This is a genomic window from Ruegeria sp. CI1, assembly GCF_056536925.1.
This window is the reverse complement of record NZ_JBQFQP010000001.1, coordinates 1-55,241: the sequence shown is the minus strand read 5'-3', so window position 1 is coordinate 55,241 and position 55,241 is coordinate 1. Positions and strand designations below refer to the sequence as shown.

Genomic DNA, 55,241 nt, shown 5'->3' with positions numbered 1-55,241 from the left:
GTCTTTTACAAGAATGCCGATCGTGTTGTCGTCTTGATATCCGTTCTGTGCGAATTCGATCTCTTGGAACCCGGAAGCGAACCAGTTCTGGCCCGAGCTTGTATGGATGAGGTTCAACAATTTGTGCTGGTCCAGCCCGGCTTGGTGTGCCCAGTCCAGAACCAGCCGTGTGATCGCCGTGTTTGAGGCCGCCAGAAGGTTGTTGAGAACCTTGGCCTGCATCCCCATGCCGTATGGCCCCATACGGTGATAATACCTACCCATGGCGTCAAACAACGGCTGCGCTGCGTCCAGATCCCCAACGTTACCGCCCAGCATAAATGACAACCGCGCCTCTTGCGCGGCGATCTGCGCCCCCGACATCGGCGCGTCGATCAGGCTGATCCTGTCGGGAACCCGCTCGCGCAATTCACGCACGTATCGAGGAGAGAGCGTCGAGCAAAGTATGATCCGGCTCAAGTCCGGCGCATCGACGAAACCCTGAGCCTGAAACAGAACATCCTCAGTTTGCGGCACGTCCCGAACAACAGTCAGCAAGGTGTGCAAACCCTGCCCAAACGCGGTCGCGTCATTGGTAACAAAAGGCTGCAACACCCCGAACTCGGCCGGATCACGGATATCGAATCCCCGGGCGTCAAAGCCAGCGCGGCGCAGGGCGGCGAGCATCGGAGCGCCCATGCGGCCGCAACCGGCCAGACCGATCACTTGACGATCTCTTCGTCCCTCACGAACATGTTAGCCCAGGCCCGGTCGATCAGTTCTGGCGACATTTGATAGGGAATACCCTCGAACTCGCAGATGGCAATCATCTGGTCGATCAAAAAGATCGGTTGATAGTTCGCATAGATGTTGTTGATCGTCGGATATTTGACCTTGAGCAGATGAACCAGCGCCGACTCATCCAGTGGCATGCCGCGCTTGCGGGCAACCATGGCAAAGATCTTCAGGAAATTCTCCTGGTTCGGGCCATCGATCTTGATCTTGAAAAAGATCCGGCGCAAGGCCGCCATGTCGAAGATTTCATTCGGGTGAAAGTTGGTTGAAAAGATCACTAGCGTGTCGAAGGGAACTTCGAATTTTTCACCGGATTGCAGGCCGAGAATATCCTTGTTTTCTTCCAGCGGCACGATCCAGCGGTTGACCAGCGCCTGCGGCGGTTCGGTTTGGCGGCCAAGGTCATCGACGATAAAGATGCCCCCGGTCGATTTCAGCTGAAGCGGCGCCTGATAGGTGCGCGCGGTTGGGTTATAGACCAGATCCAGCATGCTGAGCGACAGTTCACCGCCGGTAATCACCGTCGGTCTTTCGCACATCACATAACGGGTGTCGAAACGCTTGCGGCGGCGCAGGCTGTTGGGATCGTCCGTTTCCTGTTCGATCAGGTTGTGCACGATCGGGTCATAGACCGTGATCACCTGACCGGCATATTCTATGGCGCGGGGAACATAGACATGATCGCCCAGCGCATCGCGAATACCGTTTGAGATGGAGGACTTACCGTTGCCCGGGGGGCCATACATCAGGATCGACCTGCCGGCGCTGACCGCAGGGCCAAGGTGATCCAGCAAACTGTCTGGCAAAACCAGATGCCCCATCGCTTTGACGAGCTGTTCCCGAGTCACTTGAATATTGCGAATCGACTGGCGCTTGACCTGTTCGCGATAAACGTCCAGCGGCACCGGCATCGCACCGAAATACTCCGACTGGCTGAGTGCATCCAGCGCCCGTGCCTTGCCGGCGTCGGTCAACTGGTACCCCATCTCGTTGCCGGCATTGGCGACGAGGGTGCCGGTTGCTTCCAGCAATTTCTGCTCTCGTGCAATATCCACCAGTTCCTGGGTCACGGACCCCGGCAGGCAAATGGCCTCGGCAATCTCGGTGACCATGTTGACGTTTTTGCGGAAGATGGTCTTGAGAAGAATGTCCCGCATCATGACCAGTGGAAGTTTCATTTCCGCCAGCCCCTTGGGGGGCGGTGGCGCCATAACGGTGGTGGTCTGCATGTTCATGAGCGGTGCTCGTTCGTTCAGATTCGCCGGTATTGTTTCGCGGGTGGAACCGCACGGGGTAAAACTGGCCCAGCAATGTGGCAGCACAAAGGCAGAGCCGGGGCGTGTCGATGATCACTCACGCCCCATAAATCGTTCCCAGAATCAAGTAAATGGACAGGCTTCCGGCCAGAGTCAGCCCCATGGGAAAGAGCTTGCCCGCCTCCCAGCTTTTCCATTCGGGCGCGATACGCCGCAGGGCTGTGTATTTGGCCAGTCGGTGGGTAAAGAATGCCCCCAGCAAACCTGCCGCCAGAATGGCCAAAACCAGCCTGATATCTGAGGTCCAGACAAACGGGGCTGCGACAGCGGCGAACTTGGCGTCACCAGCCCCGACCGCTCCGCCCGCGTTCAGAAGGAACCCGATCAGCAACACGACCGGCAGATGGAGCAGTTGCCAGACATAGATGGGTAGCGAGAATGTAAAAGGACCAACTGTGCCGGTCGGCCAATCACCAGACCACATGGGGAGGGCGATGAGGCCAACGACGATAAAGATCCCGCATAGCGCCGTATTCGCCTGGTTCTTGATCTTCATCTCGCGCAGATCGGTAAAGGCAACGTACAGGCAAACCGGCAGCACAAATGGCAAGAACCAAATTGCTGCCGTCGAAGGAATTTCCATTGCTCAGGCGCTCTCCAAAGCGTCCAGCGATCTTACGGCTTCTTCAAAGTGTTGCGGATGGGTTGAGATTGCGTCGCGTAGCAGGGTTTTGCCGGTTTCCACGTCACCCTGCTTGATTGCCGACAGGGCCATCGTGTGCAGCAGGGTTGCCCGCTCGACCTGATCCATCGGAACAACGGGGAGGGCGTAGTTGCGTTGTGCTCCACGCGCCAGAACCAGATTGTTCTTGGCGGTGAACAGGGATTTATCGTGCTTGATCGCCTCGTTGAACAGGCGTTCTGCTTCGGCATATTGGCCGCGCGTCAACTTGGAGTATCCCCAGTTGTTCATCACCCCGGCCGGACGTGTCGTCAGCCCGATAGCGGTTTCATAAAACGAGTCCGCGCGTTTCCAGTCCTTGTTCGCGTCGGCCACCATCGCCTCAAGACGGTAGCGGCTGAAAGTTTCATGCGTCGGCGGGATCGTGTCCAGAGTGCTTTCCGCTTTGGCCCAGTCGCCAGAACGGATCAAAGCGTCGGCGTAGCTGACCTTGTCTTCGGTGGTCGAACCGTTCATCTTCACCAGCTTGGACCAGGCGGCAGCGGCTTCGGTGCTGCGTTTTGCACGACCCAAGGAATAGGCGAGACCGCGTTGTAGGTCAGCGCGGTCGGGATTGGCCGCCGATGCCCGCTGAAAATATGCGACCGCCTCATTCGGGTCTGCGACGCTCAACATGACGTCGTTGAGGTTGGTTTCGTCGATGACATTGATGTCCTGCAGGGTCTTGTCGACGGTTTCCTCGCCTTTATCTGCGCAGGCTGCCAGCGTCAGCCCGCATGCAAGCATGCTTGGAATCAGGATGGAGTGGCGCATTTTTTGCGTCCCTTACTGCTCTTGCCTCGATCATGGTGTTCTGCGCAGGACAAAATCGCCCTGTCCCCGCTGCACCAGTTTGAATTCTTCTTTTTCGGAGATGGTAACAGGATTTTCCATTTTTGCGAGAGCTAACTGTAAATTGTCGCGTATTGCGTCACTTTCGCCATTGTCCAGCGCATAAGCCTTCTTGAACACCAATGCGGCCTCGGGATACTGTCGGGTTTCCACCAGAACTACACCAAGGTTGTTCCAGGCCTCAGGCCAGTCCGGGGCCTCTTCGACCGCTCGCCTGAGCAGTTTTTCGGATTGTCCGAGACGCCCCAACCCCAGATTGGCCGTACCCATGCCGGTTACGATCTCGGTTGTCATTCCTTCCTTCAGTGCCGCACGGGAAAAGGCGTTCAGGGCCAATTCGTATTCACCGGATTCCATGAGACGATGCGCCACGATCAGAGGTTCTACCTCTTCGCCCCATGGATCAAAACCGGGTGGGTAAGGGGTGTCGGGCAGACTATTGGACGTGCAAGCGGTCATCGCTGTCAATATGGCGATGACCGCTAACTTTCTGCCTCGATATTTGGGCCCGCACACGCCCGGATTGAACATTATCAGTTGCCTGCGCCGATGCTTTTCAGATTCGCGATGCCTTGCGCCGAGGGGCCAACCAGAATGACCAACAGCGGCGGAACCGTCAGCATCATTGTGGCGAGGGTCATTTTCGTTGGCAACTTGTTTGCGGCCTCTTCGGCGCGCATGACGCGTTTGTCGCGCATTTCATCGGCATAAACGCGCAGGGCTTCCGCGATCGAAGTGCCAAAGGTCGCCGATTGGATCATCACCGTAACGAAGGACGATACGTCTTGAACCCCGCAACGTGTGCCCATGTCCCTGAGAACCCTGTCCTTTTCCTTTCCCGCCTTCAATTCGTGGGCGACAATCTCGAACTCCTCGGCAATCTCAGGGTAGGAGACGTGCATCTCTGCTGCGACACGGACAATCGCCTGATCAAGCGACTGACCCGCTTCGACGCAGACCAGCATCATGTCCAGCGCGTCCGGAAATCCGGAGGTTATATTCTCTTTGCGGGTCGCGACCCGGCGGGTGATCCAGTATTTCGGCAAGAAGTAACCGATGAACCCAGGGGTGAGAAGGCGGATGGCTATCTGTTGTCCGCTGAATTCCTGCCCGCTGGCCAAAACGGTGACAAACAGTGTTCCGATCAGTAACCCAAGAATTCCTAACGCAAATTGTGCGAAATGGAAGAATCGTACAGAGTCCTTCGAACGATAACCAGCCTGACGCAGCTTGAGTTGGATCGCGGACAACTCTTCGGCGTCTTTCGGCTCCAGGAAACCCGCGAATTTTTCAAGCTGTTCGTTGCGGCCGGCTTGGCGCAGTTGATCTTTTTTACCTTTTGGAGGCGCTTTCGGTGCGGTGTCGCGCTTGAGTTTGTTGAGGGGGTCTTCTTTCTGGTTCAACAGAACCGGAACCGTCAGAAGGATCATGAACAACCCAAGCACGCCAACTGCGATCAGAGGGCCGAACTCACCAAGGTGCTCGGTCAGCAGGTCATTGGTCTTGGTCAGGAATTCCATGTCGGCCCCTTACACTTTGATGTTCGTCAGCGCGCGCATAACGAACAGGTTGAGCGTCAGCATGATGCCGACGAAGAAACATGCCGGAATGAACCAAGGGTGATCGAGAACCACGTCATAGTAGTGCGGGTCCTTCACCATGATGAACATCAGGCAGAACAACGGAAACGCCGACAAGAACTTGCCGGACCATTGCGCTTCGGCTGTGATCGCCTTGACCCGCCGAAACAGGCGGAACCGCGCGCGGATTACTTTTGCCAGACCAGCAAGAATTTCGGCTAGGTTACCGCCGGATTGCTGCTGAATTGAGACAGCGACGGCAAGAAAGCGGAGATCCTGCATGTCGAGGCGCTGTGCCATTTCCTTGAGGGCTTCGCCAACGTCGCGGCCATATGCGCTTTCATCCGCGATGATGCCGAACTCGGTGGCGATCGGGTCGCCGACCTCTTTTGCGACGATCTGGATGGCCGATACAAAGGGGTGGCCCACGCGCAGCGACCGAACCATCAGCTCAACCGCGTCGGGCAGTTGCTCTTCGATGAGGTTCATACGTTTCTTGGCCTTGTGGTTGACCCACAAGTAGACCCCACCCACTCCGAAGACGACCGATATGGCGGCGCGAACCGGTGTTTCAGTGTTGGTCCCGACGCTGAGTGCTACAAAAGCGAATGCCGACACAAAGACCATGATCATGATCAGCTGCGTGGGCGTGAACGCGATTGCAGCTTTCTGCGCCTTCTCGGACAAAAGGGAATAGAGCGGAATGGACTTGGTCTTCATGTGCTGCTGCATTTCCTTGCGCAGCTGCTCAAGTACCTGTTCGCGCCCTTGCCCCTTGTCGAGCATCTCCAACCGGCGGTTCACGCGGCTGTTCTGACTGATCGACTTGCCAAAGGCCACCAAGTACAGACCTTCAACCAAAAACAGGACGCCTATGAATATGGCGCCATAAATGAACGGCTCCAGGCTGAGTTGCATGGCGTGATCCTCACATCGTGGTTGGGTCGTAGATGGACGGCGGCAGATCAAAGCCCCAAAGGCGGAACCGCTCGGAAAAGTGACTGCGCACGCCCGTTGCCGTGAAATGTCCGATAATCTTGTTCTCGGGCGTTAACCCGACACGCTGAAAGCGGAAAATCTCCTGCATCGAGATCACATCGCCTTCCATACCGGTAATTTCTGTGATCGACGTCATCCGGCGCGAGCCGTCCTGCAAACGGCTGGCCTGTACGATCAGGTTCACGGCTGAGGCGATTTGGCTGCGAACCGCCTTGATCGGCATCTCGATTCCTGCCATGGCGATCATGTTTTCCAAACGCGAAACCGCATCGCGGGCAGAGTTGGCATGGATTGTCGTCATCGAACCGTCGTGACCGGTGTTCATGGCCTGCAACATGTCGATCACCTCGGCGCCGCGCGTTTCACCGACGATAATTCGGTCGGGACGCATACGCAGGGCGTTTTTCAGGCAGTCCCGCGGGCTGACCTCACCTTTGCCTTCGACGTTGGGCGGGCGGCTTTCCATTCGGCCCACATGGGTCTGCTGCAGCTGAAGTTCCGCCGTGTCCTCGATAGTCAGGATACGTTCAGAATTGTCGATGAAGCTGGAGAGCGCATTGAGCGTGGTGGTTTTACCCGAACCTGTACCACCCGATACGATCACGTTCAGACGGGTGGCGACCGCTGCCTGCAGATAGGCCGCCATTTCTTCGGTAAAAGCACCGAAAGTCACTAGATCGTCGATGTTCAGCTTGTCTTTCTTGAATTTCCGGATGGAAACCAGCGACCCGTCAACCGCAATTGGCGGGACCATCGCATTGAAACGCGAACCATCGGCAAGACGGGCGTCAACATAGGGGTTAGATTCATCGACGCGACGACCCACGGCGGACACGATTTTGTCGATAATCCGCATCAGGTGTTTTTCGTCTTTGAACGAGATGTCGCTCAACTCAAGCTTGCCGAACCGTTCGACAAAAACTTGCTGAGGGCCGTTCACCAGAATATCGCTGATTGAATCATCCTGCAAAAGCGTCTCGAGTGGGCCAAGCCCTTTGACTTCGTCATACAGTTCCTTGTTCAGTTGCGCCCGGTCCTCGCGATTGAGAACGACGCTCTGTTGTTCCAGGATTTCGCTGGCAATCGAGCTGATTTCGGTTCGCAGTTCTGCTTCCGAGGCGCGTTCAAGCGCGGCAAGGTTCAGGTTTTCCAGCAACTCGCGGTGAAGCTCAATCTTGAGCTCACCCAACCGTTCCTTGCGCTTTCGATCCCGATCAGAGCTCCCGGCGACCGCCGGGCGCAATTGAACGGGTTTCCGCATCGATGCCTTTGGCGCAGCCTCGGACTTTTGGGTTTCGGTTGATGTATTGGGGTTTTGCTCTTTCGCACTGACCGGCACAGCTCCCGGTTGCTTTTTGTACCTGGAAAACACAGCGGATCCCCCTCAGGTTGCTATCAGGCGGCTTCTGCGTCGTTGCTGCCCAGGGCATGCAACGATTCGGCCAGTTTCGAGATTTCCTTGCGCAGCGGATTCTTCGCCGCTGATGAGGCGAGCGGCAGCCCATGATCGCCGCCCTGCATGACCGGCTTGCCACCGTCAGGCAATTGCAGGTCGATGGAGATGCCAAGGCTTTCGCCCATACGTTTGACACGGCTTTTGCCGGTCAGATCCGTGAATTTCGGGGCGCGGTTCAAGGCAAAACGCAGTTTGTTGAATGGCAGATCCTCGGATTGCAGGGCGCGCTTCAGGCGCAAAGCGTTCTGCGCCGACCGCATGTCCAGCTCGATCAATGCAAAATAGACGTGCGCGGCCTGCAAGACAGTTTCCGACCAGTGGACCAGGGTGGTCGGCATATCCACGACCACATAGTCAAAATGTGCGCGCGCAATGTTGATGACACGCTGAACGTCTTCCTGCGTGATGATGTCGAGCGGAACCAGATCAGCAGGAGCGGTCAGGACCTGTAGCTTGTCTTCATAGGTCTGAAGCGCCTGACCAAAGGCGTCTTCATCCATTGACGCAGTGTCGGAAAGCATCTCGAACACCGCTTCACGACGGGGAAGGTCGAGATAGGTCGAGACAGTGCCAAATTGCAGATCGAGATCCAGAAGACATACGCTCGGCGCATCTTTCTTGGATACATTGGCCAACTCCCAGGCCAGATTAACTGCCAGCGTAGTCGCACCGACACCGCCCGCCAGGCCGTGAACAACCAGAAGAGCGCCTTCTTTCGAGTCTTGAGCGTCCAGTTGCGGCGACGAACCTTGCGCCACGAGCTTGGGCTCGGGCTTTCTGATTCTGGTTATCGCCTCCTGGAGTTCGTTTTCGGGCAGGGGGTAGGGGACAAACTCGTCGGCGCCTTGCCGCAAAAGCTTGTGAAGAGCAGCCGGTGTCACATCTTCGGCGATCAGGATGACCTTGATGCTGCGCGACTTGGCCAGAACGATGATCTCGCTCAACCGGTCAAGGTCGTTTTCGTCGTCGCCGTCAATTGCGAGCGCAATGAATTCAAGCGTTTCGGCCTCGGGTTGTTCGAGAAAGGCAAAGGCTTCGGAAAAGCCAAGATCGCCCCAGCTTTCGCCCATTACCACTTCCATGTCTTCGATAAGCAGATCGAAATTCTGAACATCGCGGCTGACGGTGCAGGCCCGGAGCGTGTTTTCCTCGGAATGCGGCGAATCGCTGCTCATCAATAAGATCCTTTGTTGCGTGAGCGCAGGTCAGAGGATCAGCATTGCGCCTAGTCTGGCCTGAGATCGCCCGATTGCGGTCGAATCCGCCCGCAGATCACATATTGATGACAAGATTGCTGTGAAGTTGGGCGAGATTGGGGCCGAAACGAATTAATTGTAGGGAATTGGGCGACTATGTCGCCCAATGCCAATTATTGTCCCGCCTCAATGGCACCGGTATAGCTACCAGTGCGCAGCGGGGACGGCGGTACAGCGCTGCTGATGTATTCACGGTACACGATCCTGGCGTATTTGCCGTCCAGAACGTTTGCGTGCCGACTGACGAACCCGGATACTTCAGTTACCGTGCGACGGTTGCGGCGGTCACGATCCGTTGTCTGCACGAGCGGCTGAGTTTCGCCATAAGAAACAACGGCCTCAAGACGTGAGCGCGAGATGCCCTGCCGCGCAAAGAAATTGACGGCAGCTTGCGCACGACGCAGGCCCAGGCTGTTGTTGTAAGAGGGCGATCCAACCAGATCAGTGTGACCATAGACCCGGAAGCGAACTTCGGGGAACTGTTTGATCCAATCTGCCTGTTGCAGCAGGATTTGCTGCGCTGTTGCGTCCAGTTGGGCGCTGTCAAAGGCAAAGTTGATCTGATTCGGCACTTCTTGCGCAAACCGCTCGGCCAGGATCTGACCATAGCTGCGTTCGCCGTTCATGACCTGAACGTTGTTAAGTGTCGCGTTTCCGAATGTGCCGGTGTCGACATCATACCCCGCTTCGCGTCCGCAGGCTGCGACGGCCAGCATCAGACCCAGGGTGAGTACCTTGTTTTGCATTGGTCCCATCCTTCCAATCAATCCAGAACGTAGCCGTAAGAGCCGGTGAAATCTTGCTTGGCGACCTCCGAAGCCGCGCCACTACCGGGGCGCTCGGTGCGCGTGGTAAGACCGTTCAGGAACAGGTCGGCCTCGCTCGGCGGTTTGACACGGTCGGTTGGCAGGGTCAGCGCCTCACCAATCGTCGGCGACACTAGATGTGCGGTCACGATGATGACCAGCTCGGTCTGGTTCCGCTGATAACTGGTGCTGCGGAACAGTGTGCCAAGCACAGGCACATCGCCAAGCCAGGGCAATTGCGTGTTGCTGTCCTGGAAATCATCAGAAATCAGGCCAGCAATTGCAAAGCTTTCACCGTCACGCAGTTCCACAGTGGTCGCGGTTTCGCGCTTGATGAAAGACTGGATGTTGAAGCCGCTGATCGTGATCGAGTTGTTCGGATCCAGTGCCGAGACACCGGCCACCATCTCGAGGTTGATCAGATCGCCATCCACGACGCGCGGAACAAACTTCATCTCGACGCCAAACGGTCTGTATTCGATCGTTGTCACGCCCTCTTCCTGCTGAACCGGGATCGGATACTCGCCACCCGCAAGGAAGTTGGCCTCTTGCCCCGACAGCGCCGAAAGATTCGGTTCTGCCAGCGTGCGCACGGCCCCTTTCTGTTCCAGTGCTTCGATCAGCAGGCGGACCTGGGTCGATCCCGCGCCAAAGCCGAACAGGAAGGCTCCGCTGTTGGTTTGCGATGTTGGAATTTGGTTTCCAAGACCTGGGGTCAGGTTCCCCAATGCCAGGTTCAGTGCACCGGCCGTGTTCAGCGTGCCGGTACCCGCAGCTACATCCGTGCCACCAATGCCCCAGGAAGCTCCCAGTGCCTTTGACACCGAACGTTGCATCTCGGCAAAGCGGACTTTCAGCATCACCTGCTGTACGCCACCCACGCTCATCAGGTTGGAAACCCGTTCCGGGGCGTAACGTTCCGCCAACTCAAGCGCACGGGCCAGCTTGGCCGAGCTTGAAATCGTGCCGGACAGGACGATACCGTCATTGGCCGTCCGCACCTCGATTCGCTCTCCGGGCAGGATCTGCTGCAGACGCTCTTTGAACTCGGTGACATCCGGTGCAACCCGAACCTTGACGTTCGTGATCAGGTTGCCACCGCCATCGAACAGCGACAGGGTTGTCAGGCCGGGCGATTTGCCGAGCACGTATATAGTGCGGTCCGACAGTGACGAAATATCCGCAATGCCGGCATTCGCGATGCTGAGCTCGGCGAATGGCTGTTCGCTTTCAACTACGATTGCGCGGTTCATCGGAACGTCCAGCGTTTCCGCCGTGCCGTTCTTGACTACGCGTAGGTCTTGCGCCCACGCGGATGTACCGACGGGGGTCAAAACTATTGCCAGCCCCAGCAGGGCCGGTTTGATCCAGGAACTAATTTTCATGTGACCTGCCTTTCCGATCACGCCTCGTTTCGGGTCTTATGCCCATGCTTTTCAGTTACTGTGCGTGAGTTCCGGTTTTATTGCAATAATCAATGGTTTCCGGAGTTTTCTTTATGTGGGGAATCGGCAACAACCAAAACGCGAAGGCCGCGCAACTGCGCGGCCTCCATCTGTTAACTTTTTGAAATTCTGTCAGTTTGTGCAGGGAATCTCTATGACGACAATCTCGGCGCCGCGCCGGTTTCGAACCGTGCAGACTTCTTCTTGAACGACTTCCGGTGCTGCCTCGATTTCACCAAGTCCCAGAAGAGTTCGCTGATTGACCTCGACCGACGCCGTTACCGTCTCGTCGCCGGCGCCAACCAGTGCCAGGGACATGCTGCCGGTATTCTGGGCCTGTGCAAGCGAAGCGATCTGTTCAGGTGTCGCGGCGACTGTGACGGTACGTGCAATCGTCGCCCCGGTCAGATCCTTCCCGGCGGTTTGGTCGACGGCGATGACCTGGATGTTGGCTTGGATCAGTCGGGTTATTTCACCGCGCCCGCCTTCTACCGAATCGACGTTTCGTCCGGTCCAGTAAACGTCCACGTTGTCACCCGGTCGCAGAAACCCCGACACGCCCGAAGCCACGTCCACGCGAATCGCAAAAGCGCGCATTCCCCTGGAAAGTTGCGACGTCAGCCCTGCATCCTCGCCGGGATTGGTCACTTTTACGGCCATGATGGCCTCGTCTTTTTCCATTGCGCGCAACACATAGCGATTGTCGGATTCGTCTGCTGGGAACAGAGAGGCGGGATCAGTAAAGGTGCCCTCGGGAATGGCATTTTCCGGCCACTTAACGATACGAACGTCGTCCTTTTTCAATTGCTGTCCATACTTCAGCGCCTTGTTTGCAACGATGACTTCCACAGTGGGAACAATCAGTGCGCGCGCTTGCCGTTCTTTAGCCAATTCAGCCTGGTATGCTGTGATATAATTCTTGGCCAACATGACTGCGCCACCGGCCAGCGCCACACCAACGATAAGGACAAGCCCGAAGACGACCCTCATATCTGCACCTCTTATTCGCTTTTTCGGGAATGCAGTGTCAGCACACCCCTGCTGCTATTGAAGAACGGTAAATGGTAATTGTGTCGAAAACAGGGACAAAATCTGTGGGATTTCAATTTGTCCCGAATTCGGAACTAGCCGGTCTGACGTGCAGATCGCTTGTTTTTATTGGAACGGATTTAGGCCGGTGCTGACTTGTTCGTCAGAAAGTGCCTGGCCAATTTTTTCACCCACTGTACCGGTCGGTCCGGTGACTGCGGAAAAGGCGATGGCCGCCAGCGCGACAACGGCAGCAGTCAAAGCGACCCAGTCGACTGTCACGGCTCCGTCTTCGCCGGATACGAATTCAGTAAGCTTTGTGAACACGATGCCCTCTCGCTACGCTAATAGTAATTGCCTTCGTATCCGGGACGCAGTCTCGCGACATGGGAATTTGAAAGTTTCGGCTTATGGATTTGTGGCGCCACCACCGCTGATACCGCCCGTGGTTACGCTGATAGATGAGAGCGCACCGCCAATTCTTTCACCAACGGTTCCGGTGGGTCCGGTAACCGCGGAATAGGCAATGGCGGCCAGGGCTACAACTGCGGCTGTTAGGACAACCCAGTCGACAGTTACGGCTCCATCTTCGGAGGATTTGAATTTCTCGAGAACGGCAAACATGATGCCACCTCTTGCTTGACTGAAAAAGGCCGCACCTTGGCTGACGAGGCGCGGCCTTGAATTTCTAAGTCAGGCTGATTTCAGCTTACGGCGTGGTGCCGGCGCCGCCACCGCTGATACCACCGGTATTGACCGAAACGCTGGACAGCGCGGTGCTGATGTTGCCGGCGATGGTGCTGGTGCCTGCGGAGATCTGGTTGTATGCGATTGCGGCCAAAGCAACCACGGCTGCGGTCAGCACAACCCAGTCAACGGTTACGGCGCCGTCTTCGTCTTTGCGGAAGTTCTTGATGAACTTGATCATGTCATGTCCCTCCTAAGGATCAAACTAAAACTACCTCGGCGTCGTCTTAGAACCACCTCTCATCGGTTCATGTCCGTCGCGGTATGGGAATAGTTTTGCCCTTGGCCCGTGGCAGGAATTGGGCCAAATCGCGAAATTTTCGCCCAGAGGTTAACTTTTCGATCATTTTTCTCATAAGGCATTGAAAGTAAATATAAAAAATATGTCGCCAACTGGTTGAGTCCCTGAGGTGCGATGCAATTTGGTATCAATTTGGGCAAAACCGCCCCAATTCATTGCGAAATTCTGGCTTTGACGGCAGGATTCGGCGACAAAACTCAGAAAAACAATACATGAGGCAGGCAGATGAACCTCCGGAAAGCAAGAGTATGCGCCGGCGCGTTAGCGATTCTGGCCTTTGGCGCTGTTACGGGGCATGCAAACGAGCCCGCGGCAGGTGGCACGCTGAAAAGAATAAAGGCGCCGCTCCCCGGATCGCGGCCCAAGGTGACCGTGCAGATCACGCCGGAAGAACATGCCGCGCGTCCCTTTGCCAAAAGCACAGGCGGGACATTGGATATTCCCACCGTCATCGCACGGGCCGAACCAGCACCCGACGTGAAACCGCCCAGCAAGGCGGGGCGCTACAACCGGTTTTGGGAAAAGGTTTCTCCGGACCTCGCCAAGGCGGGGGCAGGGCGGTTGGACGAGGCGTTTCGCGCGCTCACCAGCATTGGCGTCGGCGGGCCGCGCCTGCAGGCGCTGCAGGACATAGCAAGAGAGCGCGGCATCGATATCCTGCGCTCGACCGTCGGTACCAATGTCTCACCCGCACTTGTTCTGGCGGTGATATCGGTCGAATCCGCCGGTCGCGCCGATGCGGTCAGTTCAGCGGGGGCGCAGGGGCTGATGCAGCTTATGCCCGCGACGGCCAAGCGGTTCGGGGTCAGCGACAGTCTTGTGCCGGGTCAGAACATCGCCGGCGGGGTGAAATATTTGAACTGGCTGATGAACGAGTTCGGCAACGACCCGATTCTGGTGCTGGCCGGGTATAACGCGGGCGAAGGCGCGGTGCGCAAACACCAGGGCGTTCCGCCCTATGCCGAAACACGAGACTATGTTCCCAAGGTGCTGGCGGCATTCCAGATCGCGCGCGGTCTTTGTTCGACGCCGCCCGAACTTATCTCGGACGGCTGCGTCTTTGCCGCCTTGCAATGAAAAAGGCCCGCCGAAACTTGGCGGGCCTTTTCGATTTTCCTATCCGGTCAGGTGACGATTGTCGCCTCGGTGGCGGCGCGCATCTCTTCATCCGAGACGCCATCGGCCAGCTCGACGATCTTCAACCCGCCTTCGACCACGTCCAGAACGCCGAGGTTGGTTATGATCCGGTCCACCACGCCCTTACCGGTCAGTGGCAGGGTGCATTCCTTGAGCACTTTGCTGTCGCCATGCTTGTTGGTGTGATCCATCACCACGATGACCCGACCGACGCCCGCGACCAGATCCATGGCGCCGCCCATGCCCTTGACCAGCTTGCCGGGGATCATCCAGTTCGCAAGATCGCCTTTCTCATCGACTTCCATTGCGCCCAGAATCGCGGCAGCAATCTTGCCGCCCCGGATCATCGCAAAGGACGTGGCGCTGTCGAAATAGGCGGTGCGGGCCAGTTCGGTGATCGTCTGCTTGCCCGCGTTGATCAGGTCGGGGTCCTCTTCGCCCTCGTAAGGGAAGGGGCCCATGCCCAGCATGCCGTTTTCCGATTGCAGGGTGATATCCTTGTCTCCCACATAGTTCGCCACCAGCGTCGGAATCCCGATGCCGAGGTTCACATACATGCCGTCTTCCAGCTCTTCCGCCGCGCGGGCGGCCATCTGATTGCGGTCCCAGGGCATTATGCGTCCTCCTTCTTGCGGGTGGTGCGTTGTTCGATGCGCTTTTCGTGCTGCCCCTGAATGATGCGGTGCACATAGATGCCGGGCAGATGGATGCAATCGGGGTCCAGCTCGCCGCGTGGGACGATTTCCTCGACCTCGGCCACGCAGATCTTTCCACAGGTCGCGGCAGGCACATTGAAGTTGCGCGCCGTCTTGCGAAAGATCAGGTTGCCGGTGTCGTCGGCCTTCCACGCCTTGACAATGGCGAGATCGGCAAAGATGCCGTTTTCCAGAATATAGGTCTCGCCGTTGAAATCCTTGTGCTCCTTGCCGTCGGCAATCACCGTGCCGACGCCGGTCTTTGTGTAAAAGCCTGGGATGCCCGCGCCGCCGGCGCGCATGCGTTCCGCCAAGGTGCCTTGGGGATTGAATTCAAGCTCCAGCTCACCGCTCAGGTACTGACGCATGAATTCGGCGTTTTCGCCTACATACGAGCTGATCATCTTTTTCACCTGTCGGGTCTGCAGCAGGATGCCGATACCGAAATCGTCGACGCCTGCGTTGTTCGAAGCAAAGGTCAGATCCTTGACGCCGGATTCTTTGATCGCGTCCAGCAGCAGCTCGGGAATGCCGCATAGGCCGAAACCGCCCGCCGCGATGAACATCCCGTCATGCAGCAAACCGTCCAGCGCCTCGGCGGCATTGGCATAGACTTTTTTCATGGAAAACTCCCCCAATGACTTGGTGATGCCGCAGGTTGTGCCGTCGCGTCACGGGGAAGTCAATGAATGCATGGGGGAAAGGTATTTATACGTAATGACGCGGCCCGGCATGAAAACCGGGCCTGCGACTTTCACTTGGAACTGGGATTCTTTGCCACCTTTTTCTTGGTCGGCGCTTTCTTTTTGCCACTCTTCTTGGCCGCTTTTTCGGCCACCAGTTTCACGGCCATCTCCAGCGTCACATCGGCAGGTTCCGTACCCTTGGGCAGGGTTGCGTTCACCTTCTCCCATTTCACGTAGGGGCCATAGCGGCCTTCCATCACGTTGATCGGGCCACCGTCAGGATGTTCGCCCAACTCCTTCAGCGGCTTGGCGGCGGTCCTGCCGCGCCCTGCGGGATTGGCGCGCTTTTCGGCCAGCAACTCCACCGCGCGGTTCATCCCGATCTCGAACACGTCGTTGGGGTCTTTCAGGTTGGCATAGACTGGCTTGGCTTCATCGGCCAGTTGATGCATCAGATAGGGGCCGAAACGCCCGAAGTTCGAGGTGATCATGCCGCCTTCGGGGTGCTCACCGATCTGGCGGGGCAGGGACAGAAGCGTCAGCGCCTTGTCCATATCCATGTCATCCTTGCTCCAGCCGCGTGGAAGCGATGCGCGCGGCGGCTTCTTGTTCTCGGGCGTGGGTTCGCCTCGCTGAACATACGGTCCAAAGCGGCCGGATTTCAGCCAGATCTCATCCCCGGCGTCCTCGCCCAGCAATTGTTCGTCGCCTTCTGCGCCTTCACCGGCGATGGGCCGTGTATAGGTACACTCCGGATAGTTGCCGCAGCCCACGAACCCGCCAGTGCGCGAGGTTTTAAGGTGCAATTGCCCCAGACCGCATTTCGGGCAGATACGCGGGTCGGACCCATCCTCACGCGGGGGGTAAAGCTGTGGCGCCAATGCCTCGTCCAGCTTGTCCAGCACTTCCGAGATGCGCAATTCGGATGTTTCGCCAATCGCTGCCGAGAAATCGCGCCAGAACTTGCCCAGCAGATCCTTGTAGTCACGATCACCGGCGCTGACATCATCCAGTTGCTCTTCCAGATTCGCGGTGAACTCGTAGCCAACATACTGGCGGAAGAAGTTCAGCAGGAAGATGGTGACGATCCGCCCCTTTTCCTCGGGGATCAGTCGGTTCTTGTCCTTGCGCACATATTCACGGTCCTGAATCGTGGTCACGATCGAGGCATAGGTCGACGGACGCCCGATGCCCAACTCTTCCATCCTCTTGACCAAGGTCGCCTCGGTATAGCGCGGCGGAGGTTGGGTGTGGTGTTGCAGCGCCAGAACCGCTTCGTTTTCGGACAGGATCGCCTCTTTGGCGACCTTTGCGCCTTCGGTCACCTGCGTCTCGCCGGTCGCCTTGACGAACTGATCGGACAGAGACTCGCGGGCAAAGACGGCCTTGTCGCCCCGCATGATCTGGGGCAGGCGTTTGTCATCCTCGTCAGCCACATCGTCGCGGCCCTCTTCATAAACGCGCATGAATCCGTCGAACAGAACGACCTGGCCGGTGGCCCGCAACCCGACCTGACCGTCGTCCGAGCCGATCTCGACCGTCGTCCGCTCCAGTCGCGCCGCTGCCATCTGGCAGGCAATGGTGCGTTTCCAGATCAGGTCATACAGCTTGCGCTGATCCTCATCCGTGACCTTCAGCGCCTTGGCGTCGCGGTTCATATCCGTCGGGCGAATACATTCGTGTGCTTCCTGGGCGTTCTTGGCTTTGTTCTTGTAGATGCGCGGGTTGTCCGACACATATTCAGCACCGTACCGGTCCGCGATGGTGTCGCGTGTTGCCGCCACCGCTTCGGGCGCCATGTCGATGCCGTCGGTCCGCATATAGGTAATGTAGCCGGCCTCATACAACCGCTGCGCCACCTGCATCGCGTGACGCGCGCCCATGCCAAATTTGCGGCTGGCCTCCTGCTGCAGCGTCGAGGTCATGAAAGGTGCGCTGGGGTTACGTGCGGTAGGTTTGGCCTCGACCGCATTCACGGTCAGGGCGCGGCTGGTGACGGCCTGCACCGCCAGTTCCGCCTGCGTGGCATTGGCAATGTCGTGCTTGTCCAGCTTCTTGCCTGCCAGCGTGACCAAACGCGCCTCGTAAATCTGACCGCGCGGCGTTTCGAACAGCGCCTTGACCGACCAGTATTCGACCGGCTTGAACGCTTCGATCTCCATCTCGCGCTCGACGATCAGGCGCAGGCAGACTGATTGCACCCGGCCCGCCGACTTTGCACCAGGCAGTTTGCGCCAAAGAACCGGTGACAGGTTGAACCCAACCAGATAATCCAGCGCGCGCCGCGCCAGATAGGCTTCGACCAGGGGCATGTCGACTTGGCGCGGGTTTTGCATCGCCTGGGTCACCGCGTCCTTGGTGATGGCGTTGAAGGTAACCCGGCTGACCGCCGTATCCTTTTTGATCGAGCGCCGCTTGGTCAGCGCCTCTTGCAGATGCCAACTGATAGCCTCGCCCTCGCGATCGGGGTCAGTGGCAAGGATCAGGGCATTGTCATCCTTGAGCGCGTCTGCGATCGCCTTGACATGCTTGCGGCTGTCGACGCCAACTTCCCAGGTCATGGAAAAATCATGGTCCGGATCTACCGATCCATCCTTGGGTGGAAGGTCGCGAACGTGCCCGTAAGAGGCCAAAACCGTGTAGTTGGGGCCAAGATACTTATTGATTGTTTTGGCCTTGGCTGGGGATTCTACAACAACTACAGGCATTTAAATGAAAACCTCGTATATCGGATGCGGCGCTTTCTATGGCGGTGCAAGATGTGGAGTGCAAGGGCCGAATGTCAATCCGTTCCTTTGAAGCCTGATTTCCTGCCGGTTTGAAACGCGAAAGCAAGCCCGCAAACGGGCTGCGAAACAACAAAAGTAGGGCACTGCACCTTCAGCCGATACGAGACAACAATCCGCCGGGTTGTCGTTGTATCCGGCCATCCAGTTCCAGATCAACCAGTGCCGGGCCGACATCGCCCGCACTGGCGGATAGGTCGCGGATCAACTGGTCTTCGGCAAGGGGCGAAGGGCCAAGCCGGTCAAGAATCTGAAGATGCAATTTTGCGGTTTCCTGAAGGCTGCGTTTTTGGGGCGGTGCAGGGGGCAGAGCATCCAGAAGGTCTCTGGCCGGTGATTCCGGCAGGTTGTCTTTCTCTCTGGGCAGCGCCTCGATCACGTCTTGTGCGTTGCGTACAAGTTGCGCGCCATCCCGGATCAACAAATTGCAGCCGGCTGCACGGGCATCCAGCGGATGGCCGGGAACTGCAAGCACCTCGCGACCCTGATCCAGCGCGTCGCGCGCGGTGATCAGGCTGCCCGACTTGGCGGCCGCCTCGACCACCACAACGGCCTGAGCCAGACCCGAAATGATCCGGTTGCGCCGCGGGAAATGCCGCGCTTGTGGCGTAGTGCGCAAGGGTTGCTCCGACAGTCGCAGGCCCTTTTGGGCAATATCCATCGCAAGATGCGCATTCTCTGCCGGATAGACGACATCGACACCGCCAGCCAGAACCGCGACCGTGCCTGTCTCCAAAGTCGCCAGATGGGCGGCCGCATCGATGCCACGTGCTAGGCCAGACACAACTACGTACCCTTCGGCACCCAGATCGTGTGCAAGTGCGCGCGCCATGCGCGTGCCAAGCGAAGAACAGTTGCGGGCCCCGACCAGTGCGATCATGGGTCGACGCAACAAATCCGCATTGCCCAACGTCCACAGAACCGGGGGCGCATCCTGAATATCCGTCAAGGATGCGGGATAGGCGGCATCGCCCAGGCACAAAAGCCGTGCGCGCACGGCTTTTGCGGCCTTGAGTTCGGCCTCGATCACGCCGGGAGGGCAGATTTCATAGCCCTCGACCCCGGCTGCGCGCGCCACTTCAGGCAGCGCAGCCAGCGCGTTCTGCGCTGATCCATGTTCGTTCAACAGGCGCCGAAATGTTGTCGGCCCGACCCGGCGCGAGCGCAAAAGACGGAGCCACGAAAACCGGTCTTCTTCCGTGGTGGGTGGGAGTGGGGGGTGATTGGAAGAATGCTGCTTCTCGGTCATCCGTCGCTCCGCCTGTTTGCAAAACTGGTTTACGCAACGGGGTCTTAACAGGCGGTGAATCGCGTAGAATTTATTCCAATTCACACGATTTCTTATCCTCAGCGGGCCGCAATGCGTTGAAATATAGCGATTTGGCAAATTGCCACAGCGTTCAGAAACCTGCGGGGCGACGCTGGTGCGCTCCGAATCAAGCCCGCCCGCCATTAACCCTGAACCCGGTCCGATTCTGCCTCAGGCAGCCGAACCGCCCACTGTCAACCCGTCCATCAACACCGTCGGCTGGCCGACGCCAACTGGCACCCACTGGCCATCCTTGCCGCAATTTCCCATTCCGGGGTCCAGTTCCATGTCGTTGCCCAGGCCGCGTATCTTCTTCAGCGCCGAAGGCCCGTCGCCGATCAATGTGGCGCCCTTGACCGGCGCACCGATCTTGCCGTTCTGCACCCGGTATGCCTCGGTGCAGGAGAACACGAACTTGCCGTTGGTGATGTCTACCTGTCCACCGCCGAAACCGACGGCCCAGATACCGTCCTTGATCTCGGCCACAAGTTCTGCCGAATCGGCGTCGCCGCCCAGCATGATGGTGTTGGTCATGCGCGGCATCGGGCTGTGGGCATAGCTTTGTCGCCGACCATTACCCGTTGATACGGTGCCCATCAGACGCGCATTCTGACGATCCTGCATATAGCCTGTCAGGATGCCATCCTCGATCAGAACCGTGCGTGAACTCGGGGTTCCCTCGTCATCCACGGTGATCGAGCCGCGCCGATCGGGGATCGTGCCGTCATCCAGAACCGTCACTCCTTTCGAGGCGATCCGCTGTCCCATCAGCCCGGCAAAGGCGGAACTTCCCTTGCGGTTGAAATCACCCTCCAGCCCGTGCCCGATGGCTTCGTGCAACAGGATGCCCGGCCAACCATGCCCCAGCGCCACTTCCATCACGCCCGCAGGGGCGGGCACAGCTTCAAGATTGACCAGCGCGATGCGCAGCGCCTCGCGCACCTTTTCCTGCCAGTCCGCCGGGTCGATCAGCCCGCCCAAACCTACACGCCCGCCGCCCCCGGCAGAGCCGCTTTCGCGTCGCCCGTCCTTTTCCACGATTACCGATACGTTCAAGCGCGTCATCGGTCGCACGTCTCGCACATGCACGCCATCGGGGCGCAAGATCTCCACTTCCTGTATCGAGGCCGCCAGCGCCGCACTGACCTGAACCACGCGCGAATCCAGATCGCGGGCAAAAGCGTCGATGTCCCGAAGAGTTTCGATCTTGACCGGAAAACTTGCCGATTCGATCGGGTCGGTATCGCTATAAAGCCGCTTGTTCGTCGCGATCGGTGGCTGGGCCAGCACACCGCCACCCGCACCCACCGCCAGACGCGCGGTTTCGGCCGCTCGTTTCAGTGCCGGGATCGAGACATCGGTCGAATGTGCGTATCCCGCGACCTCACCCTTGACCGCCCTCAGCCCGAAGCCTTCCGAGGCCTCATAGGACGCGCTCCGCAATCGACCGTCGTCAAACACCAGCGCCTCGGATTTCCGCCGTTCCACGAACAGCTCTCCATCATCCGCCCCAAGGGCCGCAGATTGCAAAACCGCCAGTGCTTCATCCAGCGGAATCGCGGTCTCGAAGGGGCGAAACGGGTCATTGGGCATGGGCCGGAACCTTTCCGATTTGATCCAGATCAAAAATAGCGTCCGTTTGACGCAAGCATTTTGCTTTATCTAGTCTCCGGAATATGGTTTTTAACGCGGTCAAAGACAACGGGAGAGGTGCGACCTGATTCATACCTCCCTGTCAGGGACGCAAAGATCAAACGATCAGGACAGAAAATGAAGAATGCTTTGACGCTTTCGGGGCTTATCGCCGCCCTTTCCAGCCTGCCCGCCATGGCTCAGGAGCTTGAAACCATCGGTAAACCGACCCCCGGCGGACTGGGCTTTCAGCCGGCCGCGACGGAACTCGCCCGCGATCTGCAATCGCTTGACGGCCTGATTCTGGTCATCATCACATTGATCTGTATTCTGGTCGGCTTTCTGATGCTGTACAGCTTTGTACGCTTCAACAAACGCGCCAATCCGACACCGGCAAAGTTTTCGCACTACACCCCGGTCGAGATCGCCTGGACGGTCGGCCCGATCATGATCCTGGTTCTGATCGGATCGTTCTCGCTGCCGGTGCTGTTCAAACAGCAGGAAATCCCGCAGGGCGAAATCAATATCAAGGTCACCGGCTACCAGTGGTACTGGGGCTATGAATACACCGACGAAGGCTTCGGCTTTGAAAGCTTCCTTCTGGGCAAGGAAGCATTGGCCGAGAATGGATACAATCAGGATGAATACCTGCTGGCCACCGACAATGCCGTCGTCGTGCCGGTCGGCAAGGTTGTCGTGATGGACGTCACCGGTGCTGACGTGATCCACTCGTGGACCATCCCTTCTTTTGGCGTGAAGCAGGACGCGGTACCGGGCCGTCTGGCGCAGCTGTGGTTCAAGGCGGACAAGGAAGGCGTCTATTTCGGCCAGTGCTCCGAACTTTGCGGCAAGGACCACGCCTATATGCCGATCACGGTTAAGGTCGTGAGCGAAGAGGAATATGACCGCTGGCTGACCGAAGCCAAGGAAGAATTCGCGGGTATTCCGCAATCCTATCAGGTTGCCTCGAACTGACGTAAGGTGTGGCGGGGACACCCGCCCGATTTAGGATGATGCAGGGTGCGTGGTCTCCGCGCACCTTTCGCCCCCAAAGGACCGGAAATGAGCGACGCAAGCATCAATGCCAGCACAGTCCGCGAGGACGAGGCCAGCTTTGGCGATTATTTCGCCCTGTTGAAGCCGCGCGTAATGTCTCTTGTCGTGTTCACGGCTCTGGTCGGATTGCTGGCTGCGCCCGTGCCGGTGCATCCGTTTGTGGGATTCTGCGCCATCCTGTTCATCGCCATCGGCGGCGGCGCGTCCGGAGCGCTGAATATGTGGTGGGACGCCGATATTGACCGCTTGATGAAGCGTACCAAGAAACGCCCAATCCCCGCTGGCAAGATTCAGGAAGGCGAAGCGCTCGCCTTTGGCCTGACGCTGTCGGGATTCGCCGTTGTAATGCTGGGTCTGGCAACCAACATCATGGCAGGGGCCTTTCTGGCGTTCACCATCTTTTTCTACGTCGTCATCTACACGATGTGGCTCAAGCGTTCGACGCCGCAGAACATTGTGATTGGCGGCGCTGCGGGTGCATTCCCGCCCGTCATCGGCTGGATCGCGGCTACCGGCACTATGTCGGTCGAACCCTGGCTGATGTTCGCTTTGACCTTCATGTGGACACCGCCGCATTTCTGGGCGCTGGCCCTGTTCATGCGTTCGGATTATGACGACGCCGGGGTGCCGATGCTGACCGTGACTCACGGCCGTCGCGCCACCCGAGTTCACATTCTGGTTTACACTGCCCTGCTGGCGCTGCTGGCTGTCGGCACGGCCTTTTCTGACATTGGCGGCCCCGTCTATCTGGCGGTGGCGTTGGTTATGAATGCCCTGTTCCTGCGCGGTGCCTGGAAAATCTCGCGCCGGGACGAACACGCGTCCGAGGCCGACAATTTCAAGGCCGAACGGGGTTTCTTCAAGCTGTCGCTGCTCTATCTCTTCCTGCATTTCGGCGCGATTCTGGCCGAGGCGCTGCTGAAGCCCTATGGGTTGGGGGGCTGGGGATGAGCCTGCGTAAGACACACGAACTGCACAATCGCCGCTTTGGCCGCAATCTGGGCGTGGCCCTGACGCTGGCGGCTTTGATCGTCATCATCTTTGGCCTGACCGTGGTAAAGGTCAGCCGGGGCGACTACGAGCCGCCGCGCGCAGAGGTGCAGAACTGATGGCGATTCGGGGACCCCAGAAAACGGTTCTGCAACTGGTCGGCGTCGTCGTCGTCATGGGCGCACTCGCCTGGGCGTCGGTGCCGTTTTACAACTGGTTCTGCCGGGTCACCGGCTTTGGCGGAACCACTGGCGTGGCCGAGCAAAGCTCGGACACAGTGATCGACAAAACTGTCACCGTGCGCTTCGATGCCTCGAAGGAACGCGGCATGCCGTGGGAATTCAAACCGGTCGAACGCGAGATGACGCTTCGTATCGGCGAAACCGGGCTAGCCTTTTACGAGGCCTACAACCCGACCGACAAACCTGTCGCCGGGCAGGCCTCATATAACGTGGCCCCCTATTCGGCAGGTGGCTACTTCCAGAAAATCGCCTGTTTCTGCTTTGACGAACAGGTGCTGCAACCGGGGGAACGGGTGGAGATGCCCGTGACCTTCTATGTCGATCCGGAAATCGTCAACGATCCGGAAGGGCAATACGTGCATACGATCACTCTGTCGTATACATTCTACGAAATCGACCTGCCCGAGGGGTACGCAGCCCTCGACGCGCAGGCGGAAACAACAACGAACTAATGCCTGTAGGTGAGGGACGCTGATGGCACACGCTAAAAATCACGACTACCACATTCTGAGCCCGTCGATCTGGCCGCTGATCGGCGCAGCGGGCGGTTTCGTCATGCTGGTCGGGGCCGTATTGTGGATGCACGGCATCACCGCCTATATGTTCTGGGCCGGTCTTCTGGCCGTTCTCTACACCATGTTCGGCTGGTGGTCGGATGTGGTGGCCGAAAGCCGCGCTGGCGATCATACGCCCGTGGTGCGGATCGGCCTGCGCTATGGCTTCATCCTGTTCATCACTTCAGAGGTGATGTTCTTCTTTGCCTGGTTCTGGTCTTTCTTCAAACACCGCATGTACCCGATGCAGGATTATGTGGGCACCGAATATGTTGCGCCGAGCATCCATGCGGTCGACCCGTTCCACCTGCCGCTGATCAACACGCTTGTTCTGCTGCTTTCGGGCTGTGCGGTAACTTGGGCGCACCACGCGCTGGTGCATAACAATGATCGCAAGGCATTGGTGCAGGGTCTGGCGATCGGCATCGTGTTTGGTATCGCCTTTACCTTCTTGCAGGGGTACGAATACGCCGAACTGCTCAAGCATGAAGGCTGGGAATTCGGCGGCGACCAGTTCTATTCGAACTTCTTCATGGCCACCGGTTTCCACGGCGCGCACGTGATCATCGGCACCATTTTCCTGACTGTCTGCCTGCTGCGTGCGATGCGCGGGGATTTCACGCCCGAAAAACACATCGGATTCGAGGCGGCGGCCTGGTACTGGCACTTCGTTGATGTCGTCTGGTTGTTCCTGTTCTTTGCCGTCTACATCTGGGGTCAGGCCCCGCTGATGTAAGGCCGGTCAGGCTGATCAATTGCAAAAGCCGCCCCAAGGGGCGGCTTTTTCTCTATGTGGGTCGCAAGATTGCTCTCCATACAATTGCGTGGTTGCAATTCAGCCCGCGCGCCCCTTAACAAGACGCCGGTTCCTGAAATGAAGTTTGGTCCTGACATGCGCCGTATTCTGTTCCTGCTGATCTTCGGCCTCGCCGGTTTGGGCGTGCTGCTGTCGCTGGGCTTCTGGCAGGTACAGCGCCTGGCGTGGAAGCAGGACGTTCTGGCAGAGATCGAAGATCGGATCTCGGCCACGCCGGTTTCCCTGCCACCGCAGATTTCGGCGGATCAGGACAAATACCTGCCGGTGACGGTGTCGGGCGAGATGGAGCCTGCGGAAATCCACGTTCTTGTGTCGCTCAAACAGGTTGGTGCGGGGTATCGCATCATTCAGCCGTTCAGCTCCAGCGGCCGGACCATTTTGATTGACCGGGGGTTCATCCCGACCACGGCCAAACAGGCCGGGCGTCGGAACGGCCAGATGCAGGTGACAGGCAATTTGCACTGGCCGGACGAAATTGACAGTTACACGCCCGCACCTGATATCGACGCCAATATCTGGTTCGCCCGCGATGTGCCCGCGCTTGCGGCTGCACTGGGTGCGGAGCCGGTTCTGCTGATCGCCCGTTCGCAAACCGATCCGAATGTGACTCCGTTGCCGGTGGACACGGCGGGAATACCAAACGATCACCTGCAATATGCAATAACCTGGTTTGGCCTGGCTCTGGTCTGGGCCGCGATGACCGGATACTTCCTATGGCGCAGCCGTGCCAATTCTGAAAGTGACGCGACATGAAATACATCTCGACCCGCGGGCAGGCGCCCGAACTCTCGTTTGAAGAGGCCATGCTGACCGGCCTTGCCCGCGACGGCGGCTTGTACGTGCCTGCCGAAATCCCGGTGATGACCCATGCCGAAATCGCGTCGCTGGCGGGGCTGCCCTATGAGGAAATCGCATTCCGCGTCATGTGGCCCTATGTCAGCGGCTCATTTGCCGAGGACGAGTTCAAGAGGATCATCGCGCGCGCTTACCAGGATTTCGGCCACGCCGCCCGCGCGCCGCTGAAACAGCTGAACGAGAACCATTTCCTGCTCGAGCTGTTTCACGGCCCCACCTTGGCATTCAAGGATTTCGCCATGCAGCTCATTGGTCAGCTGTTTCAGGTTGCCCTCAAGAAGCGCGGCGAGCGGGTGACCATCGTCGGCGCGACCAGTGGGGATACCGGTTCAGCCGCGATCGAGGCGTTCCGCGGGCTGGACGCGGTGGACGTTTTCATCCTGTTCCCGCATGGCCGTGTTTCCGAGGTACAGCGCCGCCAGATGACCACGCCCGCCGACAGCAACGTGCATGCGCTGGCGGTGGATGGCGATTTCGACGATTGCCAAGCCTCGGTGAAGGACATGTTCAACGATTTCGACTTCCGCGACGGGGTCAGGCTGGCTGGCATAAACTCGATCAACTTTGCCCGCGTATTGGCACAGGTGGTCTATTACTTTTCTGCCGCCACCAACCTCGGTGCGCCGCATCGCAAGATCAGCTTCACGGTGCCAACCGGCAACTTTGGCGACATCTTCGCTGGCTATCTGGCCAAGCGTATGGGGCTGCCGATTGACCGCCTTGTGGTGGCGACCAACCAGAACGACATTCTGCATCGCTGCCTCTCGGGCGAGGGGTATTTCAAGGGCGAGACTATCCCTTCGATCAGCCCGTCGATGGACATTCAGGTCAGCTCGAATTTCGAACGCGCGCTCTATTATGCCTATGGCGAAGATGGCGGGGCCATCGCACAATTGATGGATGAGCTGAAACAGGGTGGCTTCAATATCAGCCAGGGCGCGATGGAAGCGCTGCGTGAGAATTTCGATTCGGGCCGTGTGTCCGAAGAGGAAACGCTGGCCACGATCAAATCCACGCTTACCCGTAGCGCCGAACTGGTCTGCCCCCATTCCGCCGTCGGCGTGAAGGTGGCCGAAGAGGCGCGCGCGGCAGATGTTCCAATGATCACCCTTTCCACCGCACATCCGGCGAAATTCCCCGCTGCTGTGGAACAGGCAAGCGGCGTGCATCCGCCTCTTCCCCCGCGCATGTCTGACCTGTATGAACGGTCGGAACGGGTGACCCGCATCGCCAACGATCTGGGCGCCATCCAGAACTATATCAAAGGGCAGATTACTGCGTGACTGTTAGACAAGACCAACTGGCCAACGGCTTTCGTATCGTCAGTGAACACATGCCGGGGCTGCAATCTGCGGCCATTGGCATCTGGGTAACCGCAGGAGGCCGCCACGAGCGGATCGAGCAGAACGGTATCGCTCATTTCCTCGAACACATGGCGTTCAAAGGGACAGAGCGGCGCTCGGCGCTGGAAATTGCCGAGGCTATCGAGGATGTGGGTGGCTACATCAACGCCTACACCTCGCGCGAGGTGACGGCATACTACGCCCGCGTGCTCCAGGACGACGTGGCGCTGGCCATGGACGTGATCGGGGACATCGTGATGAACCCGGTCTTCGACCCGCGCGAGATCGAGGTCGAGCGCGGTGTAATCCTGCAGGAAATCGGTCAGGCCCATGATACGCCCGATGACGTGATCTTTGACTGGTTGCAGGAAGAAAGTTATCGCGACCAGCCTTTGGGTCGCACCATCCTTGGGCCCACGGAACGGGTCAGCGCCTTTTCGCGCGAGGATCTGTCGGCCTTCGTGGCGGAACATTACGGGCCGGAACAGATGATCCTGTCCGCTGCAGGCGCCGTCGACCACGATCAGCTGATGAAACTGGCCGAAAAGATGTTCGGGCATTTGCAGCCCCGCAAGGGGCTGATCGCCGAGCCCGCCCGCTTCATCGGCGGCGAGGCGCGCCACGAAAAGGTTCTGGAACAGGCCCATTTCGCGCTGGCGTTCGAAAGCCCGGGCTATCGTGACGACGCCATCTATACCGCGCAGATATACTCGTCGGCACTGGGCGGTGGCATGTCCTCGCGGCTGTTTCAGGAAATCCGCGAGGTGCGCGGCCTCTGTTATACGATCTTTGCGCAGGCCGGAGCTTACGCCGATACCGGCACTACCACGATCTATGCCGGTACCTCCGCCACTCAGGTTGCGGAACTGGCGGGTATCACCATCGACGAGATGAAGCGCGCAGCCGAAGACATGAGCCCCGAAGAGGTCGCCCGTGCCCGCGCCCAGATGAAGGCCGGGATGCTGATGGGGCTGGAAAGCCCCTCGAACCGGGCCGAGCGTTTAGCCCGGCTGGTGCAGATCTGGGATCGGGTGCCGTCGCTGGAGGAAACGGTCGAGAAAATCGATGCCGTCACCACCGCTGACGTGCGCCAGTTCGCCGAGGATATGGCGGTCACGGCCCCTGCGGCGCTGGCGCTTTATGGGCCGGTGTCGACGGCGCCGTCCCTCGCGGACCTGCAGGAGAGGCGCGCGGCGTGATGCTGCTGGGCAAGCGCAAGCTGAAACTCGAGACCGAGCGGCTCAGCCTGCGCCCGCCCGCGCATTCCGACTATCAGGACTGGACAGCGCTGCGGCGCGCCTCGGAGGATTACCTGACCCCGTGGGAACCGGTCTGGGCCAACGATCACCTCAGCCGTAAATCCTTTACCAACAGGGTCTACTGGGCGCAGCGCTCGATCTCGAACGGCTCGGCCATCCCGCTGTTTCTGTTCCGGCGCGCCGATGACGTCCTGCTGGGCGCGATCACGCTGGACAACATCCGTCGCGGCCCGGCGCAGGCGGGAACGCTGGGCTACTGGACCGGGCAGGCCTTTGCCCGGCAAGGCTATATGCGCGAGGCCATCGGTGCGGTTGTGCATTACGCTTTCACCCGCCTGGATCTGAGCCGGATCGAGGCGGCCTGCCTGCCGGAAAATGCGGCCTCTCGCGGACTGCTGGAAAGCTCGGGCTTCAAATACGAAGGCGTGGCGCAATCCTATCTGCAGATCAACGGGCGGTGGCGGACGCATGTGCTTTATGCCAGCCTCCGATCCGACCGACGCGGCAAGACGGATACGGGCTAGGGGGCTTTGCCCCCGTCGCGGCAAGCCGCGCCTCCCCCGGGATATTTTGGGCCAGATGAACTAGGGGCATGACTTGGTGGCGATCTGCGCTACACTTCGGGTATGCGCTGGTTGGTTGCAGCATTGATGGTGATATCGGGCGGGGCCGTGGCCCAGGAACGGCGGCCGAGCCATTGCATCGCCATTGCCGATGCCGCGCCGGGGATCGATTATCTGTACAAGGCGGCCTGGCAGGACCCGGTGCCGGAGTATTCGGTACGGGTCAGCTATATCGCGCATGCCTCGTTTCTGATCCAGACACCCGGCGGGCTGAATGCGGTCACCGATTTCACCGGGTTCATCGGCGGCGCCGATATGATTCCGGATATCGTGACCATGAACCACGCGCACGAGACCCATTGGACACAATTCCCCGATCCCGCGATCCCGTATGTTCTGCCGGGTTGGGGGCGTTTTGGCGAAGGGATCGAACACCACCTGGATCTGGGCGAAATCCTGATCCGGAATGTTTCGACCGATATCCGATCGGTCTATGGCGGGGTCGAGGAACGCGGTAACTCGATCTTCGTGTTCGAGGTCGAGGGGCTGTGTATCGGCCATCTGGGACACTTGCACCACGTTCCCAGCGACGCGCAGTTCGCCGCTCTTGGCCGACTGGACGTGGTCATGGCTGCCGTCGATGGCGGCACGACCATGCCCCTGCCTGAAATGATTTCGGTTCTGAAGCGCTTGAAAAGCTCGGTCATAATCCCGATGCACTGGTTCTCGGGCTATTCACTGGAGCGTTTTCTTTCGGGCGTTCGAGACGAGTTCGCCATACGGCGCGACGGCGTGTCCGAGATCGAGGTGTCGCTTCGCTCCTTGCCCAACCGGCCCACGGTGGTTGTGCTGGAACCGCGATACCTGATCGAGCCCGATTAGGGCTTGCCCGGCGCACGCGCCTTGGGCATGGATTGGGCATGACCCTGAATCCCGCCGATGACAGTTTTGCCGCTCGCCTCACCAAAGAGTTTCCGCAGGATATCCTGAACCCGGTCGAGCCGCGTTTCCTGGAAGAGCCGCGAAGGCGTTATGCTGGGCAGGCGGGCCTTGTGGCCCTGCCGCGAACCGTGACTGAGGTCGCGGCGCTGATCCGCTGTGCCGCTGCGGCGCGGGTGCCGGTTGTCCCTTATGGGGGCGGCACCGGCCTGGTAGGCGGGCAGGTGATGCCCGAAGGGCCGGCGCCGCTGGTGATCTCGATGGAGCGGATGGCGGCGATCCGGGCGGTGCACCCGGCCGAAAACGTGCTGGTGGTCGAAGCTGGCGCCATTCTGGCCGATGTTCAGGCGGCGGCCTGCAACGCCAACCGCCTGTTTCCCTTGTCACTCGCCTCGGAGGGAACCTGCAGGATCGGCGGCAATCTTGCTGCAAACGCTGGTGGGGTGAATGTGTTGCGCTATGGCAATGCCCGCGACCTGTGCCTTGGGTTGGAGGCGGTCCTGCCTAACGGCGAGATCTGGAACGGGCTGACCCGGCTGCGCAAGGACAACACCGGATACGATCTGCGCAACCTGCTGATCGGGTCCGAGGGGACGCTGGGTATCATCACGGCGGCGGCGCTGAAGCTCTATCCCATCCCGGCGGGCACCAGCACCGCGATGATCGTGGTTCCGTCGCCCGAAGCGGCGTTGGAACTGCTGGCCTGCGCCCGCGATCGCGTCGGCGAGGCGGTCAGTGCCTTTGAACTGATCCACAGACAGGGGCTGGAGTTTCTGGCCGAGGTTCTGCCCGGCATTCGCCAGCCGTTCGATGTCAAACCCGAATGGTGCGTCCTGGTCGAGCTTGGCCTGCCACAGGGACTTGATCCCGCCCGTACCATGGAGGCGCTTTTCGAGACGGCCTTGCAACACGGGATCGCCCGGGATGGTGTCGTGGCGCATTCCGATGCGCAGCGTCGGGCGCTCTGGTCGGTGCGTGAACATATCCCCGAGGCCAACCGGCTGATCGGTTCGGTGTCGAGCCATGATATCTCTTTGCCGCTGTCGGTCATCCCCGATTTCATTCGCCGCGCGGCCGGGGTCGTTTCGGGGTTGGGTGCGTTTCGTATCAACTGTTTCGGGCATCTGGGCGACGGCAACCTGCACTACAACGTCTATCCGATGGCGGGCATCGACCGCACGACGCTTGAAGGCAAAAAGGAAGCTGTCATGCAGGCGGTGCATGATCTGGTACGCGACTATGGCGGCTCGTTCAGCGCCGAGCACGGGGTCGGGCGGATGAAGGTCAAGGATCTGGAGCGTTACGGCGATCCGGTGAAACTTGCCGCCATGCGGGAGATCAAGGCGACACTGGACCCTGCCGGGATCATGAACCCCGGCGCGGTTCTGCGTCGCGCATAGCCGCTCAGAGGCCTTCGAATTCGCATAGGGCGTGCACATCCATGCCCATGCCTTCCAGCACCTTGCGCCCGCCCAGTTCCGGCAAATCGATGATGAACGCGCAGGACACGATGTCGCCGCCCAGGCGCTGGATCAGCTTGATGCCGGCCGCTGCGGTGCCACCGGTGGCCAGCAGGTCATCGACCACCAAAACCTTCTCGCCCTCTTTGATGGCGTCGTCATGGATTTCGACGATGGCCTCGCCATATTCCAGCTTGTAATCCTGACTGATGGTGGTGCCCGGAAGCTTGCCCTTTTTCCGGATCGGCACAAAGCCGACGCTCAGTTGGTGTGCAATCGCGCCGCCAAGGATGAACCCGCGCGCTTCCAGCCCCACGACCTTGTCGATGCGCTCGCCCGCGTAGGGGTGCAGCATCTGGTCGATGGCCATGCGGAACCCGCGCGCATCGGCAAACAGCGTGGTCACGTCGCGAAACATGATCCCTTCATGCGGAAAATCGACGATGGTGCGGATATAGTCCTTGACCGAGGTGCTTTTGGGCATGCGGCCTCCCTTGCTGACATGGTTCACGCAAGCGGGTTTGACGCATCGGGACGCGCCGTTCAAGAGGCAGGATGCGGGCTGCGGCGTCCCGCCCTTGGATTTGGTTCAACGCAGCGAAAATGCCGCTCGATGTATCCGGAAAAACCGGGTCAGGCCGGGCGGCGCAGCAATGCGGTGGCCACACCCATGCCCATCAACGTCACGCCGCCGACTCGGGTAATCCCCGTGATTACCTTGGGGCGCGCGATCAGGTGCCGCAGGCGGTCGGCCAACAAGGCATATGTCAGCGCATTCAGCCAGGCGAGTCCAACGAAGGTGGCGATCAGGATGGTGAATTGCGGCATCAAGGCCTCGCCAGGTTTGATGAATTGCGGCACGAAAGCAATGAAGAACGCGATGGATTTCGGGTTCAGGGCCGTTACCGCCGCTGCGTGACCGAACACGTTACCTGCGGTCACATCACGCTCGGTGCGCACGGTCCCCAGACCATCGGACGGCGCGCTGCGCAACAGTTTCCAACCCAGCCAGATCAGATAGGCGGCACCGACCCATTTCAGCACCATGAACATCTCGGTCGACGCCAACACGAGCGCCCCCAATCCCAGAAGCGACGCGGTCATCGCCACCAGATCGCCCAAGGCCACCCCCGTGGCCGAGGCCACCGCAACGCTGCGCCCCTTGGACAGGGCATAGCTCAGCACCAACAATACGGTCGGACCGGGGATCAGCAGCAGTGCGGTCGAGGCGGCGACAAAGGCAAGCCAGAGGTCGAGAGGCATGAAAACACCTGTGATTGACATATCGGTGCATCAAACAACGCCCGCACGCGAACGTCCATACCCCGCGTTTTGCTATGGAAGCTTGATGGCCTGTACGTGCATCCAGTCAAAGTTCTTCTCGCGGCCCAGCGATACCCAGCCCTCTTCCTCCCAGAAGCGCCAGAAATCCAGGCAGTCGGCGCGGGCCAACCGGGCCTTTTTCCACCCCCAGTCCAGCTTGTTGCGCGACGGGTCCCAGTCGATGGCGGCGGCGAAAGAGTGCGTGGACCATGTCGAGCCATTGCGCTTGCGCCGCACATTCTTGCACCCGCCATAGATGTCCAATCCCATGTCGACCCGGGCATCGTGGTCGTAACGGGCAGCGATTTTGGTCAGAACCCTTTCAAGGCTCTGGGCGACTTTCGGATGGCAACCGATCTTGCTGGTCTTGACCGACCGGTCCCAGTCCAGCTTCATCGTCCATGGAACCGTAACGATTGTGGTCGCGGGCTGCCCACCCGAATTCGGATTGAAGCCGAAAAAACTGAACAGATCGGCCTGTCCGGTTTTATCTGTGGGCCAGCCATTGGGATTGACGTCCAACGGCACGATATCCCGGAAATCCATCGGCAACTCGCCGGTCTCCCGGAAAAAGCGGAAATCACTATAGCCCGCCTCAGTAAGGCTTCCCCACAAACCGTCGATGTCCCCGGGATCAATACCGGCGTCCTTGCTGACTAGCTGAAATGCGGCGACGCGTTTTCGGGCGGCACTCCAGGCACTTGGGTCACCGGACAACTCGCTGGCGCGCGGTTGGACCAGAGCCGCAGCCGCCGTATCCATTGCGGCGTTGATCTGTCCATCAATCGGGCCGGAATACGTCCCGGTCGCGCTCAACTCTTCCTGCAAAATGCGGATGGCACCTTGTTTCATGAAAAATCCCCCACGAATTTCTGAAAACAATGGGGGGATTGTATCACATCACGGGCGACTTCTCAGCCTTTTGTAGCTAAAGCACCCGCCCCGCCACCGCGTCCAGTTTCGTCAGCAACTCCGGGTTGCGCTTCTCTGGTGCGGTCAGAATGGCAAAATCCAGCGCCCGGTCGCAGCCATGCGGGCAGGGCGCGCGGTCCGCCCCCAGCAACGCGGGCAACCCCTTGACCAGCGCGCGGCCCTTGTCGGCGTTTCCGGTCAGCGTGGCGATAATGGCACTGATATCCACCTCGCCGTGATGCGGGTGCCAGCTGTCATAGTCGGTGACCATGGCGATCGAGGCGTAACACAGCTCGGCTTCGCGGGCGAGCTTGGCCTCGGGCATGTTTGTCATGCCGATCACATCACAACCCCAGACCTCGCGGTACATCTTCGATTCCGCCAGGGTCGAGAACTGCGGCCCTTCCATCGCCAGATAGGTGCCGCCGCGGTGAATGTTGATCCCTGCCGCCTTTCCAGACGCCTCGCAGGCGTCGCTCAGGCGCGGGCAGGTTGGATGCGCCGCGCTGACATGGGCAACACAGCCGGTCCCGAAAAAGCTTTTCTCGCGCGCGAACGTCCGGTCGATAAATTGATCGACAATCACGAAATCCCCCGGCGCCATCTCTTCGCGAAACGACCCGCATGCCGAGACCGAGATGACGTCTGTCACCCCCAGCCGCTTCAGCGCGTCGATATTGGCGCGGTATGGCACCTCTGTCGGCGAATGCACGTGCCCCCGCCCGTGGCGCGGCAGAAAAGCCATGTCGACCCCGTCCAGCGACCCGGTCAGAACCTCGTCCGAGGGGACTCCCCAAGGGGTCTCAACCGCAACCCACTTGGCGTTTTCAAGCCCGTCGATCTCATAGATGCCCGATCCGCCGATCACCGCGATTTTCGTCTGGCTCACCTGTGCTCTCCCTGCCTTGGTCGTTGCCTGCTCAAGGTTTTTGGAGGGCCGCGACCGGAATGACAAGAGCGCTGTGCCGTGTCCCAAGGTGCCCTCTGGTCACAATGCCCTGAAGACGACCAGTGGCTGCGTCAGGTGGCCCCACCTGCGCGGCGCGCCGGAGCCAACACCGCGACAAGGTTCGACACCAAAAGCGCGCCGATCACCACTGCGCCTCCCGCGATCGCCCAAGGCCCCGGATCTTCACCGACTACCGCCCAGACCAGAATGGGCGCCAGAACAGATTCCAGCAGGACCAGTAACGACACCTCGGCCGAGCTGATGTAGCGCGGGCCAAGCGCCAGCAGGCACGAGGCCGCCCCGATAAAGGCTCCATGACCCAGAAACAGCGGCCATTGCTGCTCAAACGCCGCAGCCGGCGATACGAACATCCCAATTATGAGCGCCGCACCGATATAGGCAATCGGAATGGCCGGGATCATTGACGTGTCCCTGACCTTGCGCACCGCGGTCAGCGCGGCCGCAAAGGCGGCAGACACGTAAACGGCCCAGATGTCACCCCTCCAGGACGAAATCTGCGTCTCGCCCGACCCATAGGCAATCATCGCCAGCCCCGCCAAGACCACCGCCATCGTCAGCACCATGCGCCGCCGAATGGGCTCGCCCAGGAAAATCCGGCTGAAAATCGCGGCAAATATCGGCATCGAGGCAAAGATGAACACCACGTTTGCGACGCTGGTATTGCTGACGGCCAGAACAAAGGCCGGCGCGGTAGAGCCGATCAGGATCGTATAGATCACGCCCGGCCAACCGGTGTTCAGCAAGGCCCGAAACCCGCTCACCCCCTGAACCGCCAGCAGGACGATCAGCACAACCGTTCCGGCGGTCAGGCCGCGCCAGAATGCAGTCACCATCGGATCGGCCCCGATCAGCCGCACAAACAGTGAATCCGGCACGACCAGCAGCACGCCCAGCGTTGTAATGATCAGACCTTTCAAGTGATCGCTCATGCCGATGAGTTAGGGGCAAGACTGCGACCAAGTAAAGACCGGCCGGGTCTTCGCCATGCGCGCGACGCATGGCCGCATCCCGCTCAGTGCGGTGGCTTGATGGGGCACAACCGTCTAGAAGGCGCCTTTGCGCGAACAAACCGACCAACAGGACCGATCCATGCCCCGAGCCATGCTGGCAAGTTTTGCCAATCGCCTAGCCATACCCGATCTGCGCTGGATGCCGGACGAGGGTCTGACCCCGTCGCGCCTGCGGATCGAGCTGTTGTCGGGCCTCACCGTGGCGCTGGCGCTGGTGCCCGAGGCGGTCGCTTTTGCTTTTGTTGCGGGCGTACACCCGCTGGTTGGCCTGTATGCGGCCTTTCTGGTCGGGCTGATTACCGCCCTGATCGGCGGGCGTCCCGGCATGATCTCGGGTGCAACCGGCGCGCTGGCCGTCGTCATGGTGGCCCTGGTGGCCGAGCATGGGGTTGAATACCTGTTTGCAACGGTGGTTCTGATGGGCATCCTTCAGATCATCGCGGGTGTGATGCAATGGGGCAAGTTCATCCGCCTCGTGCCGCATCCGGTGATGCTGGGCTTCGTCAACGGCCTCGCCATCGTGATCTTTCTCGCGCAGATGGGTCAGTTCAAGGTGCCGGGATCGATGGAAAACACTGGCCACGGCATGGGCGGCGGTGAATGGCTGTCGGGCCTGCAGCTCTATACGATGCTGGGCCTTGTTGCTCTGACCATGGCGGTGATCTGGGTGATGCCACGGATCACCCGTATCATTCCGGCCCCGCTGGCTGGCATCTTCGTGGTCGCGGCGCTTGTCATCGGCTTTGGCCTGGACGTCCCGCGCGTCGGCGATCTGGCCTCGATCGAAGGCGGCCTGCCGCAATTCCACATCCCGATGGTACCGCTCAACCGCGAAACGCTGCAGGTCATCCTGCCTTATGCGGTGATCCTCGCCGCCATCGGCCTGATTGAATCCCTGCTGACCCTGAACCTAGTTGGCGAGATCACCGGAAAACGCGGTGGCGCGTCGCAGGAGTGTATCGCACAAGGCACCGCCAACGTCGTCACCGGTTTCTTCGGCGGTATGGGGGGCTGTGCCATGATCGGACAGTCGATGATCAACGTGAAATCCGGCGGCCGCACCCGCGTCGCAGGCATCGCGGCCGCATTGTTCCTGCTGATTTTCATCCTTTTTGCCGCGCCCCTGATCGAACAGATCCCGCTGGCTGCGCTGGTTGGCGTGATGTTCATGGTGGTGATCGGCACCTTCGCGTGGAACTCGTTCAACATCCTGCGCAAGGTGCCGCTGATGGATGCCTTCGTGATCGTGCTGGTCACCGTCGTCACCGTGATGGAAGACCTCGCCGTTGCCGTGGTCGTCGGCGTGATCGTCTCGGCGCTGGCTTATGCCTGGAACAACGCCAAACGCATCCACGCGGTCACCCGCGAGTCGGCGACCGAAAAGGGGGCAAAGGTCTATGAAATCCAGGGACCGCTGTTCTTTGGTTCAACCGACGGGTTCACGGAATTGTTCGATGTCGAAAACGACCCCGCAACCGTGATCGTCGATTTCGCTGAAAGCCGCGTGGTGGATCAGTCCGCCCTGCAGGCGATCGAAGCGGTGGCCACGAAATACGAGGCCGAAGGCAAGCGGGTCATGCTGCGCCACCTCAGCCGCGATTGTCACAAGTTGCTGAACAAGGCGGGCCACCTGATGGTCGACAGTGATGATGACCCGGATTACGAGTTGGCGGTTGATTACTCTGTCCGCACCGGCATTCTAGGCGGGCACTGATCCTTTTGCGAGGCTCCGCCTCGCGCTCCGGGATATTTGAAGCCAGATGAATGAAGAATCCCTGCTTCATCTGGCCAAAAAATATCCCGGGGGAGCCGCCCGGAACGGGCGGTGGGGGCAGAGCCCCCGACAACCTCAATCATCCGGGCGATTGAGCGAGAACAGCTCGGACACGACCGAATAGTCCCGGTACCCAAGCCGCGCCAGAGGTTTGAATGAGGTTACGTCGAACTTGCCCTCCCGGATGTGGTCGTCGAGCAGGTGCACACCTGTCACTTCTCCAAACACGACGCGGTTGGCCGCGCCGGGCAGGGTGACGATCTGGGTGAGCTTGCATTCCAACGCCGCCGGGGCACCTTGTACGCGGGCACAGGGGATGGTTTCACATTCGACCGGGGTTAATCCGGCATGGGCAAACTCGTCCACCTCTTTTGGAAGGCTGCCCGAGCTGGCGTTCATCGCATCCTGGTGCGCATGGGCCACAACATTCACGCAGAATACGCCTGTCGCCTCGATATTGGCGATACTGTCCTTGCCGCCGATCTGATCGTGTTTCGTGCCGGTTGAGGCAAACATCACCTGCGGCGGCGTGTAAGCAACCCCGTTGAAAAAGGAATAGGGTGCCAAATTGTTGATCCCATCCGAATCGCGGGTCGATATCCAGCCGATCGGGCGCGGAGTGATAATGGCGTTGAACGGGTTGTGCGGAAGGCCGTGGCCGTCTTCGGGTCGATAGAACATCATATCTCCAAGCGTTTGCCCAAGGCGTAGCGAAGTGCTAGGGCGATTTCCACAGCTGAAAAGAGGGCCAGGGTGCAGCAATTCGGAATCAGCCCGGAACGACCGGACGACTGGTGGGAGGTTGAAGCCCTCTACGACCTGTGCTTCGCGCCCGGGCGCGAGGCGCTGTCCTCCTATCGTCTGCGCGACGATGTTCCGCCCGTGGCGGGCCTGTCGATGGTCGTGCGCGACAACACCGGCGTCGTGGCTGGTGCCATCCGGTTCTGGCCCGTTCACGTCGGTGATCATGACGCGCTGTTACTGGGGCCGGTTGCGGTTCACCCCACGCACCAGGGCGAAGGTCTGGGCGGGTTCCTGATCCGCGAAGGGGTCGAGGCCGGGCGCAACCAGGGCTGGCATCGTGTCATGCTTGTGGGCGATGCGCCCTATTACTCGCGCTTTGGCTTCACTCGGCTGGAAGGCGTGGAAATGCCGCCGCCTACAAACCCTGACCGGGTTCTCGGCATGGAACTGGTGCCCGGCGGCTGGGTGGATATTTGCGGCCCTGTTACCCGCTGGACGAAATAACCCATTGAAACCCGGCACGCGCGCACCGATCTTTTCTTGATGAAGGAGGCGTTGCGAATGCAGGACATCGTGATCGTCGAACCCGTCGACGCCGAGGCGGAACTCGACCGGCTTGCCGCCGAGTACCGTGCAGCGGGAGGCATGGGTATCCGCATGCTTAACCGGTTGGGCGGCAAGGCGGAAAACCTGCTTGACCAGCTTCCTCCCAACATCCGCGACGGCCTGAGCGAAGCCACTGAGCGCGCGCTGTGGGTTGCGATGCGCGCCGCCCATGGCTCGCGCCGCGCCGTTCCGGATCAAAAGGCGTGGGTGAACACAGCGATCGCCACGGCAATGGGCGCTGCGGGTGGGTTTGGCGGGCTGCCCACCGCTCTGGTCGAACTGCCGGTCACCACCACCATGCTGTTGCGCGCCATTCAGGGCGAGGCCGCGCGCCGGGGCTTCGATCCGGCCTCCAAAGGCGTGATGTTCGATTGCGTGTGCGTTCTGGCCTCGGCGGGGCCGCTGGCGCAGGATGATGGCGCGGATCTGGGCTTTTTCTCGATCCGGTTGACGCTAACCGGCGCCACCATGCAAAAACTGATCGCCAGTGTCGCACCACGCCTTGCCACAGCGCTGGGGCAGAAACTTGCCGCGCAATCGATTCCGGTTCTGGGCGCGGTCGCGGGCGGTGGCACCAACTATGTCTATACCCGTTACTACCAGCAGGTCGCAGGCGTGCATTTCGGTCTCAGACGCCTCGCTATCGACGCGGATATCCCACAGGACGAATTGTTGACCAGATTGACTGCAAAAATGCTGAAATAGGCGGAATTGATCCCGAAAGAGTGAAGATTTCGCGGGTAACCGTGGCGTTCCTACAATATGTGGGAGCATTTAGTGTATGCGACCTGACATGAAACAGATTCCCTGCTATCTTGTGAGGCAGGAGGATTGATGAACGTAAAAATTTCCAGTGACTTATTGAGCGCTCCGGAAGAAAACCGGATTGGCATCCAATACGGCGCATTGTGCTATCGGATCAAAGAAAACAAGCCTGAAATCCTGTTGGTGACCTCCCGAGGAACCGGGCGGTGGCTGATCCCCAAGGGCTGGCCGATCTTTTCGCGCGACGCCGTCGGAACTGCGACGGTCGAAGCCTGGGAAGAGGCTGGTGTGATCGGCTTGTGCCAATCCGAAAGCATCGGCAGCTTCACCTATACAAAAACGCGGGGCAGCAAGGGAAATCTGCCATGCATGGTCGAGGTGTTCCCGATCCGGGTCTGCCGTCTTGCCGCCAGTTTCCCCGAGCGCGACCAGCGCCGCCGTAAATGGTTTCGCCCACACAAGGCGGCGGCATGTGTGAACGAACCCGAACTCGCCCGGATGCTGTTGGAATTTCATCCACATCTTATACACAAGGAAAAGATCAAGTCTTGATCTTGCCGGGCGGCTGGATATCTATTCATGGACCTGAGAATATGAGTGCAAGATGATTCAATACGCTCTGAAGTGCAGTGAAGGCCACAGCTTCGACAGCTGGTTTCAGTCGGCGGATGCTTTTGACAAGCTCGCCGGGGCCGGGATGGTGACCTGCGCGATCTGCGGCGGCAGCGAGGTAGAGAAGGCAATCATGACGCCACGTGTGCGTCCCGGCCGAACCACAACGGACGATACCCGACACGGATCCGAAAAACCGCTGTCGAAACCGGCCTCAGTAGCAGAGCAGGCCTTGGCGGAACTGCGCCGCAACATCGAAAAAAATTCAGATTACGTCGGCAAGAATTTCGCGGCGGAGGCCCGCAAGATCCACCTGGGCGAAGCGCCCGAGCGGTCGATCTATGGCGAAGCCAAAATGGAAGACGCCAAGGCGCTGATGGAAGAGGGCGTTCCGGTCGCGCCGCTGCCCTTCATGCCGAACCGCAAGACAAACTGACCCATGCACGTGGTCATCACCGGCGCAAACCGGGGCATCGGCAAGGCATTGGCTGATCATTACCGGCAGGCAGGGCATGACGTTTCAGGCACTGCCCGTGACGGCAGCCACTTTATCCTGTTGGATGTGACCGACCCGGGCCATCACCGCGCGATGGCCGAGACATTGCAGGACAAGCCAGTCGATCTTCTCATCTGCAACGCGGGCGTCTATCTGGACAAGGGACAGACCATCGACGGCTATCCGCGCGAGATGTGGGACCAGACCTTTGCCGCCAATGTCACTGGCGTGTTCCTGACAATTCAGACCCTTCTGCCCAACCTGCGTGCGGCGCGCGGCAAAATCGCGATCATTTCGTCACAGATGGCTTCGCATGAACATGCGCCCGGCGGCAGCTATATCTATCGCGCCTCCAAGGCGGCGGCGCTCAATCTCGGGCGCAATCTGGCCACGGATCTGAAAGACGACGGCATCGCCGTGGGAATCTACCACCCCGGCTGGGTTCAGACCGACATGGGCGGAGCTGCGGCCACCATCACCACAGACGAGGCCGTCAATGGCCTCATCCAAAGGTTCGAGGCGCTGTCGCTGGCCTCAACCGGCTGTTTCGAGACATGGGACGGCCGCACGCACCCTTACTGAGAGGTCAGCGCCCTGAGTGGCAGTTCGTAAACCTCGCCCGGCTCGATATAGATGATCAGCATGTCTCCGCGCGTTTCCGTGGACAGGGCCGAAGTGGAACTGGACGCCACCGCCTTCGTCCCCTCGAAATAGATCCGCCGGACCTCTCCGGTCTTCAACTGAACCGCCAGTGTCGAGGCTCCATCGTCCTTGCGGCGAAATTCGGCGGGACAGCTTTCGATCTGTTGGCCAGGTACGGCGGCACAGGGAACAGTACCCAAGGCGTTCTGACCGTCGGTTCCGGATACCGTCGCCTCCTGCGCTGTGGCCTGGGTGGACAACACGGCAAAAGCCAAAAGAACTGATCGCATCGAAAACCCCTTGTGCGTATGGAACCGCTCCAAGCTGGCACCCGGCCCCGGCAATGTAAAGCGGTGCCTTGCCGCAGGCATTCCGCCTTTGTCCACTTGCTCTTGGCTGCCCCCTCGCATAAGAGGCTCGGGACCGGAATTCCTTGGCGCGGAGACTTTTGGCCCCATGCCCTTACTCGTGATGAAATTTGGTGGCACCTCGGTTGCCAATCTCGACCGCATCCGCCGCGCCGCCAAGCGCGTCGGCGTCGAGGTGGCCAAGGGCTATGATGTGATCGTCATCGTTTCGGCCATGTCGGGCAAGACCAACGAACTGGTCGGCTGGGTTGACGAAATCTCGCCCCTTTACGACGCGCGCGAATACGACGCCGTCGTCTCCTCGGGTGAAAACGTGACTGCCGGCCTGATGGCGCTGACCTTGCAGGAAATGGATATCCCGGCGCGCAGCTGGCAGGGCTGGCAGGTGCCGCTGATCACCACCTCGGCCCACTCCGCCGCCCGGATCGAGGAAATCCCGACCGACAACCTGAACCAGAAATTCGGCGAGGGCATGAAGGTTGCCGTGATCGCAGGCTTTCAGGGCATCAGCCCCGAGGGCCGCATAACCACGTTGGGCCGTGGGGGCTCCGACACGACTGCCGTGGCCTTCGCCGCCGCCTTCGGTGCCGAACGCTGCGATATCTACACTGATGTGGACGGCGTCTATACCACCGACCCGAGAATCTGCTCCAAGGCGCGCAAGCTCAACAAGATCTCGTTCGAGGAAATGCTCGAACTGGCCTCGCTTGGGGCCAAGGTGCTGCAGACGCGCTCGGTCGAGCTGGCAATGCGCTACAAGGTAAAACTGCGCGTCCTTTCGAGTTTCGAGGAACAAACCGACGAGGCGGGCACGCTCGTCTGCGATGAGGAGGAAATCATGGAATCCAATGTTGTCTCCGGCGTCGCCTATTCGCGCGACGAAGCCCAGATGACCCTGCTGTCGGTTGCTGACCGCCCGGGCATCGCCGCCACCATCTTCGGGGCCCTGTCGGATGCGGGTGTGAACGTCGACATGATCGTGCAGGACATCTCCGAGGAGGGTCGCACCAACATGACCTTCAGCCTGCCGACCGATCAGGTCAAACGCGCCGAAAAGGCCATGAACGACATCAAGGGCGTCGCGCTGAACTTTGACATTCTGCAGATCGAACCTGACGTCGCCAAGGTCTCGGTGGTGGGAATCGGCATGCGTTCGCAATCCGGCGTTGCGGCCAAAATGTTCAAGGTGCTCTCGGATGAGGGGATCAACATCAAGGTCATTACAACCTCTGAGATAAAAATTTCCGTGCTTGTGGACAGGAAATACATGGAACTTGCCGTTCAGGCGCTGCATGATGCGTTTGGACTGGACAAGGCCGCCTGAGTTTTCTCGACTGGGGCGCCTGACACAAAAACGTGATGGGGCCCATGGCTGACGGCACTGAAACAGAATCCCGCAAGCTGCTGGGGCGGCTGCGCGAAGCGATGGCCAGCGAAGCCGCCGGCCAGGAGCGTCTCGATCAGATCACCCATCTGATCGCCGACAGCATGCGCAGCGAAGTTTGCTCGGTCTATCTTTTCCGCGACGAAGAGACACTGGAGTTGTGTGCGACCCAGGGCCTTGCGCCGGAATCGGTGCACCAGACCCGCATGCGGATGGGTGAAGGGCTGGTGGGCCGCGTCGCCAAGACCGGCAAGGTCGTCAACACACCCAACGCTCCGGCGGAAAAAGGGTTCCGCTACATGCCGGAAACCGGCGAAGAACGGTTCTCGTCCTTCCTCGGCGTGCCGGTTCAGCGTTTGGGCGAAAAACTGGGCGTTCTGGTGGTGCAGTCGCGCGAGGCACGCCAGTTTTCCGCCGACGAGGTCTATGCGCTGGAAGTGGTCGCCATGGTTCTGGCCGAAATGGCCGAGCTTGGCGCCTTCATCGGCGAGGGTGCGGCCTTGTCGCCCCTGCACCAGCAATCCGTCGTGCTCAAGGGTGGCCCGGCCCAGGAGGGTTCCGCCGAGGGGCACGTTTGGCTGCACGAACCGCGCGTGGTGGTCACCAATCCGATCGCGGATGACCCGCAGCGCGAGCTCGAGCGCCTGAACGAAGCGGTCGAGGAATTGCGCGTCGGCGTCGACAAGATGCTCGAATTCTCGCAGGACGGCGACAAGGAACAGCTGCAGGTGCTCGAAGCCTACCGGATGTTTGCCAATTCCAAAGGCTGGATGCGCCGCATGGAAGAGGACATCGCCCGTGGTCTCAGCGCTGAGGCAGCGGTCGAAAAGGAACAGTCGCAGGCGCGCGCCCGGATGAGCCAGGTCACTGACCCCTATCTGCGCGAACGCCTTGCAGACCTTGATGATCTCAGCAACCGCCTGTTGAGAAACCTGACAGGGCAGGGCAGGGATACCGGGCTTGAACTGCCGCCCGATCCCATCCTGGTGGCCCGCAACATCGGCCCCGGCGATCTGCTGGAATATGGCCGCTCTCTCAAGGGCATCGTGCTCGAGGAAGGGTCTGTCGGCAGCCACGCGACCATCGTCGCCCGCGCCCTGGCAATCCCACTGGTGGTGCATGTAGGCCGCATTACGACCGAGGCGCTGAACGGCGACCATATTCTGGTCGATGGCGATCAGGGCGTGGTACACCTGCGCCCCGAAGATACCGTTGTCGGCGCTTTCCGCGACAAGATCGCAATGCAGGCCAAGGCACAGGAACGCTACGTTTCGATCCGCGACAAACCTGCGGTCACACTGGACGGGCACAAGATCGATATGGTGATGAATGCCGGGCTGATGGCCGACCTGCCATCGCTGCCCACTTCGGGGGCCGAGGGCGTCGGCCTGTTCCGCACCGAATTGCAATTTCTGATCCGTAACCAGATGCCGAAACGTTCGGAACTGGTGGCGCAATACGCCCGCGTTCTCGATGCCGCGCAGGGCAAGCGCGTGGTGTTCCGGACGCTCGATATCGGTTCCGACAAGGTGCTGCCCTACATGAAACACGTGGCCGAACCGAACCCGGCGCTGGGCTGGCGCGCGATCCGCGTCGGTCTCGACAAGCGCGGCGTCATGCGGATGCAGCTTCAGGCTCTGATCCGGGCCGCCAATGGCCGTCCGCTGACCATCATGTTTCCCTTCGTCGCTCAGGCCGAAGAGTTCTACGCCGCTCGCTGGGAGATCGAAAAAACCATCGCCCGGGAAAAGCGACTGGGCCACCCGTTACCGGAAAGCCTGGAAATCGGCGCGATGCTGGAAACACCGTCACTGGCCTTTGCGCCTCAGAAGTTCTTTGACGAGGTGGATTTCATCTCCATCGGCGGCAACGACCTGAAGCAGTTCTTCTTCGCTGCCGACCGCGAAAACGAACTGGTGCGCCGCCGCTATGACACGCTCAATGTCAGTTTCCTGACTTTCATCGAACGCATCGTCGAGCGCTGCAATCTCTCCAACACCCCGCTCAGCTTTTGCGGCGAGGACGCGGGCCGCCCGGTCGAGGCCATTTGCCTCGCCGCCATGGGCATCCGCAGCCTGTCCATGCGTCCCGCCTCGATTGGCCCGGTCAAAAGCCTGCTTCTGCGCGCCAACCTTCAGGATCTGCGCAAGATCATTTCCGACGCCAGCCACCGCGGCGACCAGACCGCGCGCCCGGCGGTGATGGAATGGCTGCGAAATCAGGTCTGACACTCCTCGCCGCCCCTGCTTCTTTCTGGTCTCAAATACCCAGGGTGAATTGCCCGCAGGTCAAGAGAGGCAGCGCCCCTCTTGTTTTTAGGTAAGGCGGCCCGCAAACTGGACCTGTCCCGTTTTTGTGCCGCCCCAGGTGCTCGTTTAAGCCACTTTCCTTTCGAATGCGACCGGGCTTTTCCAGCCGAGGGCTGAGTGCCGCCTTCGCGGATTGTAGAAACCGTTGATGTATTGGAAGATGGCCAGTTCCGCATCTCTGCGCGTCTGCCACGACCTGCGCCAGATCAGCTCCGCCTTGATCGTCTTGCAGAACGCTTCAACGGCGGAGTTGTCATAGCAGTTGCCCTTGCCGCTCATCGACACCTGGAACTCATGCTGGCGCAGGAGTTTTTGATAGTCGTGCGAACAGTATTGGCTGCCACGGTCGGTGTGGTGAATGCAGCCTGTTGGTGGCTGACGCAGCGCCACAGCCATCTTCAGTGCCCGGATCGCCCCCCTCTCATCGCCGCAAGCGGCGACTGCCGGGCAGCGGATCACGCTTCATGCGGTTGCTCACTGCCCAGCCGATCACACGCCGGGAATGCAGATCGAGGATGATCGCCAGATACAGCCAGCCTTCACGCGTCCAGACATAGCTGATGTCACCGGCCCATTTCTGGTTCGGGTGATCTGCGCGGAAGTTCCGGTTCAACAGGTTCGGCGCGATGTTGAAGGCATGGTTGCTGTCAGTCGTCACCTTGTATTTCTTCGTTCTCTCGACTCGTATGCCATTGTCACGCATCAGCCTACCAACGCGGCGGTGGCCGATGTTCAGACCAAGCTCCTTCAACTCTTCGGTCATCCTTGGGCGGCCGTAGCTGCCCAGGCTGAGACGAGACTGTTCCTTGATATGAGCCAGCACGACCATATCCGTCCGCTGCCTTTGACAGGCCGGACGGCTGCGATAGGCACGTAAGCCTCGTTCGCTGACATCCAGAACCTGGCAAAGGCGGTTGGTCGGGAATTCATGGCCACACTCCTCGATGAACCGGAACCTCATGGCCTTTGGCTCGCGAAGAAGGCTGTGGCCTTTTTTAGGATGTCCCTCTCCTCCTTGAGAATGCGGTTCTCCCGTCGAAGCCGTTCATTCTCACGGGCAAGGTCCAGGTCTTTGTCCGGCACCACCTCAGTATCACGATGTGCCGTCACCCATTTGTTCAGCGTCGATAGGCCAACACCCAAATCTGAAGCAACCTGCCTGCGCGTCAGCCCGCTCGTCAGCGCGATCCGCACCGCATCAGCGCGGAATTCGTCCGTCCGTTTCAGTCCCATAGTCAGTCTCCTTTGTTGCAATAAATGCTATCAAAGGAGCGGCATCAAACCGCGACACGTCCAGGGGCTCGCGATCTGCTTGGAGTTCCGCAAAGAAGGAGAAGAGTGTCGTGACGCATCAGTCCCATCCAACCGATCCGGTTGCCGGAGGAATTTCAATTCATGCAGTGGATGTTGCGGATGGCATACCCGCTGCCGGACTGGCGGTTCGGCTGTGGCACCTACGACCTGCGAGAACGGAAATCGCGTCGGGTGTGTGTGGCCCTGACAGGCTGCTGCACCATCCGGTCAGCGAGGGCCAAGACGTGCAGTCAGGGCTCTAAGAGGTCGAATTTGAGGTCGGAGACTATTATCGGCAAGCTGGCCGCATCATTCCGAACCCTTCGTTTCTCGAAATCGCGGTGTTTCGCTTTGGCATCGAGCGCGTCGAGGAACACTTCCATCTGCCGTTCAAGTTCACACCGTGGGGGTATTCTCTTTTCCGGGGCGGCGCCTAGGTATAACAGGCATTGCCACTCGTCGAGATCAAATGAGACAACGGAAACCAAAAATTCCAATGTATATCAGTTGGATGCGCAGTATTTGAGATTCAATAGAATCTCTGGATATTGAATTTCAATGCCCACCGCCCGCACCACGTTTCTATTCCGATCTGAATCAGGCGTCTGCAGCAATGCGGGCTGTGCGATACGGGGTTTGCCTGCTAAGCTTTGTGCATTGCTGAACTATTCGCGACCGACGTGGGGGAGGCGAAGGTGCAGAACGCGGGAAAACCAGCGAAGATGGATACCCCCGGAGGCGACCACATCGGGTTGCCCTGGCCAGAGGGGTATCAGGACCTTCGCCCGGTGCTGCAGGAGCAATGGGGGTTCAGCGATGACATGTATCTGCATCACAAGCTGAGCGGAAAGTCGGGGGCCTATGTTTATGCCGCCGATGTCCATTGCTCCGATTTCAGCGGGCAGGCGATCCTAAAATTCGACCGCGCGCCCGACCCGGCCTGGAACGAACTGTCGGAGGCGGAGCGGCACGATATCGCGTTCAGGGTCGCCCCCGAATTTGCCCGTGCGCATCTGCCAGAACTGCTGAAAACAAGCGCTGTCGATGACCGGATTGCGATCCTGTCGTCGATTGCCGGGCGGGGGCTGGAATATGCCAAGCCCTGGGCCGAATGTGCGCATGACGAACAGGTAGAGGCGGTGAACCTGCTGTCGTCCGGATTGCTTGAGGACTGGAACCGCGACTGTCACCTGGCGGCTGGGCTGGTGTCGGTCGGAGACATCCTCAGAGGGTGGTTGAATTATCGGCTGGACCCGGTTCAGGGCCGGATTTTCCAATTTGTGCAGAGTGAATGCGGGCTTTGTGCGGAGGACCAAAGCCTGATTTTCGATGGTCGCTGGTACCCGAACCCGCTGAACCTGGTGGCGGGTGCGTCGGGAGGGGCGGCGGATCAGAAACTGCGCGCGGTTATTGGCAACACCCACGGCGATCTGCACGGGTACAACGTGTTGCTTGGCGGGTCGGGGTCTGCGCGCCTGAACTATTATCTGATCGATCTGGCGCTTTATCAGGACAAGCAGTTCCTGTTTTACGACCACGCTTATTTCGAACTCAGCCACCTTCTGCTGGCGCGGGAAAGGGCGGACGCGGAAAGCTGGAGTGCGCTGATGGGGCATCTGAGCGTGTTTGACCATGCCGGGCCCGAGGTGAAGCTGAAAGGCGATGATCTGGGCCTCATTCAATTGATCGAGACACTGCGTCGGAACGTGATGGAGTGGGTGGACCGCAATCAGTCGAGCAGGCTGTCCTATATGGAAAAGCAATACATGCTGGCGCGGGTCGCGGTGGGCCTGAATTTTGTCAACAAACCGCTTTCGGACAAATCCCGAAAGATGGCGTTTCTGTACGCGGCGGCCAACCTCAAGGATTATGTGGTGCTTTCGGGGCTGGATTGGCCCAAACACGGGCCGCTGTTCGAAATTACCGAGATGGCAGGAGGTGGGGCCGACGGCGGCATGCCGGTCAAAAGCAGCAGTGACGGGCGGTTCCGGGTTTCGGACCCCACCCGTGTTTTGCCGGAGGACAGGCCGGCGGTTGCTGTGCTGGCCTTTGACAACCTGAGTGGTGATCCTGAACAGGAATATTTCTCGGACGGGTTCAGCCAGGAACTGCTGACCTGTCTGTCGAGCGTGGATTGGTTGATGGTGATTTCGCGGGGATCATCCTTTGCCTACAAGGGGCAGCCAGTAGATGTAAAGCGGATCGGGCGCGAACTGGGGGTCGACTACATTGTCGAAGGCAGCGTGCGACGAGCCGAGGCGCGGGCGCGAATCTCTGTCCAACTGATCGACGCCAGAACCAGCCATCACCTGTGGGCAGAGCGGTTTGACCGGGATGTGCAGGACATATTCGATTTGCAGGAGGAAATCGCCCAGGCAATTGCGATGAATGTCGATTCACGGCTGAAGGTCGTGGAGCGCGAACGCGCCAGTATTTTTGAAGGCTCGCTGAGTCTTTGGCACGGCTTTCAACGCGCGATGTGGCATTTTCACAAGTTTTCTGAAGAGCATACGCAAACTGCGCAAACTCTGCTCGGAAGTCTGGTGGAGACTGCCCCCCAATTCGGCGAGGCCCATGCGTTGTTGTCTTTTTTCGATTGTCGCCGCATCACATTCTGTGAAGCCGAGAAACCGGAAGAGGTTTTGGACAGAGCCCGCCGACAGGCGAGCCTCGCCGTATCCCTGGACGACCGAAGCAGCATGGCGAAGGTTGCGCTGAGCCGCGTTTTAACGTTCGAGGGTAAGCACCAAAGAGCAGTGGATCAGGCCGAACTGGCCGTTTCGTTGAATCCGAGTTCAACTGTGGCGCATCTCTGTCTGGCGGTTGCATATTTCTGGGGCGGGCAGGCCGAGGCTGCCATGCCAATTCTTGAGACCTCAATTCGACTGAGTCCAAAGGGGCCGTTTCTTGACGTCAAGAGATGCCTCAAGGCGTTGTGCCGATACGCTACCGGAGAGATCAGCGAGGCTGAGGTTCTGGCAAGGTCGGCGTGTCACAGTCAAATGGCCGGGCCGGTTGGGCCCATCGTCATGAGTGTTGTCCTGGCGCGACAGGACCGGATTTCGGAGGCAAATGAAGTCATCCAGGAGCTGTTGAGCTGGAGGCCGGATTTTTCAATCAGCCGCTTCCATCGTTGCTGGAGCGGCTTTGCGCCGGACTACCTGGCGATGATGACCGAGGATCTGCACCGGGCAGGTTTGCCGGAGTGATCCTGGGCGACGGCGTGATTGGTTCTTTGTTTAATCGGCCAGTTGACCATATGCTGGTGATGTTCATTCAGGTTCATTAGGGGCAGAGTCATGGATGTGCCAATCGCCCGTATTCGGCATTTGATCTCGTTTTTGAAAACGTCCGGTGCAACGCCGGAAGATATCGCCGGTATTATGAAACAAAGCGGGCTGACGACCGCCGATATCGACCCGCCGGCCGAGGTCTGTGACATCCGTAACGAGGCCGGTTTTGTCCGGGCCGCCTGCGATCAGATGAAAGACATTACCTTTGGCGCCAAGGCCGGGCTTGCGTTGAGGGATGCGTCCGGCCTGAACGCATATATCAGCAAATACTCGCGGAACCTGCGGGAGGCGATTGACTACACGTCGCGCTTTCACGACATCATCGATCCCGCCATTGCGTTCAGCCTGCGGATTTCGGGAAATGTCGCCTCGCTCGAAGCGGACTGGAAGGATGCGGGATATACCCGCTATCACCGCCGAACCGAGACATTGATGTTTGCCGCGGTCGCGCGGATGCGGTCGGTCACGCAATCCGGGTTCTTCCCGATCGAGATGCGGTTGCAGCATCAGGTTGGGAAGGCTGCGCAAATCTTTCAGAAGGTTGGGGGATTCCCTGTAGTGTTCGGGGCGGAAAAGACCGAGATCCTGTTGTCGCATTCCAGCCTGGACCTGCCCATTCCGACCTATGACGCCAGCCTGCGCGACCATCTGGTCGAGTATGGCAATCGGCTGTTGGCGGAGCGGGCGGTGCCGAAACAGCCGCTGAGGGCGCGGGTCGAGGGGCTGATCACCGCCTCGCTGCCCGGACGGGTCATCCCGGCGGAAGAGGCCGCCGCCAATCTGGGCATGAGCCCGCGCACCTTTACCCGCCGGTTACAGGAAGAAGGCGCGAATTTCCGCGCCATCGTGGATGACCTGCGATGCGATCTGGCGCAGACCTTCATCAAGGCCGGCATGAACCTGTCGGAAGTTTCCTTTGCGCTCGGCTATGCGGATCAGGCGGCGTTTTCCACTGCGTTCAGGCGGTGGACGGGAGAATCGCCAAGCGCGTTTCGGGAAAAGGCGTCTTTGGTGAAAGGCGATTGATCCGGGCAGACCGGAGCGGGGTGGCCGGGGGTCATCGGCGTTTCCGCCTCGCCCCGACCGGTCCGTGAGTGGACAAGAGAAAGATAGGAGCCTGGAGGGTGCAGCCTTTTGATTTCCCGCCAAATGCATTGTGAGTTCCGCCAATTATGCAGGTGAAAGACCTGGTTCTGTTGAAAGCGAACGTTTTCGAATTGCATCCGGCACCTACATCTTCGAAAATTCGCATGTACACGCCAAAAACGGTTTCAGGGAGGAAACAGATGGCACTGACGGTCAAGGACATGATGCAGGCTGCAAATGCGGTCATCGAACGGATTGATGCGGCCAAGGCAAAACAGCTGATGGAAGAGGGCGCGTTGCTGCTGGATATTCGCGACGCGCCGGAACTGGAACGCACCGGGCGGGCGGCGGGTTCGCACCATATCCCGCGCGGTATGCTGGAATTCCGCGCCGATCCAGAGACGCCGTATCATGACCCTGAAATGCAAAAGGACCGGGTGATCGTGCTGCATTGCGCCTCTGGAGGGCGCGCGGCGCTTGCGGGCAAGCTGCTAAAGGAAATGGGCTATGCCGAGGTTTATAACCTGGGCGGGCTGAACGATTGGCGGCAAGGCGGGGGCGACGTGATCGAGCCGGTCGATCCGGGAATGTAGGCAAGCTGATCCAGGTCAAAGCTGATCACATTCCAAAAGATGCATGAAGTGGCGGAACGGACAACAAAGGACGAATCGGCCATGATGCGGCTTGCAGCACTTCTTTATTCCCTGATTTCAACGGCTTTGGCCGGGTCGGCGGTAATCGCCGTCCTGTCCGCAGGACTGGTGTCGCTGGGGGCAATTTTGTCGGCAGCGGCCGTGGGTTTTGCCGCGGCCGCGCCGGTGTCGTGGCTGGTGGCGCGGCGGCTGTATCAGGGCTGAACCAGGGTTACGCGTTCAGGAAAGCCCGTGTTGCGGCCTCGAATTCGCGGGGCCGTTCCGCATGCAGCCAATGACCCGCCTCGGGGATTTTGGCAAAGCGTGCACGGGGAAACAGCGAGCGGATCAGGTCGCGATGCTCGGGTTTGACATAGTCCGAGGCGGCCCCAGACAGAAACAGCGTGGGGCCGTCCCATGTGGCGTCGATGTCGGGAAAACCCATTATCTTGGGCATCTCGGCGGCCAGGCCATCAAGGTTCAGCCGCCACCGCTTTTCGTTGAGGTCCAGCGACTGGGTGAAGAAGCTTTGCAGCGCCTTGTCGACCCCAAGCACGGCAAGCTGATCCTCGACATCCAAGCGGCGCTCGACCGTGGACATGTCGACACCGCGCATCGCCTCGATAAAGGGCATCTGGCTGTGGCCGTAGGCCACGGGCGCGATGTCGGCGACAACCAGCTTGCGCACCAGATCGCCGTGCTGCAGGGCCAGAGTCATCGCTGCCTTGCCGCCCATCGAATGACCGACAACATCCGCCGTGCCGCCGAGGTGGTCGATGACCTTGGCCAGATCGCCTGCCATCGCGGGATAGTCATGTACGTCCGACCAGGGGCTGTGGGCATGGTTGCGCATGTCAACCGCGATGACCTGTCGTTCATCGGACAGACGTTTGGCGATGACCCCCCAGTTGCGGGCCGAGCCGTAAAGGCCGTGCGCAATCACCAGCGGGGGCAGGGCGGTAGGTGTGCCATGAATGATCGTGTTCAACATGTCACGGTGATACAGGCGCTTTTTCAAAACGGCCAGCCCCATTGAGACTGCCGTGGCGCGAGGATATGTTTGCCCGTCAGGAGGATGCGCAGGTGAGCCACGGCAAACAAGTTCAGGACCAGATTGCCGAGACGATCGGACTGCTGCGCAGCAAGCTTGGCGTGCGGGGCAAAACGCTTGCCGCCTCGTTGAAACGCGCCAGACACCGGCTGCCGCGCCGGGTCTATGGGCAGGCGATGGTTCTGGCGCGGGCCGAGCCGATGGCGAGTCATCCAAAGCTGCGCCTGACGCTGGACACCCCGTCGCTGACGGCGGCGGCCCATGAAGTGCAGACGCATCTGCACGCAATTGATCTGGCCGACCGCCGTTGGGGGCGGTTTTTGAGCATTCTCGGCAGCCTGGCGTTCAACCTGCTTTTATTGGCCGCGCTGATCGGCGCGTTCCTGTGGTGGCAGGGGTGATCTGATCTTTTCGTTTCCTCTCGTGTCTCGTATTGTGAACGAGGTTCATGGAAGGGATCGGCATGGTATCGAAATCTCAGGCCCGCAGGGCGGAATTGCGTGAAAAACTTGTCGTGGCAGCGGAAACCCGGATTGCTCGCGATGGGGTGGCGGAGCTGCGCGCCCGCGATCTTGCCAAAGATGCGGGCTGTGCGCTGGGGGCGATCTACAATGTCTTTGACGATCTCAACGCGATCATCATGGCAGTGAACGGACGGACCTTTCAGCGTCTGGGGCAGGCCGTTGCCGGATCGTTCGACGGTAGCGAAGAACCGGTCCAGCACCTGATCGTCATGAGTACGGCCTATCTTAGGTTTGCCGAGGCCAATACGAACCTTTGGCGCGCCCTGTTCGATCTGAAGATGGTCGATGATGGTACGGTGCCAGACTGGTATCGCCAGGCCTTGAACGACCTTTTTGCATATATTGCTGACCCGGTGTCGAAGCTGTTTCCGAATGATACGCGAGAGGACTTGCATCTGATGACCCGCGCCTTGTTTTCCTCGGTGCATGGGATCGTAATACTGGGCCTCGAAAACCGGATCTCGGGTGTTCCGAGCGAGCAGGTCGAGCGTATGATTGCGAGAGTTATTTTCCAAATCGGAAACAAATAGTTTCCTGAACGACGTTCACAGAACGATTGAACATTGTTCAAAGTATTGGTACGTCAAGTTTGTGAACGATGTTCATTTCTTGGAGGAACCTATGTTTGGTACTTTGAAAACCTTGTTCAATGGCGCTAATGCCCGCGCCGAGGATCGCCTGCGCGACGCTTATTCCATCGAATTGATTGACCAGAAAATTCGCGAGGCGGAGCAGAATCTGAAAGCGGCCAAGCTGACATTGGCCAGCATGATCCAGCGCCAGCGCAGCGAGCAGCGCCAGGCTGACAGCTTGCAGACCCGCATGCGAGACCTGACTGATCGCGCCGCTCTTGCGCTGGCGGACGGGCGCGAGGACATGGCGCGCACGGCGGCGCAGGCCATCGCTGATCTGGAAAACGAAACGACTCTGCGGCAACAGACTCTGAGACGTTTGGACACGCGCATCGTGCAACTGCGGCAAACGGTCGAAACTGCAAACCGTCGCATCATCGACCTTAAACAAGGCGCGGTAACGGCGCGGGCGATCCGGCGCGAGCAGGGTCTGCAAAAGCGGCTGAACCGGCATCTGGGCGGGGACAGCCCGATCGAAGAGGCCGAGGCGCTGATCAACCGTGTGATGCAAAAGGATGACCCGTTCGAGCAAGCCGAGATATTGCGCGACATTGACGGGGAACTCGATCATTCGTCGCTGGCCGAACAGATGGAGGATGCCGGTTATGGGCCTGGGACACGCTCAACCGCGGCGAGTGTGTTGCGACGTTTGGAACAGCAATCTCAGGCGGATGCCGATCCAGATGGCCAGGGCAAAAAGAATTAACCCAGTAAATCATAGGAGACCAAGATGAATAACCGTAATGAAAACTCGCTCATCATGATGCTGAACGGGGCCGGCGTCGCCCTCGCCTATGGCTTGCTGGCCATCTCCCTGTACTTGTCCACGGATGTGCCGCTTGCAACAAAGGGGTATTGGGGCATGGGCATCCTGTTGCTGACAGTGAGCCTGATCAATGTGGTCAAATACCGGTTCGACACCCGCTCTGCCGAGGACCGGCTGAACCGGATCGAAGAGGCGCGTAACGAAAAGCTGCTGGAAGAGGCGCTGAAAGATCCCAAGGACGAGATCTGAACGACCGCGCCAAACCTCTGAACCCGGCCCTGCGCTTTCAATACAACCATGATGCGCGCAACAGCGGCGGGAGAGATTCGGGTGACCAAAAGGAAAACGGCGCCAGTAAGGCGCCGTTTGTTTTTTCACGAACTGTCTGATGTCTCAGAGGTTCGGGTACAGGGGGAATCGGGCGCAGAGGTCTGCGACTTTGGCGCGGACCTTGGCTTCGACTTCGCCGTTGCCGTCCGGGCCGTTGGCGGCCAGGCCGTCGAC

Annotated in this window: 57 protein-coding genes and 2 pseudogenes (1 of these 59 running past the window's edge); 30 read left to right on the top strand and 29 right to left on the bottom strand. The window is 59.5% G+C overall.

Translation table 11 applies throughout. The features are described from left to right. The 15 genes from ACR0LZ_RS00295 to ACR0LZ_RS00225 form a co-directional block, all read right to left on the bottom strand. Positions 1-705, bottom strand: partial view of an NAD(P)-dependent oxidoreductase gene (locus tag ACR0LZ_RS00295; RefSeq protein WP_480747764.1) — the 5' portion only. The gene continues 96 nt to the left of window position 1, outside the view; 705 of the gene's 801 nt are visible here — the first part of the coding sequence; the start codon lies at positions 703-705; its stop codon lies beyond the left edge, outside the window. Beyond that, positions 702-2,009, bottom strand: a complete 1,308-nt coding sequence (locus ACR0LZ_RS00290; RefSeq protein WP_480747763.1) for an ATPase — start codon at positions 2,007-2,009, stop codon at positions 702-704. The genes ACR0LZ_RS00295 and ACR0LZ_RS00290 overlap by 4 nt, the downstream gene beginning before the upstream one ends. A gap of 118 nt (positions 2,010-2,127) precedes the next feature. Further along, positions 2,128-2,673, bottom strand: coding sequence for a prepilin peptidase (locus ACR0LZ_RS00285; RefSeq protein WP_480747762.1), 546 nt, complete (start codon positions 2,671-2,673; stop codon positions 2,128-2,130). A gap of 3 nt (positions 2,674-2,676) precedes the next feature. Then, positions 2,677-3,525 carry a tetratricopeptide repeat protein gene (locus ACR0LZ_RS00280; RefSeq protein ID WP_480747761.1) on the bottom strand — a complete coding sequence of 283 codons (849 nt, stop codon included), beginning with the start codon at positions 3,523-3,525 and terminating at the stop codon, positions 2,677-2,679. Between the two features lie 30 nt (positions 3,526-3,555). Then, on the bottom strand, positions 3,556-3,975 hold the full coding sequence (locus ACR0LZ_RS00275) for a tetratricopeptide repeat protein (RefSeq protein WP_480747760.1): 420 nt from the start codon (positions 3,973-3,975) through the stop codon (positions 3,556-3,558). Between the two features lie 161 nt (positions 3,976-4,136). Then, positions 4,137-5,123 (bottom strand): type II secretion system F family protein, encoded by a 987-nt coding sequence (locus ACR0LZ_RS00270; RefSeq protein WP_480747759.1) that lies wholly within the window; start codon positions 5,121-5,123, stop codon positions 4,137-4,139. Between the two features lie 9 nt (positions 5,124-5,132). Then, positions 5,133-6,101, bottom strand: coding sequence for a type II secretion system F family protein (locus ACR0LZ_RS00265; RefSeq protein ID WP_480747758.1), 969 nt, complete (start codon positions 6,099-6,101; stop codon positions 5,133-5,135). 10 nt (positions 6,102-6,111) lie between these two features. Beyond that, positions 6,112-7,554 carry a TadA family conjugal transfer-associated ATPase gene (locus tag ACR0LZ_RS00260; RefSeq protein WP_480747757.1) on the bottom strand — a complete coding sequence of 481 codons (1,443 nt, stop codon included), beginning with the start codon at positions 7,552-7,554 and terminating at the stop codon, positions 6,112-6,114. A gap of 23 nt (positions 7,555-7,577) precedes the next feature. Continuing rightward, complete coding sequence (locus tag ACR0LZ_RS00255; RefSeq protein WP_480747756.1) at positions 7,578-8,813, bottom strand: CpaE/TadZ family protein; 1,236 nt, start codon at positions 8,811-8,813, stop codon at positions 7,578-7,580. 194 nt (positions 8,814-9,007) lie between these two features. Next, entirely contained in the window at positions 9,008-9,640 is a 633-nt protein-coding gene (locus ACR0LZ_RS00250; RefSeq protein WP_480747755.1) for an OmpA family protein, read from the bottom strand. Between the two features lie 17 nt (positions 9,641-9,657). Then, on the bottom strand, positions 9,658-11,085 hold the full coding sequence (locus ACR0LZ_RS00245; RefSeq protein WP_480747754.1) for a type II and III secretion system protein family protein: 1,428 nt from the start codon (positions 11,083-11,085) through the stop codon (positions 9,658-9,660). Positions 11,086-11,277: 192 nt separating this feature from the next. Next, complete coding sequence (gene cpaB, locus ACR0LZ_RS00240; protein ID WP_480747753.1) at positions 11,278-12,135, bottom strand: Flp pilus assembly protein CpaB; 858 nt, start codon at positions 12,133-12,135, stop codon at positions 11,278-11,280. A 165-nt stretch (positions 12,136-12,300) separates the two neighbouring features. Further along, positions 12,301-12,501, bottom strand: a complete 201-nt coding sequence (locus ACR0LZ_RS00235) for a hypothetical protein (protein WP_480747752.1) — start codon at positions 12,499-12,501, stop codon at positions 12,301-12,303. A gap of 81 nt (positions 12,502-12,582) precedes the next feature. Next, positions 12,583-12,798: a hypothetical protein gene (locus ACR0LZ_RS00230; RefSeq protein ID WP_480747751.1), complete on the bottom strand. Its 216-nt coding sequence runs from the start codon at positions 12,796-12,798 to the stop codon at positions 12,583-12,585. Positions 12,799-12,883: 85 nt separating this feature from the next. After that, positions 12,884-13,102, bottom strand: a complete 219-nt coding sequence (locus ACR0LZ_RS00225) for a hypothetical protein (RefSeq protein ID WP_480747750.1) — start codon at positions 13,100-13,102, stop codon at positions 12,884-12,886. Between the two features lie 345 nt (positions 13,103-13,447). Between ACR0LZ_RS00225 and ACR0LZ_RS00220 the strand changes: the two genes are divergently transcribed. Then, positions 13,448-14,299 (top strand): lytic transglycosylase domain-containing protein, encoded by an 852-nt coding sequence (locus ACR0LZ_RS00220; protein ID WP_480747749.1) that lies wholly within the window; start codon positions 13,448-13,450, stop codon positions 14,297-14,299. 47 nt (positions 14,300-14,346) lie between these two features. On the opposite strand, the gene ACR0LZ_RS00215 is transcribed toward ACR0LZ_RS00220, so the two are convergent. The 5 genes from ACR0LZ_RS00215 to tldD form a co-directional block, all read right to left on the bottom strand. Next, positions 14,347-14,973: a CoA transferase subunit B gene (locus tag ACR0LZ_RS00215; protein WP_480747748.1), complete on the bottom strand. Its 627-nt coding sequence runs from the start codon at positions 14,971-14,973 to the stop codon at positions 14,347-14,349. Then, the gene (locus ACR0LZ_RS00210; protein WP_480747747.1) at positions 14,973-15,677 is read right to left on the bottom strand and encodes a CoA transferase subunit A; all 705 of its coding nucleotides are present in this window, start codon (positions 15,675-15,677) and stop codon (positions 14,973-14,975) included. Before ACR0LZ_RS00210 ends, ACR0LZ_RS00215 begins: the two co-directional genes overlap by 1 nt. A gap of 131 nt (positions 15,678-15,808) precedes the next feature. Beyond that, positions 15,809-18,448: a type I DNA topoisomerase gene (gene topA / locus ACR0LZ_RS00205; protein ID WP_480747746.1), complete on the bottom strand. Its 2,640-nt coding sequence runs from the start codon at positions 18,446-18,448 to the stop codon at positions 15,809-15,811. Between the two features lie 172 nt (positions 18,449-18,620). Further along, a complete protein-coding gene (gene dprA / locus ACR0LZ_RS00200; protein WP_480747745.1) occupies positions 18,621-19,775 on the bottom strand; it encodes a DNA-processing protein DprA in 1,155 nt (384 codons plus the stop codon). 231 nt (positions 19,776-20,006) lie between these two features. Next, positions 20,007-21,428, bottom strand: a complete 1,422-nt coding sequence (tldD, locus tag ACR0LZ_RS00195; protein WP_480747744.1) for a metalloprotease TldD — start codon at positions 21,426-21,428, stop codon at positions 20,007-20,009. A gap of 177 nt (positions 21,429-21,605) precedes the next feature. Between tldD and coxB the strand changes: the two genes are divergently transcribed. The 11 genes from coxB (at position 21,606) to ACR0LZ_RS00140 (ending at position 31,485) form a co-directional block, all read left to right on the top strand. Continuing rightward, positions 21,606-22,442, top strand: coding sequence for a cytochrome c oxidase subunit II (coxB, locus tag ACR0LZ_RS00190; protein ID WP_480747743.1), 837 nt, complete (start codon positions 21,606-21,608; stop codon positions 22,440-22,442). Between the two features lie 87 nt (positions 22,443-22,529). After that, on the top strand, positions 22,530-23,474 hold the full coding sequence (gene cyoE, locus ACR0LZ_RS00185) for a heme o synthase (RefSeq protein WP_480747742.1): 945 nt from the start codon (positions 22,530-22,532) through the stop codon (positions 23,472-23,474). After that, on the top strand, positions 23,471-23,632 hold the full coding sequence (locus ACR0LZ_RS00180) for a hypothetical protein (RefSeq protein ID WP_480747741.1): 162 nt from the start codon (positions 23,471-23,473) through the stop codon (positions 23,630-23,632). Before cyoE ends, ACR0LZ_RS00180 begins: the two co-directional genes overlap by 4 nt. Further along, positions 23,632-24,207 carry a cytochrome c oxidase assembly protein gene (locus ACR0LZ_RS00175; RefSeq protein WP_480747740.1) on the top strand — a complete coding sequence of 192 codons (576 nt, stop codon included), beginning with the start codon at positions 23,632-23,634 and terminating at the stop codon, positions 24,205-24,207. The genes ACR0LZ_RS00180 and ACR0LZ_RS00175 overlap by 1 nt, the downstream gene beginning before the upstream one ends. Positions 24,208-24,229: 22 nt before the next feature. Then, complete coding sequence (locus ACR0LZ_RS00170) at positions 24,230-25,045, top strand: cytochrome c oxidase subunit 3 (RefSeq protein WP_480747739.1); 816 nt, start codon at positions 24,230-24,232, stop codon at positions 25,043-25,045. Between the two features lie 156 nt (positions 25,046-25,201). Beyond that, positions 25,202-25,879, top strand: coding sequence for an SURF1 family protein (locus tag ACR0LZ_RS00165; RefSeq protein ID WP_480748080.1), 678 nt, complete (start codon positions 25,202-25,204; stop codon positions 25,877-25,879). After that, a complete protein-coding gene (thrC, locus tag ACR0LZ_RS00160; protein ID WP_480747738.1) occupies positions 25,876-27,264 on the top strand; it encodes a threonine synthase in 1,389 nt (462 codons plus the stop codon). The genes ACR0LZ_RS00165 and thrC overlap by 4 nt, the downstream gene beginning before the upstream one ends. Then, a complete protein-coding gene (locus ACR0LZ_RS00155; RefSeq protein ID WP_480747737.1) occupies positions 27,261-28,523 on the top strand; it encodes a M16 family metallopeptidase in 1,263 nt (420 codons plus the stop codon). Before thrC ends, ACR0LZ_RS00155 begins: the two co-directional genes overlap by 4 nt. Continuing rightward, entirely contained in the window at positions 28,523-29,107 is a 585-nt protein-coding gene (locus tag ACR0LZ_RS00150) for a GNAT family N-acetyltransferase (RefSeq protein WP_480747736.1), read from the top strand. The genes ACR0LZ_RS00155 and ACR0LZ_RS00150 overlap by 1 nt, the downstream gene beginning before the upstream one ends. A gap of 102 nt (positions 29,108-29,209) precedes the next feature. Beyond that, a complete protein-coding gene (locus ACR0LZ_RS00145; RefSeq protein ID WP_480747735.1) occupies positions 29,210-30,028 on the top strand; it encodes an MBL fold metallo-hydrolase in 819 nt (272 codons plus the stop codon). Positions 30,029-30,066: 38 nt separating this feature from the next. Next, on the top strand, positions 30,067-31,485 hold the full coding sequence (locus ACR0LZ_RS00140) for an FAD-binding oxidoreductase (RefSeq protein WP_480747734.1): 1,419 nt from the start codon (positions 30,067-30,069) through the stop codon (positions 31,483-31,485). Between the two features lie 4 nt (positions 31,486-31,489). Here ACR0LZ_RS00140 and ACR0LZ_RS00135 read toward each other — a convergent pair whose 3' ends face one another. The 5 genes from ACR0LZ_RS00135 to ACR0LZ_RS00115 all read right to left on the bottom strand — a co-directional run bounded on the left by ACR0LZ_RS00135 (position 31,490) and on the right by ACR0LZ_RS00115 (position 35,679). Further along, positions 31,490-32,029: an adenine phosphoribosyltransferase gene (locus tag ACR0LZ_RS00135; protein WP_480747733.1), complete on the bottom strand. Its 540-nt coding sequence runs from the start codon at positions 32,027-32,029 to the stop codon at positions 31,490-31,492. Between the two features lie 149 nt (positions 32,030-32,178). Further along, complete coding sequence (locus ACR0LZ_RS00130) at positions 32,179-32,808, bottom strand: LysE family translocator (RefSeq protein ID WP_480747732.1); 630 nt, start codon at positions 32,806-32,808, stop codon at positions 32,179-32,181. 72 nt (positions 32,809-32,880) lie between these two features. Beyond that, a complete protein-coding gene (locus ACR0LZ_RS00125; RefSeq protein ID WP_480747731.1) occupies positions 32,881-33,720 on the bottom strand; it encodes a hypothetical protein in 840 nt (279 codons plus the stop codon). A 76-nt stretch (positions 33,721-33,796) separates the two neighbouring features. After that, positions 33,797-34,669: an S-methyl-5'-thioadenosine phosphorylase gene (locus ACR0LZ_RS00120; protein ID WP_480747730.1), complete on the bottom strand. Its 873-nt coding sequence runs from the start codon at positions 34,667-34,669 to the stop codon at positions 33,797-33,799. 131 nt (positions 34,670-34,800) lie between these two features. Beyond that, complete coding sequence (locus ACR0LZ_RS00115) at positions 34,801-35,679, bottom strand: DMT family transporter (RefSeq protein ID WP_480747729.1); 879 nt, start codon at positions 35,677-35,679, stop codon at positions 34,801-34,803. Positions 35,680-35,839: 160 nt separating this feature from the next. On the opposite strand from ACR0LZ_RS00115, the gene ACR0LZ_RS00110 reads away from it, so the two are divergent. Continuing rightward, positions 35,840-37,474 (top strand): SulP family inorganic anion transporter, encoded by a 1,635-nt coding sequence (locus ACR0LZ_RS00110; protein ID WP_480747728.1) that lies wholly within the window; start codon positions 35,840-35,842, stop codon positions 37,472-37,474. A 135-nt stretch (positions 37,475-37,609) separates the two neighbouring features. Here the strand turns inward: ACR0LZ_RS00110 and ACR0LZ_RS00105 are convergent, their stop codons facing one another. After that, positions 37,610-38,215 (bottom strand): flavin reductase family protein, encoded by a 606-nt coding sequence (locus ACR0LZ_RS00105; RefSeq protein ID WP_480747727.1) that lies wholly within the window; start codon positions 38,213-38,215, stop codon positions 37,610-37,612. A 72-nt stretch (positions 38,216-38,287) separates the two neighbouring features. On the opposite strand from ACR0LZ_RS00105, the gene ACR0LZ_RS00100 reads away from it, so the two are divergent. The 5 genes from ACR0LZ_RS00100 (at position 38,288) to ACR0LZ_RS00080 (ending at position 41,339) form a co-directional block, all read left to right on the top strand. After that, a complete protein-coding gene (locus ACR0LZ_RS00100) occupies positions 38,288-38,782 on the top strand; it encodes a GNAT family N-acetyltransferase (protein ID WP_480747726.1) in 495 nt (164 codons plus the stop codon). A gap of 57 nt (positions 38,783-38,839) precedes the next feature. Continuing rightward, positions 38,840-39,589, top strand: a complete 750-nt coding sequence (locus tag ACR0LZ_RS00095; protein ID WP_480747725.1) for an EcsC family protein — start codon at positions 38,840-38,842, stop codon at positions 39,587-39,589. Between the two features lie 129 nt (positions 39,590-39,718). Further along, positions 39,719-40,201: an NUDIX hydrolase gene (locus ACR0LZ_RS00090; RefSeq protein ID WP_480747724.1), complete on the top strand. Its 483-nt coding sequence runs from the start codon at positions 39,719-39,721 to the stop codon at positions 40,199-40,201. 52 nt (positions 40,202-40,253) lie between these two features. Then, entirely contained in the window at positions 40,254-40,697 is a 444-nt protein-coding gene (locus ACR0LZ_RS00085) for a DUF1178 family protein (protein ID WP_480747723.1), read from the top strand. A gap of 3 nt (positions 40,698-40,700) precedes the next feature. Next, positions 40,701-41,339 carry an SDR family oxidoreductase gene (locus ACR0LZ_RS00080; protein WP_480747722.1) on the top strand — a complete coding sequence of 213 codons (639 nt, stop codon included), beginning with the start codon at positions 40,701-40,703 and terminating at the stop codon, positions 41,337-41,339. Here ACR0LZ_RS00080 and ACR0LZ_RS00075 read toward each other — a convergent pair. Continuing rightward, on the bottom strand, positions 41,333-41,689 hold the full coding sequence (locus tag ACR0LZ_RS00075) for a hypothetical protein (protein WP_480747721.1): 357 nt from the start codon (positions 41,687-41,689) through the stop codon (positions 41,333-41,335). The genes ACR0LZ_RS00080 and ACR0LZ_RS00075 overlap by 7 nt on opposite strands. Positions 41,690-41,855: 166 nt before the next feature. Here ACR0LZ_RS00075 and ACR0LZ_RS00070 point away from each other — a divergent pair, with 166 nt between their 5' ends. Beyond that, entirely contained in the window at positions 41,856-43,091 is a 1,236-nt protein-coding gene (locus tag ACR0LZ_RS00070; RefSeq protein ID WP_480747720.1) for an aspartate kinase, read from the top strand. A gap of 44 nt (positions 43,092-43,135) precedes the next feature. Next, on the top strand, positions 43,136-45,379 hold the full coding sequence (ptsP, locus tag ACR0LZ_RS00065) for a phosphoenolpyruvate--protein phosphotransferase (protein WP_480747719.1): 2,244 nt from the start codon (positions 43,136-43,138) through the stop codon (positions 45,377-45,379). Between the two features lie 147 nt (positions 45,380-45,526). Here ptsP and ACR0LZ_RS00060 read toward each other — a convergent pair. Beyond that, positions 45,527-46,693: pseudogene (locus ACR0LZ_RS00060) on the bottom strand (IS3 family transposase). Between the two features lie 110 nt (positions 46,694-46,803). Here ACR0LZ_RS00060 and ACR0LZ_RS00055 point away from each other — a divergent pair. From ACR0LZ_RS00055 to ACR0LZ_RS00030, 6 genes and pseudogenes are all read left to right on the top strand, one after another. Next, the gene (locus ACR0LZ_RS00055; protein ID WP_480747718.1) at positions 46,804-47,016 is read left to right on the top strand and encodes a peptidase associated/transthyretin-like domain-containing protein; all 213 of its coding nucleotides are present in this window, start codon (positions 46,804-46,806) and stop codon (positions 47,014-47,016) included. Positions 47,017-47,031: 15 nt separating this feature from the next. Next, positions 47,032-47,190 (top strand): annotated as a pseudogene (locus ACR0LZ_RS00050) (hydroxyisourate hydrolase); the annotation flags it as partial. 285 nt (positions 47,191-47,475) lie between these two features. Then, positions 47,476-49,962, top strand: a complete 2,487-nt coding sequence (locus tag ACR0LZ_RS00045; protein WP_480747717.1) for a hypothetical protein — start codon at positions 47,476-47,478, stop codon at positions 49,960-49,962. 90 nt (positions 49,963-50,052) lie between these two features. Then, a complete protein-coding gene (locus ACR0LZ_RS00040) occupies positions 50,053-51,072 on the top strand; it encodes a helix-turn-helix domain-containing protein (RefSeq protein ID WP_480747716.1) in 1,020 nt (339 codons plus the stop codon). A gap of 260 nt (positions 51,073-51,332) precedes the next feature. Further along, on the top strand, positions 51,333-51,725 hold the full coding sequence (locus tag ACR0LZ_RS00035; protein ID WP_480747715.1) for a rhodanese-like domain-containing protein: 393 nt from the start codon (positions 51,333-51,335) through the stop codon (positions 51,723-51,725). Between the two features lie 81 nt (positions 51,726-51,806). Continuing rightward, positions 51,807-51,989, top strand: a complete 183-nt coding sequence (locus ACR0LZ_RS00030; RefSeq protein ID WP_480747714.1) for a hypothetical protein — start codon at positions 51,807-51,809, stop codon at positions 51,987-51,989. Between the two features lie 7 nt (positions 51,990-51,996). On the opposite strand, the gene ACR0LZ_RS00025 is transcribed toward ACR0LZ_RS00030, so the two are convergent. After that, positions 51,997-52,797 carry an alpha/beta fold hydrolase gene (locus ACR0LZ_RS00025; protein ID WP_480747713.1) on the bottom strand — a complete coding sequence of 267 codons (801 nt, stop codon included), beginning with the start codon at positions 52,795-52,797 and terminating at the stop codon, positions 51,997-51,999. On the opposite strand from ACR0LZ_RS00025, the gene ACR0LZ_RS00020 reads away from it, so the two are divergent. The 4 genes from ACR0LZ_RS00020 (at position 52,797) to ACR0LZ_RS00005 (ending at position 54,986) form a co-directional block, all read left to right on the top strand. Further along, positions 52,797-53,216, top strand: coding sequence for a hypothetical protein (locus ACR0LZ_RS00020; protein ID WP_480747712.1), 420 nt, complete (start codon positions 52,797-52,799; stop codon positions 53,214-53,216). The genes ACR0LZ_RS00025 and ACR0LZ_RS00020 overlap by 1 nt on opposite strands. Before the next feature lie 62 nt (positions 53,217-53,278). Then, on the top strand, positions 53,279-53,869 hold the full coding sequence (locus tag ACR0LZ_RS00015; RefSeq protein ID WP_480747711.1) for a TetR/AcrR family transcriptional regulator: 591 nt from the start codon (positions 53,279-53,281) through the stop codon (positions 53,867-53,869). Between the two features lie 91 nt (positions 53,870-53,960). Continuing rightward, the gene (locus ACR0LZ_RS00010; protein WP_480747710.1) at positions 53,961-54,677 is read left to right on the top strand and encodes a PspA/IM30 family protein; all 717 of its coding nucleotides are present in this window, start codon (positions 53,961-53,963) and stop codon (positions 54,675-54,677) included. A gap of 24 nt (positions 54,678-54,701) precedes the next feature. Beyond that, positions 54,702-54,986 (top strand): YiaA/YiaB family inner membrane protein, encoded by a 285-nt coding sequence (locus ACR0LZ_RS00005; RefSeq protein ID WP_480747709.1) that lies wholly within the window; start codon positions 54,702-54,704, stop codon positions 54,984-54,986. Positions 54,987-55,241: the final 255 nt, after the last annotated feature.

What these genes read in the sequence shown, in the direction of transcription:
- thrC (WP_480747738.1), top strand. Translation starts at nt 25,876, where the DNA reads ATGAAATACATCTCGACCCGCGGGCAGGCGCCCGAACTCTCGTTTGAA.
- ACR0LZ_RS00035 (WP_480747715.1), top strand. Translation starts at nt 51,333, where the DNA reads ATGGCACTGACGGTCAAGGACATGATGCAGGCTGCAAATGCGGTCATC.
- ACR0LZ_RS00095 (WP_480747725.1), top strand. Translation starts at nt 38,840, where the DNA reads ATGCAGGACATCGTGATCGTCGAACCCGTCGACGCCGAGGCGGAACTC.
- ACR0LZ_RS00140 (WP_480747734.1), top strand. Translation starts at nt 30,067, where the DNA reads ATGACCCTGAATCCCGCCGATGACAGTTTTGCCGCTCGCCTCACCAAA.
- ACR0LZ_RS00170 (WP_480747739.1), top strand. Translation starts at nt 24,230, where the DNA reads ATGGCACACGCTAAAAATCACGACTACCACATTCTGAGCCCGTCGATC.
- ACR0LZ_RS00245 (WP_480747754.1), bottom strand. Translation starts at nt 11,085, where the DNA reads ATGAAAATTAGTTCCTGGATCAAACCGGCCCTGCTGGGGCTGGCAATA.
- ACR0LZ_RS00125 (WP_480747731.1), bottom strand. Translation starts at nt 33,720, where the DNA reads ATGAAACAAGGTGCCATCCGCATTTTGCAGGAAGAGTTGAGCGCGACC.
- dprA (WP_480747745.1), bottom strand. Translation starts at nt 19,775, where the DNA reads ATGACCGAGAAGCAGCATTCTTCCAATCACCCCCCACTCCCACCCACC.
- ACR0LZ_RS00115 (WP_480747729.1), bottom strand. Translation starts at nt 35,679, where the DNA reads ATGAGCGATCACTTGAAAGGTCTGATCATTACAACGCTGGGCGTGCTG.
- ACR0LZ_RS00005 (WP_480747709.1), top strand. Translation starts at nt 54,702, where the DNA reads ATGAATAACCGTAATGAAAACTCGCTCATCATGATGCTGAACGGGGCC.
- ACR0LZ_RS00090 (WP_480747724.1), top strand. Translation starts at nt 39,719, where the DNA reads ATGAACGTAAAAATTTCCAGTGACTTATTGAGCGCTCCGGAAGAAAAC.
- ACR0LZ_RS00165 (WP_480748080.1), top strand. Translation starts at nt 25,202, where the DNA reads ATGCGCCGTATTCTGTTCCTGCTGATCTTCGGCCTCGCCGGTTTGGGC.
- ACR0LZ_RS00215 (WP_480747748.1), bottom strand. Translation starts at nt 14,973, where the DNA reads ATGCCCTGGGACCGCAATCAGATGGCCGCCCGCGCGGCGGAAGAGCTG.
- ACR0LZ_RS00290 (WP_480747763.1), bottom strand. Translation starts at nt 2,009, where the DNA reads ATGAACATGCAGACCACCACCGTTATGGCGCCACCGCCCCCCAAGGGG.
- ACR0LZ_RS00225 (WP_480747750.1), bottom strand. Translation starts at nt 13,102, where the DNA reads ATGATCAAGTTCATCAAGAACTTCCGCAAAGACGAAGACGGCGCCGTA.
- ACR0LZ_RS00220 (WP_480747749.1), top strand. Translation starts at nt 13,448, where the DNA reads ATGAACCTCCGGAAAGCAAGAGTATGCGCCGGCGCGTTAGCGATTCTG.
- ACR0LZ_RS00040 (WP_480747716.1), top strand. Translation starts at nt 50,053, where the DNA reads ATGGATGTGCCAATCGCCCGTATTCGGCATTTGATCTCGTTTTTGAAA.
- topA (WP_480747746.1), bottom strand. Translation starts at nt 18,448, where the DNA reads ATGCCTGTAGTTGTTGTAGAATCCCCAGCCAAGGCCAAAACAATCAAT.
- ACR0LZ_RS00015 (WP_480747711.1), top strand. Translation starts at nt 53,279, where the DNA reads ATGGTATCGAAATCTCAGGCCCGCAGGGCGGAATTGCGTGAAAAACTT.
- ACR0LZ_RS00135 (WP_480747733.1), bottom strand. Translation starts at nt 32,029, where the DNA reads ATGCCCAAAAGCACCTCGGTCAAGGACTATATCCGCACCATCGTCGAT.
- cpaB (WP_480747753.1), bottom strand. Translation starts at nt 12,135, where the DNA reads ATGAGGGTCGTCTTCGGGCTTGTCCTTATCGTTGGTGTGGCGCTGGCC.
- ACR0LZ_RS00130 (WP_480747732.1), bottom strand. Translation starts at nt 32,808, where the DNA reads ATGCCTCTCGACCTCTGGCTTGCCTTTGTCGCCGCCTCGACCGCACTG.
- ACR0LZ_RS00265 (WP_480747758.1), bottom strand. Translation starts at nt 6,101, where the DNA reads ATGCAACTCAGCCTGGAGCCGTTCATTTATGGCGCCATATTCATAGGC.
- ACR0LZ_RS00280 (WP_480747761.1), bottom strand. Translation starts at nt 3,525, where the DNA reads ATGCGCCACTCCATCCTGATTCCAAGCATGCTTGCATGCGGGCTGACG.
- ACR0LZ_RS00105 (WP_480747727.1), bottom strand. Translation starts at nt 38,215, where the DNA reads ATGTTCTATCGACCCGAAGACGGCCACGGCCTTCCGCACAACCCGTTC.
- ACR0LZ_RS00180 (WP_480747741.1), top strand. Translation starts at nt 23,471, where the DNA reads ATGAGCCTGCGTAAGACACACGAACTGCACAATCGCCGCTTTGGCCGC.
- ACR0LZ_RS00110 (WP_480747728.1), top strand. Translation starts at nt 35,840, where the DNA reads ATGCCCCGAGCCATGCTGGCAAGTTTTGCCAATCGCCTAGCCATACCC.
- ACR0LZ_RS00075 (WP_480747721.1), bottom strand. Translation starts at nt 41,689, where the DNA reads ATGCGATCAGTTCTTTTGGCTTTTGCCGTGTTGTCCACCCAGGCCACA.
- ACR0LZ_RS00080 (WP_480747722.1), top strand. Translation starts at nt 40,701, where the DNA reads ATGCACGTGGTCATCACCGGCGCAAACCGGGGCATCGGCAAGGCATTG.
- coxB (WP_480747743.1), top strand. Translation starts at nt 21,606, where the DNA reads ATGAAGAATGCTTTGACGCTTTCGGGGCTTATCGCCGCCCTTTCCAGC.
- ACR0LZ_RS00025 (WP_480747713.1), bottom strand. Translation starts at nt 52,797, where the DNA reads ATGGGGCTGGCCGTTTTGAAAAAGCGCCTGTATCACCGTGACATGTTG.
- ACR0LZ_RS00045 (WP_480747717.1), top strand. Translation starts at nt 47,476, where the DNA reads ATGGATACCCCCGGAGGCGACCACATCGGGTTGCCCTGGCCAGAGGGG.
- ACR0LZ_RS00270 (WP_480747759.1), bottom strand. Translation starts at nt 5,123, where the DNA reads ATGGAATTCCTGACCAAGACCAATGACCTGCTGACCGAGCACCTTGGT.
- ACR0LZ_RS00255 (WP_480747756.1), bottom strand. Translation starts at nt 8,813, where the DNA reads ATGAGCAGCGATTCGCCGCATTCCGAGGAAAACACGCTCCGGGCCTGC.
- ACR0LZ_RS00250 (WP_480747755.1), bottom strand. Translation starts at nt 9,640, where the DNA reads ATGCAAAACAAGGTACTCACCCTGGGTCTGATGCTGGCCGTCGCAGCC.
- ACR0LZ_RS00230 (WP_480747751.1), bottom strand. Translation starts at nt 12,798, where the DNA reads ATGTTTGCCGTTCTCGAGAAATTCAAATCCTCCGAAGATGGAGCCGTA.
- ACR0LZ_RS00145 (WP_480747735.1), top strand. Translation starts at nt 29,210, where the DNA reads ATGCGCTGGTTGGTTGCAGCATTGATGGTGATATCGGGCGGGGCCGTG.
- ACR0LZ_RS00150 (WP_480747736.1), top strand. Translation starts at nt 28,523, where the DNA reads ATGCTGCTGGGCAAGCGCAAGCTGAAACTCGAGACCGAGCGGCTCAGC.
- ACR0LZ_RS00285 (WP_480747762.1), bottom strand. Translation starts at nt 2,673, where the DNA reads ATGGAAATTCCTTCGACGGCAGCAATTTGGTTCTTGCCATTTGTGCTG.
- cyoE (WP_480747742.1), top strand. Translation starts at nt 22,530, where the DNA reads ATGAGCGACGCAAGCATCAATGCCAGCACAGTCCGCGAGGACGAGGCC.
- ACR0LZ_RS00175 (WP_480747740.1), top strand. Translation starts at nt 23,632, where the DNA reads ATGGCGATTCGGGGACCCCAGAAAACGGTTCTGCAACTGGTCGGCGTC.
- ACR0LZ_RS00030 (WP_480747714.1), top strand. Translation starts at nt 51,807, where the DNA reads ATGATGCGGCTTGCAGCACTTCTTTATTCCCTGATTTCAACGGCTTTG.
- ACR0LZ_RS00010 (WP_480747710.1), top strand. Translation starts at nt 53,961, where the DNA reads ATGTTTGGTACTTTGAAAACCTTGTTCAATGGCGCTAATGCCCGCGCC.
- tldD (WP_480747744.1), bottom strand. Translation starts at nt 21,428, where the DNA reads ATGCCCAATGACCCGTTTCGCCCCTTCGAGACCGCGATTCCGCTGGAT.
- ptsP (WP_480747719.1), top strand. Translation starts at nt 43,136, where the DNA reads ATGGCTGACGGCACTGAAACAGAATCCCGCAAGCTGCTGGGGCGGCTG.
- ACR0LZ_RS00210 (WP_480747747.1), bottom strand. Translation starts at nt 15,677, where the DNA reads ATGAAAAAAGTCTATGCCAATGCCGCCGAGGCGCTGGACGGTTTGCTG.
- ACR0LZ_RS00085 (WP_480747723.1), top strand. Translation starts at nt 40,254, where the DNA reads ATGATTCAATACGCTCTGAAGTGCAGTGAAGGCCACAGCTTCGACAGC.
- ACR0LZ_RS00070 (WP_480747720.1), top strand. Translation starts at nt 41,856, where the DNA reads ATGCCCTTACTCGTGATGAAATTTGGTGGCACCTCGGTTGCCAATCTC.